The sequence below is a fragment of the Altererythrobacter lutimaris genome, from assembly GCF_013371495.1.
In the GTDB taxonomy this organism is placed as follows: domain Bacteria; phylum Pseudomonadota; class Alphaproteobacteria; order Sphingomonadales; family Sphingomonadaceae; genus Erythrobacter; species Erythrobacter lutimaris_A.
Map to the genome: position 1 here is coordinate 1,081,204 of NZ_JABWTA010000001.1, position 57,671 is coordinate 1,138,874.

General features: G+C 57.7%; 51 protein-coding genes and 1 pseudogene (2 of these 52 only partly in view). 16 read left to right on the top strand and 36 right to left on the bottom strand.

Features of this window, described 5'->3' with window-relative positions; all coding sequences use genetic code 11:
* The 6 genes from HUO12_RS05250 to pgi all read right to left on the bottom strand — a co-directional run.
* Positions 1-313 carry the start of an NAD-dependent epimerase/dehydratase family protein gene (locus HUO12_RS05250; RefSeq protein ID WP_176272592.1) on the bottom strand. Its footprint begins 713 nt before the window's first position, so the window shows 313 of its 1,026 coding nt (coding positions 1-313); the start codon lies at positions 311-313; its stop codon lies off the left edge, out of view.
* 53 nt (positions 314-366) lie between these two features.
* Positions 367-1,713: a glutathione-disulfide reductase gene (gor, locus tag HUO12_RS05255; protein WP_176272593.1), complete on the bottom strand. Its 1,347-nt coding sequence runs from the start codon at positions 1,711-1,713 to the stop codon at positions 367-369.
* 100 nt (positions 1,714-1,813) lie between these two features.
* Positions 1,814-3,205, bottom strand: a complete 1,392-nt coding sequence (locus HUO12_RS05260) for a DEAD/DEAH box helicase (RefSeq protein WP_176272594.1) — start codon at positions 3,203-3,205, stop codon at positions 1,814-1,816.
* Positions 3,206-3,434: 229 nt separating this feature from the next.
* Positions 3,435-3,908: a TspO/MBR family protein gene (locus tag HUO12_RS05265; protein WP_176272595.1), complete on the bottom strand. Its 474-nt coding sequence runs from the start codon at positions 3,906-3,908 to the stop codon at positions 3,435-3,437.
* Positions 3,909-3,917: 9 nt separating this feature from the next.
* Positions 3,918-4,700, bottom strand: coding sequence for a DUF2189 domain-containing protein (locus HUO12_RS05270; protein WP_176272596.1), 783 nt, complete (start codon positions 4,698-4,700; stop codon positions 3,918-3,920).
* A gap of 100 nt (positions 4,701-4,800) precedes the next feature.
* Positions 4,801-6,339, bottom strand: coding sequence for a glucose-6-phosphate isomerase (pgi, locus tag HUO12_RS05275; protein ID WP_176272597.1), 1,539 nt, complete (start codon positions 6,337-6,339; stop codon positions 4,801-4,803).
* Between the two features lie 48 nt (positions 6,340-6,387).
* Between pgi and lepB the strand changes: the two genes are divergently transcribed.
* Genes lepB through era form a run of 3 tightly spaced genes read left to right on the top strand, consistent with a single transcriptional unit; the run spans position 6,388 to position 8,950 of the window.
* Positions 6,388-7,377 carry a signal peptidase I gene (lepB, locus tag HUO12_RS05280; RefSeq protein ID WP_232367314.1) on the top strand — a complete coding sequence of 330 codons (990 nt, stop codon included), beginning with the start codon at positions 6,388-6,390 and terminating at the stop codon, positions 7,375-7,377.
* Positions 7,374-8,045 (top strand): ribonuclease III, encoded by a 672-nt coding sequence (rnc, locus tag HUO12_RS05285; RefSeq protein ID WP_176272598.1) that lies wholly within the window; start codon positions 7,374-7,376, stop codon positions 8,043-8,045. The genes lepB and rnc overlap by 4 nt, the downstream gene beginning before the upstream one ends.
* Positions 8,042-8,950: a GTPase Era gene (gene era, locus HUO12_RS05290; protein WP_176272599.1), complete on the top strand. Its 909-nt coding sequence runs from the start codon at positions 8,042-8,044 to the stop codon at positions 8,948-8,950. Before rnc ends, era begins: the two co-directional genes overlap by 4 nt.
* A 3-nt stretch (positions 8,951-8,953) precedes the next feature.
* On the opposite strand, the gene HUO12_RS05295 is transcribed toward era, so the two are convergent.
* The 6 genes from HUO12_RS05295 to plsY all read right to left on the bottom strand — a co-directional run bounded on the left by HUO12_RS05295 (position 8,954) and on the right by plsY (position 15,051).
* A complete protein-coding gene (locus tag HUO12_RS05295) occupies positions 8,954-9,370 on the bottom strand; it encodes a response regulator (protein WP_332310373.1) in 417 nt (138 codons plus the stop codon).
* 131 nt (positions 9,371-9,501) lie between these two features.
* Positions 9,502-9,819, bottom strand: coding sequence for a hypothetical protein (locus tag HUO12_RS05300; protein ID WP_232367315.1), 318 nt, complete (start codon positions 9,817-9,819; stop codon positions 9,502-9,504).
* A 115-nt stretch (positions 9,820-9,934) separates the two neighbouring features.
* Entirely contained in the window at positions 9,935-12,469 is a 2,535-nt protein-coding gene (topA, locus tag HUO12_RS05305) for a type I DNA topoisomerase (protein ID WP_176272600.1), read from the bottom strand.
* 96 nt (positions 12,470-12,565) lie between these two features.
* Complete coding sequence (locus HUO12_RS05310; protein ID WP_176272601.1) at positions 12,566-13,282, bottom strand: hypothetical protein; 717 nt, start codon at positions 13,280-13,282, stop codon at positions 12,566-12,568.
* Between the two features lie 16 nt (positions 13,283-13,298).
* Positions 13,299-14,396: a DNA-processing protein DprA gene (gene dprA, locus HUO12_RS05315; protein ID WP_176272602.1), complete on the bottom strand. Its 1,098-nt coding sequence runs from the start codon at positions 14,394-14,396 to the stop codon at positions 13,299-13,301.
* A 64-nt stretch (positions 14,397-14,460) separates the two neighbouring features.
* Positions 14,461-15,051 carry a glycerol-3-phosphate 1-O-acyltransferase PlsY gene (plsY, locus tag HUO12_RS05320; RefSeq protein WP_176272603.1) on the bottom strand — a complete coding sequence of 197 codons (591 nt, stop codon included), beginning with the start codon at positions 15,049-15,051 and terminating at the stop codon, positions 14,461-14,463.
* Positions 15,052-15,165: 114 nt separating this feature from the next.
* Between plsY and murI the strand changes: the two genes are divergently transcribed.
* The 5 genes from murI (at position 15,166) to HUO12_RS05345 (ending at position 20,647) form a co-directional block, all read left to right on the top strand.
* Positions 15,166-15,960, top strand: a complete 795-nt coding sequence (gene murI, locus HUO12_RS05325) for a glutamate racemase (protein ID WP_176272604.1) — start codon at positions 15,166-15,168, stop codon at positions 15,958-15,960.
* A gap of 119 nt (positions 15,961-16,079) precedes the next feature.
* The gene (hemA, locus tag HUO12_RS05330; RefSeq protein ID WP_176272605.1) at positions 16,080-17,300 is read left to right on the top strand and encodes a 5-aminolevulinate synthase; all 1,221 of its coding nucleotides are present in this window, start codon (positions 16,080-16,082) and stop codon (positions 17,298-17,300) included.
* Positions 17,301-17,371: 71 nt separating this feature from the next.
* Positions 17,372-18,688, top strand: a complete 1,317-nt coding sequence (locus HUO12_RS05335) for an amidohydrolase family protein (RefSeq protein WP_217905172.1) — start codon at positions 17,372-17,374, stop codon at positions 18,686-18,688.
* Positions 18,685-19,911: an amidohydrolase family protein gene (locus tag HUO12_RS05340; protein WP_217905173.1), complete on the top strand. Its 1,227-nt coding sequence runs from the start codon at positions 18,685-18,687 to the stop codon at positions 19,909-19,911. The genes HUO12_RS05335 and HUO12_RS05340 overlap by 4 nt, the downstream gene beginning before the upstream one ends.
* 28 nt (positions 19,912-19,939) lie before the next feature.
* Positions 19,940-20,647: a nitroreductase gene (locus HUO12_RS05345; RefSeq protein ID WP_176272606.1), complete on the top strand. Its 708-nt coding sequence runs from the start codon at positions 19,940-19,942 to the stop codon at positions 20,645-20,647.
* Between the two features lie 75 nt (positions 20,648-20,722).
* On the opposite strand, the gene HUO12_RS05350 is transcribed toward HUO12_RS05345, so the two are convergent.
* The 3 genes from HUO12_RS05350 to HUO12_RS05360 form a co-directional block, all read right to left on the bottom strand.
* Positions 20,723-21,565, bottom strand: a complete 843-nt coding sequence (locus HUO12_RS05350) for a universal stress protein (RefSeq protein ID WP_176272607.1) — start codon at positions 21,563-21,565, stop codon at positions 20,723-20,725.
* A gap of 80 nt (positions 21,566-21,645) precedes the next feature.
* Complete coding sequence (locus tag HUO12_RS05355; RefSeq protein WP_176272608.1) at positions 21,646-22,851, bottom strand: type III PLP-dependent enzyme; 1,206 nt, start codon at positions 22,849-22,851, stop codon at positions 21,646-21,648.
* Positions 22,852-23,019: 168 nt separating this feature from the next.
* Positions 23,020-23,577: a LemA family protein gene (locus HUO12_RS05360; protein ID WP_176272609.1), complete on the bottom strand. Its 558-nt coding sequence runs from the start codon at positions 23,575-23,577 to the stop codon at positions 23,020-23,022.
* 72 nt (positions 23,578-23,649) lie between these two features.
* Between HUO12_RS05360 and HUO12_RS05365 the strand changes: the two genes are divergently transcribed.
* Positions 23,650-24,648 (top strand): DUF3137 domain-containing protein, encoded by a 999-nt coding sequence (locus tag HUO12_RS05365; protein WP_176272610.1) that lies wholly within the window; start codon positions 23,650-23,652, stop codon positions 24,646-24,648.
* Here HUO12_RS05365 and HUO12_RS05370 read toward each other — a convergent pair.
* The 3 genes from HUO12_RS05370 to HUO12_RS05380 are packed head-to-tail and all read right to left on the bottom strand — an operon-like array spanning position 24,629 to position 27,548.
* On the bottom strand, positions 24,629-25,807 hold the full coding sequence (locus tag HUO12_RS05370) for a carboxynorspermidine decarboxylase (protein WP_176272611.1): 1,179 nt from the start codon (positions 25,805-25,807) through the stop codon (positions 24,629-24,631). The genes HUO12_RS05365 and HUO12_RS05370 overlap by 20 nt on opposite strands.
* Complete coding sequence (locus HUO12_RS05375; RefSeq protein ID WP_176272612.1) at positions 25,807-26,337, bottom strand: O-acetyl-ADP-ribose deacetylase; 531 nt, start codon at positions 26,335-26,337, stop codon at positions 25,807-25,809. Before HUO12_RS05375 ends, HUO12_RS05370 begins: the two co-directional genes overlap by 1 nt.
* Complete coding sequence (locus HUO12_RS05380) at positions 26,337-27,548, bottom strand: saccharopine dehydrogenase family protein (RefSeq protein ID WP_176272613.1); 1,212 nt, start codon at positions 27,546-27,548, stop codon at positions 26,337-26,339. The genes HUO12_RS05375 and HUO12_RS05380 overlap by 1 nt, the downstream gene beginning before the upstream one ends.
* A gap of 230 nt (positions 27,549-27,778) precedes the next feature.
* Between HUO12_RS05380 and HUO12_RS05385 the strand changes: the two genes are divergently transcribed.
* Genes HUO12_RS05385 through HUO12_RS05395 form a run of 3 tightly spaced genes read left to right on the top strand, consistent with a single transcriptional unit; the run spans position 27,779 to position 29,685 of the window.
* A complete protein-coding gene (locus HUO12_RS05385; protein ID WP_176272614.1) occupies positions 27,779-28,732 on the top strand; it encodes a threonine ammonia-lyase in 954 nt (317 codons plus the stop codon).
* A gap of 60 nt (positions 28,733-28,792) precedes the next feature.
* Entirely contained in the window at positions 28,793-29,242 is a 450-nt protein-coding gene (locus tag HUO12_RS05390) for an MAPEG family protein (RefSeq protein WP_176272615.1), read from the top strand.
* Positions 29,239-29,685: an MAPEG family protein gene (locus HUO12_RS05395; RefSeq protein WP_176272616.1), complete on the top strand. Its 447-nt coding sequence runs from the start codon at positions 29,239-29,241 to the stop codon at positions 29,683-29,685. Before HUO12_RS05390 ends, HUO12_RS05395 begins: the two co-directional genes overlap by 4 nt.
* A gap of 36 nt (positions 29,686-29,721) precedes the next feature.
* On the opposite strand, the gene trxB is transcribed toward HUO12_RS05395, so the two are convergent.
* The 5 genes from trxB to otsB form a co-directional block, all read right to left on the bottom strand.
* Complete coding sequence (gene trxB / locus HUO12_RS05400; protein ID WP_176272617.1) at positions 29,722-30,696, bottom strand: thioredoxin-disulfide reductase; 975 nt, start codon at positions 30,694-30,696, stop codon at positions 29,722-29,724.
* Between the two features lie 79 nt (positions 30,697-30,775).
* Entirely contained in the window at positions 30,776-31,567 is a 792-nt protein-coding gene (locus HUO12_RS05405; RefSeq protein ID WP_176272618.1) for a tyrosine-protein phosphatase, read from the bottom strand.
* 51 nt (positions 31,568-31,618) lie between these two features.
* Positions 31,619-32,887, bottom strand: coding sequence for an alpha,alpha-trehalose-phosphate synthase (UDP-forming) (locus HUO12_RS05410; RefSeq protein ID WP_408609462.1), 1,269 nt, complete (start codon positions 32,885-32,887; stop codon positions 31,619-31,621).
* Between the two features lie 143 nt (positions 32,888-33,030).
* A complete protein-coding gene (locus tag HUO12_RS05415; RefSeq protein WP_176274306.1) occupies positions 33,031-34,833 on the bottom strand; it encodes a glycoside hydrolase family 15 protein in 1,803 nt (600 codons plus the stop codon).
* 14 nt (positions 34,834-34,847) lie between these two features.
* Entirely contained in the window at positions 34,848-35,594 is a 747-nt protein-coding gene (gene otsB / locus HUO12_RS05420; protein ID WP_176272619.1) for a trehalose-phosphatase, read from the bottom strand.
* Positions 35,595-35,724: 130 nt separating this feature from the next.
* On the opposite strand from otsB, the gene HUO12_RS14480 reads away from it, so the two are divergent.
* Positions 35,725-36,117, top strand: a complete 393-nt coding sequence (locus tag HUO12_RS14480) for a thiol-disulfide oxidoreductase DCC family protein (protein WP_332310374.1) — start codon at positions 35,725-35,727, stop codon at positions 36,115-36,117.
* A gap of 7 nt (positions 36,118-36,124) precedes the next feature.
* On the opposite strand, the gene yfcC is transcribed toward HUO12_RS14480, so the two are convergent.
* Positions 36,125-37,600: a putative basic amino acid antiporter YfcC gene (gene yfcC, locus HUO12_RS05430; protein ID WP_176272621.1), complete on the bottom strand. Its 1,476-nt coding sequence runs from the start codon at positions 37,598-37,600 to the stop codon at positions 36,125-36,127.
* A gap of 298 nt (positions 37,601-37,898) precedes the next feature.
* Here yfcC and HUO12_RS05435 point away from each other — a divergent pair, with 298 nt between their 5' ends.
* Entirely contained in the window at positions 37,899-38,942 is a 1,044-nt protein-coding gene (locus HUO12_RS05435) for an alpha/beta fold hydrolase (protein ID WP_176272622.1), read from the top strand.
* Here the strand turns inward: HUO12_RS05435 and HUO12_RS05440 are convergent.
* From HUO12_RS05440 to HUO12_RS05450, 3 genes are read right to left on the bottom strand one after another with little or no spacing between them, the layout of a single operon-like run.
* Positions 38,939-41,422 (bottom strand): outer membrane protein assembly factor BamB family protein, encoded by a 2,484-nt coding sequence (locus HUO12_RS05440; protein WP_176272623.1) that lies wholly within the window; start codon positions 41,420-41,422, stop codon positions 38,939-38,941. The genes HUO12_RS05435 and HUO12_RS05440 overlap by 4 nt on opposite strands.
* A gap of 40 nt (positions 41,423-41,462) precedes the next feature.
* On the bottom strand, positions 41,463-42,221 hold the full coding sequence (locus HUO12_RS05445; RefSeq protein WP_176272624.1) for an SDR family NAD(P)-dependent oxidoreductase: 759 nt from the start codon (positions 42,219-42,221) through the stop codon (positions 41,463-41,465).
* Positions 42,222-42,233: 12 nt separating this feature from the next.
* On the bottom strand, positions 42,234-43,265 hold the full coding sequence (locus HUO12_RS05450; RefSeq protein ID WP_176272625.1) for a VOC family protein: 1,032 nt from the start codon (positions 43,263-43,265) through the stop codon (positions 42,234-42,236).
* Positions 43,266-43,478: 213 nt separating this feature from the next.
* Here HUO12_RS05450 and HUO12_RS05455 point away from each other — a divergent pair, with 213 nt between their 5' ends.
* Entirely contained in the window at positions 43,479-45,992 is a 2,514-nt protein-coding gene (locus HUO12_RS05455) for a TonB-dependent receptor (RefSeq protein ID WP_176272626.1), read from the top strand.
* A 34-nt stretch (positions 45,993-46,026) separates the two neighbouring features.
* Here the strand turns inward: HUO12_RS05455 and HUO12_RS05460 are convergent, their stop codons facing one another.
* From HUO12_RS05460 to HUO12_RS05485, 6 genes and pseudogenes are all read right to left on the bottom strand, one after another.
* The gene (locus tag HUO12_RS05460; protein ID WP_176272627.1) at positions 46,027-46,743 is read right to left on the bottom strand and encodes a TetR/AcrR family transcriptional regulator; all 717 of its coding nucleotides are present in this window, start codon (positions 46,741-46,743) and stop codon (positions 46,027-46,029) included.
* A gap of 169 nt (positions 46,744-46,912) precedes the next feature.
* A pseudogene (locus HUO12_RS14485) lies at positions 46,913-47,505 on the bottom strand (tyrosine-type recombinase/integrase).
* Positions 47,506-48,332: 827 nt separating this feature from the next.
* Positions 48,333-49,325: a transporter gene (locus HUO12_RS05470; protein WP_176272629.1), complete on the bottom strand. Its 993-nt coding sequence runs from the start codon at positions 49,323-49,325 to the stop codon at positions 48,333-48,335.
* Between the two features lie 114 nt (positions 49,326-49,439).
* A complete protein-coding gene (locus HUO12_RS05475) occupies positions 49,440-50,051 on the bottom strand; it encodes a hypothetical protein (protein WP_176272630.1) in 612 nt (203 codons plus the stop codon).
* An 83-nt stretch (positions 50,052-50,134) separates the two neighbouring features.
* A complete protein-coding gene (locus tag HUO12_RS05480) occupies positions 50,135-50,878 on the bottom strand; it encodes an anti-sigma factor (protein WP_176272631.1) in 744 nt (247 codons plus the stop codon).
* Positions 50,875-51,396 (bottom strand): RNA polymerase sigma factor, encoded by a 522-nt coding sequence (locus HUO12_RS05485; RefSeq protein WP_176272632.1) that lies wholly within the window; start codon positions 51,394-51,396, stop codon positions 50,875-50,877. The genes HUO12_RS05480 and HUO12_RS05485 overlap by 4 nt, the downstream gene beginning before the upstream one ends.
* Before the next feature lie 144 nt (positions 51,397-51,540).
* On the opposite strand from HUO12_RS05485, the gene HUO12_RS05490 reads away from it, so the two are divergent.
* A complete protein-coding gene (locus HUO12_RS05490; RefSeq protein ID WP_176272633.1) occupies positions 51,541-53,019 on the top strand; it encodes a S8 family serine peptidase in 1,479 nt (492 codons plus the stop codon).
* Positions 53,020-53,073: 54 nt separating this feature from the next.
* Here HUO12_RS05490 and HUO12_RS05495 read toward each other — a convergent pair whose 3' ends face one another.
* The 3 genes from HUO12_RS05495 to HUO12_RS05505 all read right to left on the bottom strand — a co-directional run.
* On the bottom strand, positions 53,074-54,894 hold the full coding sequence (locus HUO12_RS05495) for a glycosyltransferase (protein WP_176272634.1): 1,821 nt from the start codon (positions 54,892-54,894) through the stop codon (positions 53,074-53,076).
* Between the two features lie 11 nt (positions 54,895-54,905).
* On the bottom strand, positions 54,906-56,276 hold the full coding sequence (locus HUO12_RS05500) for a tetratricopeptide repeat protein (protein WP_176272635.1): 1,371 nt from the start codon (positions 56,274-56,276) through the stop codon (positions 54,906-54,908).
* Between the two features lie 945 nt (positions 56,277-57,221).
* Positions 57,222-57,671: the 3' end of an alpha-hydroxy acid oxidase gene (locus tag HUO12_RS05505; protein ID WP_332310375.1), read on the bottom strand. Its footprint extends 741 nt past the window's final position; 450 of the gene's 1,191 nt are visible here — the last part of the coding sequence; its start codon lies beyond the right edge, outside the window; the stop codon is at positions 57,222-57,224.

Here is a 57,671-nt window from a genome sequence, read left to right on the forward strand (position 1 = left end):
AGGTCCCTTCGCGGGCGGGTACGATCATCTCGTTCTCGTCCTTGGGTGTCGATGCCGCGATCGGCGATGCGACATGGGCACAGTGCGTGCAGCCAGCCATGGCCTCTGCCCAGCCCGCATCATCCATGAGCTCGGCTTCAAATACCTTGAAGCGTTCAGTATCGGGATTGCCAAGACGCTCGCGCAGCATGGCTTCGCCTTTCGCCTTGTTGCGCACGGTCGCACGTACATTCCAGCCGCGCGCCAGCAATTGCCGGATCAATTCGCCTGCGATGTAGCCTGTGCCACCCGTGACAAGCACTGTCGCTGCCATGCCCTCTCTCCTTTTGAAAAGGAGGCTAGGCCGGTCGGTTGCACATGGCAACTTTACTTCATCAGGACGAGTTCTTCCGCCATCGTCGGGTGGATAGCGGTGGTCGCGTCAAAATCCGCCTTGGTAAGCCCGGCTTTCACTGCGATTGCTGCTGCTTGCATCATCTCTGCGGCTTCCGGCGCGATCATGTGGATGCCGACAATCCGATCTGTCGCAGCATCGCAGATCATCTTGAACAGGCTGCGCTCATTACGGCCTGCAAGCACGTTCTTCATCGGCCGGAAGTCCGATTGATAGACCTTGATATTGCCAAGCTTGTTGCGCGCTTCGCCTTCCGTCATGCCGACGGCGGCAATCGGCGGATGACTGAAGACGGCGCTCGGGATGCAGGAATGATCTACCGTGCGCGGATTGTCGCCGAACACAGTGTCCGCAAAAGCATGACCTTCACGGATCGCAACAGGGGTCAGCTGCACGCGGTCAGTCACATCGCCCACGGCATAGATATAATCGACATTGGTCTTCGAGTACGCGTCGACCTGGATGGCTCCGTTTTCGCCGGTTTCAACGCCGACAGTCTCAAGCCCTAGGCCATCAATGTTGGGCACGCGACCGGTTGCAAACATCACCTGATCGACGAGCTGGGGATCTTCGCCGGTCAACTTGACCAGCAGCTTTCCATCATCCTGCTTTTCAATGCTTTCAAAGGTCGTGTTGAACTTGAATTCAATGCCTTTCATCAGGCTGATCTGCAGCAAACGATCGCGCAGAGCCTCGTCATAGCCGCGCAACAATTGATCGCCGCGATTGACCAAGCAAACCTTGCTACCAAACTCATTGAAAATGCCTGCGAACTCGTTCGCGATGTAGCCGCCGCCAGCAATGACAATCTTCTTCGGTACTTCATCCAAATGGAATGCTTCATTGGACGTGATCGCGTGCTCTGCGCCGGGAAAATCCAAGCGATGCGGTCGCGCGCCGGTTGCCACGAGAATATACTTTGCGGTGACGACCTTTCCGCTCGCAAGCGTGATTTCGTGATCGCCGGTAATCTCAGCGCGTTCGTTGAACACTGTTACATCATGGTTGGACAGCGTTTCGCCATAGAGGCCTTCCAATCGGTCGACATCGCCTTGAACGACATCGCGCAGCTTCACCCAATCGAAGCTCTTGCCTTCAACGGTCCAGCCAAAACGCGTGGCGTCCTCCAAGTCCTCCGCAAAATGCGCGCCGTAAACGAGCATCTTTTTCGGCACGCAGCCGCGAATGACGCAAGTGCCGCCCACGCGATATTCTTCAGCGACAGCGACTTTCGCGCCATGCCCTGCAGCTATCCGGCTCGCGCGAACGCCGCCGGATCCTGCACCAATCGTGAAAAGGTCGAAGTCGTAGTCGGCCATGAATGTCAGCTCCTGTTGCGACGCGCGATATGGCGAGCGGTTGCCATAAGAGCAACCGCTCGCGTCGTTTCAGAGCTATTCGCATTAATGCGCTGTGCGGTTACCGCCCTGCACGGCGGCGGCGATTGCCACCGTCTGGACGGCCTTTTCCGGACCTTGGCCCTGCGCCTTGCGGCCTGCCTGAAGGCTTGCCTTTGCGCGCTGGATGCTTGCGCTTGGGAGGTCCTTTACGCTGCTCACCATCACCTTGCGGACGCGGACCGCCAGCTGGTCGCGGGTTCACACGCTGACGTTGTCTGGGGGGCTCACGCTTGGTCGGCCCCACACCTTCGACTACCGCGCGGAAATTCTCAGGCAAATCGAGACGCTCAAACTCGGCATCGGTGTGCTTGCGAATGTCCTTGAGATAGGCGCGCTCGTCCTCGGCACAGAACGCGATTGCAATGCCGTCCTTGCCCGCACGCGCGGTCCGGCCGATCCGGTGCACATATTGCTCAGGCACGTTGGGTAGCTCGTAATTGATGACATGGCTTACCCCGGGAATATCGATTCCGCGTGCTGCAACGTCAGTGGCAATCAAGACAGGCGTTTTGGCGCGCTTGAACTCGTCGAGCGCGCGCTGACGCTGTGGCTGCGATTTGTTGCCATGGATAGCGTTTGATTCGATCCCGCATTGGCGAAGCTTCTTCACTACGCGATCTGCACCGTGTTTTGTGCGCGTAAAAATGAGGACACGTTCGAACTTGCCAGGCACAGTGTGGCGACCGGACAGGATCAGTTCGAGGAGTGATTGCTTCTCGTCCTGCTGCACCATGAACAAATACTGGTCGATCCGCTCCGCAGTTGTGGCCGCAGGCGTCACAGAGACTTGCACGGGATTCTTGCAATAGCTGCCCACCAATTCCTTGATCTGCTTCGGCATCGTTGCGCTAAAGAACAAGGTCTGGCGGGTTTCAGGTGCAAGCTGGTGGATGCGGCGCAGCGCATGAATGAAGCCAAGATCAAGCATCTGGTCAGCTTCATCGAGCACCAGCACTTCTACGCCTGAGAGGTTGAATGCCTTCTGATCGACAAGGTCGAGCAAACGGCCTGGCGTTGCGACCAAGATATCAGTGCCGCGATGCAGTTTGTTACGGTCCTTATTGACCGAGGTGCCTCCAACGATGGACTGCACTTTGAGCCCGGCGAGGGCTCCGTAATCCTTGGCCGATGCTGCAATCTGAGCCGCCAGCTCACGCGTTGGTGCAAGCACCAGCATGCGGCAGGACTTGAATGGAATGCGGTTATCGCTCTCGCGCAACCGATCAATAGATGGCAGCATGAAAGCTGCGGTTTTGCCAGTACCGGTCTGCGCGATACCCAACAGATCTCGCCCTTCCAGCACAGGCGGAATCGCCTGTTCCTGAATGGGAGTTGGAGTGTTGTAGCCCTTCATGTCGAGGGCCTGAAGAACAGGTTGGGAAAGCCCCAACTGGTCAAACGTAAGAGTCATTTGTCTAATAATCTCGCAATATATGCGGCGCACAGATGGAATCCGGACGGACTCATCGTGCGGCGCGGGTGTCAAAACGACCCGCGTGAAAAGGGAAGTCATAGGAAAAAACCGATGCGCGGCCGGGGCTGAAACTTTACTATGTGTTTCGCCGCTTCACGCTGGCTAGCGCGCTTCGTTGACACCCATGTGGATGCTGCAGTGCAAAAAGTCAAAGAAATTCGCTGATCTACCGTCCGAACGGACGGTTGAGCTGCCAAATCTTCCAATTAAGGACCGCGGCAAAACTGACCCATGCAAGGTAGGGAACGATCAGCCAGCTTGCGAGCTCCGACCATTGCCGGAGGAAGACAGTCAGCGCGAAGACGCTCACCCAAAGGAAAGGCACTTCAACGAGGGCCCAATCCGGTCGTTTCAGAGTGAAGAACAGCGGTGACCATAGAAAATGGCACACGCCGTTCATCAGGTAGAGCACGATCAGGAAGGTCCGCTCTGCATCGCTCGCCGTGTTGCCCCAACTTATGACGAAAGCCCAAGCCGCAAGGCCAAGGATCAACGTCCATGCGGGGCCGAATAACCAGTCAGGAGGTTGCCATTCCGGCTTCTTGAGATCGTAATACCATCTGCCGATCTTCGTCAGCAGCCCGCCGCCGAGGCCCAGTATCACAGCCCAGCTGATTGCGAAGATAAGCGGAAAATCCATTTGGTGGACTTAGGCTGCTTCTCCGTTCGAAACAACCGCACGGCGATATAGATGCCAAGTAGCATGGCCCAGAACCGGAAGTGCGAGAAACAGACCGAGAAACAGTGGCAAAAGCGCCAGACCAAGCAAGATCGCTATCAGACAGGCCCAAATCAGCATGAGACGGGTATTAGAGCGGATCGTAGCCAAACTCGCGATAATCGCAGTGAGAAAGTCCACTTCACGATCGACCAGCATGGGCAGACTGATGACCGTAAATGCATAAAATACGAGGGCCATGATAGCGCCGATGACGCTGCCGACTGCCAGCATGATGAGGCCGGTTTGGGTCATCAGGAATGCAAGGGATTCCGCACCTGCACCGAATTCTGCGGCGAACACGGCGAAAACACTATGCGCGACGATTAGCCAGAATGCGAAGGCAACGAACACGATCACGCCCATAGAGATGATCTGCTCATCGCCATGCCCTCGCAAAGCTCCCAGTACCGGCTTCCAACTGATCGGCTCACCGGACTCGCGGCGCCGGCTGACCTCGTAAAGCCCGACTGCTGTGAAAGGTGCAAGCAGCGGAAAACCTGCGGCTGCCGGGATAAGCCATGCCGCGCTGCTCATCCGCATGAGCGCGAAGTACATGAGGAAACCGCCCGCGACGTAGATCGCGGCGAAGAATATGCCGTAGATCGGCTCCGCGCGGAAATCGGCCCAGCCCGCCGCAAGCGCAGCCCGCAAGTCGGCCAAACTGAGGTCATTTGCTACAGCGGCATTCGCAATGACAGTCTGTCCTGCCATGATCGCCCTCCCCCGTGAAAACGCATCAATGCCAGTGTGATCTAGTCCGCCAGGAACTCCACATCATTGATCGAGATCAAGTTGGCGAAGGGCGCGGCCGCTAACTCAATCCCGCTTTCTCAAGCAGCGCCTTTGTGCTCGCATCGAAATCGCCGCCGCCTGCCTCGATATCCTTGGCCATCTTCTTGCCCAGCTCGACACCGAACTGATCAAACGGATTAATCCCGAGCAGCACCGCATTGGCAAAAGTGCGGTGCTCGTGAAACGCGATCAATGCGCCAAGCGTCGCGCTATCGAGATCATCGCAAAGTATCGTCGCCGATGGCCTGTCTCCGGGGAAGGCCCTTGCCGGATCTTTGCCGTCGCTCGCCATATTGCCGCCTGCCATCAATGCTGCGCCTTGGGCGAAGCAATTGGTCAAAAGGATCGCATGGTGAGCCGGATCAAGCGCATCGCCCGGAGCAATGCTCGCGATGAAATCGACCGGCACAAGATGCGTGCCTTGATGGAGCAGCTGGAACACCGCGTGCTGCGCGTCCGTCCCAACCCCGCCCCAAGTGATCGCGGCGGTTGGGCCAGAAACCGGCTCGCCCTCAGAAGTCACGCGCTTGCCATTCGATTCCATCTCAAGCTGTTGGAGATAGTCCGGAAACAGGCCGAGCCGCTCATCATAAGCAAACACAGCACGCGTCTGGCAGCCGCGAATTTGCGCGTAATACTGGTCTGCAAAAGCAGCCCGCAATGGCAGATTGTCGCGGCCATTCTTGTCGCGGAAATGCAAATCGATCGCTTGAGCGCCTGCCAGCATCGCCTCAAACTCTTCCCAGCCGACCGCTAGAGCCACTGGAAAACCGATGCTCGACCATATCGAGTAGCGTCCGCCGACGCTTTCGCTGAAGGGCAGGATGCGCGTTTCGTCCACACCCCACTCGACGGCCTTGTCAGGGCTCGCAGTGAGCGCGACGACGCGGCCCGTCGGATCGGACACGCCGTTGTCGCGCAGCCAATTGAGCGCGCTTGTCGCATTGGTCATCGTCTCGATTGTCGTGAAGGTCTTGGATGCGACCGCAATGATCGTCGTTGCCGGGTCGCATGCTTCAAACGCTTGCTCCAGCGCGACGCCATCAATGTTGGAAACGACATGCACATCGACCAGTGCCAGATCGCGCGCCAATGCATCCACCGCAAGCGCAGGCCCCAAGGCCGACCCGCCAATACCGATATGAATGAGGTGTTTGACTTCGCCAAGCGCGCCTTCATGGATCGCTTCGACCAGCATCTTGATCCTGGCATGGAGCGCCAGCGCTTCTTCCACGGAAGGCTCAGCCCCGACACCGCGCTGTGCGGTGTGTTCAGCCGCGCGGCCTTCCGTGACATTGATCTTCGCGCCGGACAGCAGCGCCTCGCGTTTACCAGCGAAATCGCACGCTTCAGCCAATGCTTCAAAGCCGGATAACAAGTCTTCAGACAAATGCGTCTTCGACCAGTCGAACAGCACGCCTGCTGAGCCGCCTTCTGCTTCCCACTCGATCCGGGCAGACAAGGCATCCACCCGTCCCTCATCCTCGAACAATTCGGCAAGCGTGTGCTGCGGCGCAGCGCGCAGCGCCTCCCATGCGGCGGAAACGGGGGAACTCATGCAAAAATCCTTTTCATGCTTGTGCACTGGCGAGTAGGGGTCTCAGCGATGGATGAAAAGAAACAAAATATTCCAGAGCTCGATACGCGGTCGGAGAAAAACCCGAACAAGAAGCCGGTCGATCTGGGTTCGCAAGACGATAGCGCTGCGCCCGACCCCGATGCAGAAGGCACGCGTATGCTTGCATCTGGCGTGCAGGCCGCGGCAGGCGGAAGTGCGTCCGCCACCGTCGAAGAGCCGCGCAATGATGAGGACGAAGAACAAGAGAGCTGGGGCAGTTTCGGCCTGTTCGTTTTGAAGCTTGCATTGGTAGTGCTCATTTTCCGCAGTTTCATTTTCTCGCCTTTCTCTATCCCGTCCGAAAGCATGCTGCCGCGCCTCTACAATGGCGACTATCTGCTCGCGGCAAAATGGCCTTACGGCTTCTCCAAATACTCGATGCCGTTCAATCTGCCAGTGATCCCGGGGCGCATTTTCGCAGGCGAACCAGAACGCGGCGATGTCGTGATCTTCAAGCACCCGATCGATGGCGTTGACTATGTCAAACGCGTCATCGGTCTGCCGGGTGACACGATAGAAATGCGTGCGGGCCAGGTCATCCTCAATGGCGAAGCTGTCCCCAAGGTGCGCGTTGAGGATTTTGTGATCCCGCGCTCACCCAACACGGATTGTGCGCTAGCCGCAGTTGAGGAAACGAACGGCGATGGAAACGTAGTTTGTCGCTACACGCAGTTTCGGGAAACACTGCCAAATGGCACGAGTTATAATGTCCTCGATTTCGGCTTTAGGCCGAATGACAATTATGGTCCGCGCATCGTGCCTGAGGATCGGGTGTTCGTGATGGGTGACAATCGCGACAATTCGCAAGACAGCCGCTTTCCCGCAGCGGCTGGCCAAGGGGTCGGTCTCGTCCCGCAGGAGAATCTCGTCGGGCGCGCCACCATCATGATGTGGTCCACCGATGGCAGCGCGGAATGGGTCAAGCCATGGACCTGGTTTACCGCCGCGCGCTGGGGCCGGATCGGAACTGTACTATGACCGGACTGACACAGGAAACGCGCGAATGGCTTGAGGTAAACGGCTTTGCCATCCGCGAGGAAGCGCTTTGGCTCGCCGCATTCACACATGGCAGCACTGGCGAAAAACGTGATTACCAGCGGCTGGAATTCCTAGGCGACCGCGTGCTCGGCCTTGTCATTGCAGACTCGCTTTATGCTCGCAGCGATGCGCCCGAAGGACGCTTGTCGCAGCGCCTCAACGCGCTTGTCAGCCGCGAAATGTGCGCCAATGTCGCGCGGCAAATCGGCCTGCCACCGCATATCCGTATTTCCAAGCAAGCACATGAAGATGGCGGACGCGACAGCGACAATATCCTCGGCGATGTGATCGAAGCGCTGCTTGGCGCGCAATTCCTCGACAATGGGTTCGATGCGGCTCGCGACGTTATTCTAAAGCTTTGGCAAAGCGCGCTCGAAGGCAATGCTGGACAGTCCAAGCACCCAAAAAGCGCGCTGCAGGAATGGGCCGCTGGCAATCAGCGGCGCCCGCCGGAATACTCACTGGTCGACCGCTCCGGCCCCGATCACGCCGCGCAGTTCACCGTCAAAGTCGAAGTGTATAAGGTTGGCTCTGTCGAAGCGACGGCTTCCAGCAAACAGGAAGCGGAAAAACAGGCTGCCAAAGTGTTTATGGAGAAATTCGGATGAGCTCTGAAAGCGCAAGTACACGCTGCGGAGTTGTAGCTGTCCTCGGCGCGCCTAATGCCGGCAAATCGACGCTGGTCAACCAGCTTGTCGGACAGAAAGTCGCCATAACCTCTGCGAAAGCGCAGACGACGCGGGCCAAGATGCTCGGCATCGCCTTGCACGAACAAACACAGATGATCCTCGTCGATACGCCGGGCATTTTCGCGCCGCGCCGCAGGCTCGACCGCGCGATGGTGAGCGCTGCTTGGGAAGGCGCAGAGGCGGCTGACGCAGTGCTTCTGCTTGTCGATCCGATCAAGCAACGCCGCCATGAACTTGAGCCGTTGCTGGGAAGCCTTGCGGGACGACCGGAACGCAAGATCCTGGTGCTGAACAAAGTCGACAGAGCCAAGAAAGAACCGCTACTAGCGCTTGCTCAGGACCTCTCTGCCAAAGCCGATTTTGAGCAGATCTTCTTTGTATCTGCGCTTACCGGAGACGGTGTGCCTGAGATGAAAGCAGCGCTCGCAGCCATGATGCCAGAAGGCGTGTGGCATTACCCGGAAGATCAGGTGTCGGATGCTTCGGAGCGCTTGCTTGCAGCCGAGATCACGCGCGAACAGCTCTACAAGCAACTGCATGAAGAACTGCCTTACGATTCAGCCGTGCGGCCCGAGCTTTACAAGCACCGGCCCGATGGCAGTCTGGAAATTCACCAGCAGATCGTCGTGGGCCGCGAAACCCAGCGCCCGATTGTGCTCGGCAAAGGCGGCAGCCGGATCAAGATGATCGGCGAAGCAGCCCGCGCGGAGCTATCCGAGTTGCTCGGCGTTGAGGTCCACCTGTTCCTGCATGTTAAGGTCAGCGAGAACTGGGCAGAAGACAAGGAATTGTTCGAAGAAATCGGGCTGGACTGGGTGAAGTGATCCCTACCCAACCCCAAGCTTCTCCAGCTTTGCGCGCAAGGCCACTTCGTCGAACGGTTTGACTACGTAATCATCAGCGCCTGCCGCGATCCCTTCGTGAATGTCCTGAGCCTGCCCGTTTGACGTGCAGAAGACCACTGTAGGCGCCCGCGGTGTCGGAATGGCGCGCAATGCAGTCACAAAGGCGATCCCGTCCACTTCCGGCATGTTCCAATCCGTCAGCACAAGCTCAGGCATTTGCTGCTTGCAGCGAGCAAGCGCTTCTTCGCCATCCTGTGCTTCTGTCACGTCATAGCCGAGGCTACGCGCGATCTTTGCCGAGACCTTGCGGATCACGCGGCTGTCATCGACCACGAGGCAACGCTTCTTGCGAGCCTGACGGGTCTCGTTGACATCGCGCATGGCTTTGGCTGCCCGCACGATTGCGTCCGTATCAGGCGCGTCCTCTGCCGAAATGTCTTCTTCGTCAATTTCCGGAGCCAGCAGGTCGCTATCGACTGGCTGATCAGATTCAACCGGTATAGCGTGGCGGTTAGGCGTGCGACGTTTGATCAGATTTTGAATGGTTCGATCTCCCCGCCAAGTCCGGTGCTGAAGTCGCCGCCAAAATCGAAGCCTTGCGGCATCATTTCCCCGACGGTCTCGCGCGTGTCGTCAACGCCTTCACCGGGTGTCATTTTGACATGGAGAAACGGAATCCAGACATCGCCAAACTCGGCTTTCTGATACCATACATCGAGCACATCATAGCTCGCCCACATGCCATCCGGCTCACGCAAGCGCAGGCCCTCGCCAATCCGCGGGACCGCCGCAAAGCGCACGCGCTCTTGCGTTTGATGGGTTTCATTCTGGACTTCGATTTCGATCACGCTGACGTGCCTTCCGGTGTCTGATCCGGAAAGCTACGGAGGAAGTCTTGACGATTTACCAACGTGACAAGGTGAACGAGTTCCCCTCAAACCAGGGTTACCGCGCCGTTTGCCATTACTTCTTGGCGGCAGCCTTCTTTTTCGCAGGCGCTTTCCTGCGCTTCTTCTTCGCAGGGCCCTTGGCAGCGCGCGCCTTGATCAGCTCGATCGCCTGTTCCTCGGTTACGTCCTCAGGCTTCATGTCCTTGGGGATCGTCGCATTGGTCGAACCATCCGTGACATAGGGACCATAGCGCCCGGGCATGACTTTCATCTCGCCGCCGCTGTCAGGATGTTCGCCGAAAGTCTTGATCGGCTCAGCTTTGGTGCGCCCGCCGCCTTTGCGATTGGCTGCTTCGGCAAGCGCTGCGACCGCTGCATTCATGCCCGTTTCGAACACATCGCGGGTCGATGGAAGCTTGGCATATTTGCCGTCGTGTCGCAGGTAAGGGCCATAGCGACCGATTGCCGCTTCGATTTCCTTGCCCGTCTCCGGATGCTCGCCGACAATCCGAGGCAAGCCCAGCAGCTTCACCGCCCACTCGAGATCGAAATCATCGAGGTCCTTAGGGATCGAAGCGCGGACTTTCTTCTCATCCTCAGCCACCATCTCGACATAAGGCCCAAACCGGCCTGATTTGCGATGGATTTCCGCGCCAGTCTCCGGATGCTCGCCCATCAAGCCATCTTCAGCCGCATCATTGCCGTCAGCGCCCGGCTGAGCAAAGCGGCGAGTGAACTTGCATTCGGGATAGTTCGCACAGGCGACAAAGGCGCCATAGCGGCCACCACGCAGGTTCAAGCGGCCATTCGGACGCCCTTCCTGATCACACAACGGGCAGAAACGCGGGTCCTTGCCGTCTTCACGCTCAGGAAAAAGGAAGTCGGACAAATACTCGTCGAGCACTTCAGTGACTTCGGACGGCTTCTTCTCCATCACCTCTTCGGTTTTGGGTTTAAAGTCCTTCCAGAATGCTTCGAGCAGCGCCTTCCAATTCTCACGGCCATCGGAAACCGTATCGAGCTCGTCCTCCATGCCGGCGGTGAACTCATAGGCTACGTAATTGGGGAAGAACCGCTCAAGAAATGCTGTGAGCAAACGTCCTGATTCCTCTGCAAAGAAACGGTTTTTCTCCATCCGCACATAAGCGCGGTCACGCAATGTCTGAATGGTCGAGGCATAAGTCGAAGGGCGACCAATACCGAGCTCTTCGAGCCGCTTCACAAGGCTCGCTTCAGAGAAACGCGGCGGCGGCTGCGTGAAGTGCTGGTTCGCTTCAACGCCTTGCTTTGCGGGCACATCACCTTTGCGGATGACCGGCAGCAGGCCGTCTTCATCATCGTCGGAGGATTTGTCGTCGAACCCTTCCTGATAGACTGCGAAGAAGCCAGGGAACTTCACCACCTGGCCAGTTGCGCGCAGCTCGTGCTGCCCGGTTGCATCGCGCATATTGACGGTGGTGCGTTCCAGCCGAGCGCTCGCCATCTGGCTTGCGACCGCACGCTTGTAAATGAGGTCATAAAGCTTGGCTTCATCGCCTGAGCCCGCACGCTCTTTACGAAAATCAGTTGGACGGATCGCTTCATGCGCTTCCTGCGCGTTCTTTGCCTTGGTCGCGTAGAAACGCGGCTTTTCAGGCAAGTAGGCCGCGTCGTATTTCTCGCCGATCTGGTCGCGCACAGCAGCAATCGCGCTGCCATCCATCTGCACGCCATCGGTCCGCATGTAAGTGATTGCACCCGCTTCATAGAGCGATTGCGCGCACCGCATCGTGTGGCTCGCAGAAAAGCCCAATTTGCGCGCGGCTTCCTGCTGCAAGGTCGAGGTCGTGAACGGAGGCGCTGGATTGCGCTTCAATGGCTTTGTTTCGATATCCTCGACAGTGAAGCGACCTTTTTCGACCACTTCCTTTGCCGCCATGGCCGAGCCTTCATTGCCGAGCGTCAGCTTGTCGAGCTTCTCGCCATTGAAGCGCGTCAGCCGCGCATCGAAATTCGTCCCGTCGTGCTGCAGCTTGGCAATGACGGACCAGTATTCGTCCGGCTTGAAAATTTCGATCTCGTGCTCGCGCTCGCAAATGAGGCGCAGAGCGACGGACTGCACCCGCCCCGCACTCTTCGCACCGGGCAGCCGCCGCCACAGGACCGGCGAGAGCGTAAACCCGTAGAGATAGTCGAGCGCGCGCCGCGCCAGATACGCATCGATCAGATCGGTATCGAGCTCGCGCGGCGACTTCATCGCTTCCGTCACCGCTTTCTTGGTGATCGCGTTGAATGTCACGCGGTCGACCTTGGCGGGCAACGCTTTGCGCTTCTTCAGCAGTTCCTGAACGTGCCAGCTGATCGCTTCACCTTCGCGGTCAGGGTCGGTTGCGAGGACCAGGCGGCTGGACTTCTTTGCCGCGTCCGCAATCGCTTTCACCTGATCGCGGTTGCGCTTGTCGGCATAGACTTCCCAGTCCATTTCGAAATCCTCGTCCGGGCGCACGCTGCCATCCTTGGGCGGCAGATCGCGGACGTGGCCGTAGGATGCGAGGACCTTGAAGTCCCCGCCCAGATATTTCTCGATAGTTTTCGCCTTGGCCGGCGACTCAACAATGACCAGTTGCATGGAGGTTTTATCGTTCCCTTACGCGTATACGTGTACGTACGCGCGAGTTTGTGCGGGTCAGCGGGTTCGTCAAGTGGGATTGTGCACGCCGCTTGCTCAAGAAAATACTTCGGCGGTTTCTTCCGAAATATCGTTGAGCACGCTATAAACACCAATACCAAAGGCGTAATAAACTGCATTGCTTGCCGCATCGGTGAGCGAGGCAATAAACCCGAGAACGATCGTGCCGCCAGCATAGGCTGCGGCAGCGACGAAAATCCCGACAACGATGCTAACCAGCAGACCGAGCACCAGTCCGGCGAAAAAGATGGGCCAGCTATATCCTCGCGTGGCGTCCCAACTGGATCTCAACGAATCGACCACACCTTCGCCTTTTCCAATCAGATAGCCTGAACTTGCTGACCAGCGAACGAGAAGGATGATCCCGGGTATGACGAGAAGTAGAAAACCGAAAATGAAGCCGATACCCGACAGCAAGGTCATGCCGATATAGGCCCAGATTCTAGTGTCGCTGGTGCCGAGTCGCCCGTCCGTGCGAAGAAATTGCGCGAGCAAAAAGTACGCTCCTACGACTGCGACGACCACGCCGAGAAGCGTAAACAGCACTGAAGCAAAGCTCTGTCCCTGCTCGATCGTTGCCCCGATGTTAAAGCCGCCGATATTATCGTTCACTTCGATTAGGCCGAGCGCCATGCCCATTCCATTAATCCCGCCGACCACCAGCGTGTAGATCGCGATGGCGGTGATGTTCCGTCCGACAACGTCAAAAACCGAGCCGAAAAAGCCGCCGAAGTTCTTTTCTCTTTCCATCATGCCCCTCAATGCGCTGCTAGCCAGAGAGGCTAACCCTTCCCCCCGCATGTCTGACGAGTTCGCCGGCAATTTCAAGCTCCAGCAGCGCCAATTGCACTGACGCGGCTGTTTCACCCGATTGGCGGATGAGTTCGTCCACGGCAACGGGCGCGATTGAAAGCAGCTCTGAGATATCGGCTGGCTCCGCCTCGGCCAGATCTTCCTCCGACCAGTCGAAACCGGGCGCGGCCTCTGCGACGCGCGAACGAGCCTTGCCGTCAAAGCCGGAGAGCAGCTCGACCACATCTTCAGGCGATTGCACCAGCACAGCGCCTTCGCGGATAAGTTGGTTGCAGCCCGAGGATCGCGCATCGAGCGGGCTGCCGGGGATCGCCATGACCTCTCGGCCTGCTTCGCCCGCCAACCGCGCGGTGATGAGCGAGCCGGACTTGGGCGCGGCCTCCACCACAAGCGTGCCTGCCGCAAGCCCTGCGATGATCCGGTTGCGGCTAGGAAAATGGCTGCCGCGCGGTTCAGTGCCGGGCGGCTGTTCCGCGATCAGCAAGCCTTCGCTCGCGATCCGCTCCTGCAATTCCGCGTGCTGCGGCGGGTATGCAATCTCGATCCCGCTCGCGATCACGCCGATGGTGTGCGAGAAAGCGCCTTCATGCGCTGCCCCGTCAATCCCGCGAGCAAGGCCAGAGACGACGGTGTAGCCCTCGCCCGCCAGATCGCGGGCAAATTCGCGTGCCAGCTTGATCGCAGCAGCCGACGCATTTCTCGCGCCCACCATCGCAACGCAAGGCCGGTTCGCCAGCTCCAGCCGCCCGCGCATGGTGATGATCGGCGGCGCGCTGTCGAGCTCGGCCAGAAGCGCGGGATAGTCCGGCTGATCGTGGAACAGGTAGCGCGCGCCGGCAGCTTTCACCGCGTCGATCTCGCTCTCGATGCGGCCCACAGGTGCTGCGGAGTAAGCGCGCTTTCCGCGGCTACCAAGCTCCGGCAAGGCTTCCAAAGCGCTTGCCGCATCGCCAAACCTTGCGAGCAATTGGCGGTAGCTGACAGGGCCAATATGCGGGGATCGCAGCAAACGAATGCGGGCGAATGCTTCGGCCTGAGAGAGAGTTGCGCCCATCGCGCTCACCCATCGCGAGAGCAGGCCTCGGGTCAAATTACAGGATTGTTAGCAAGGCAGTGGCCTAGTCCTTCTTGGCTCCGCCAATTCTGGGCTCCTCGCCTTTCATCAACCGCGCGATATTTTCGCGGTGCAAGTAGATGATGAGGCCGGCAATCGCAGCCAGCACAGGGAAGAATTGCGGATAGCCAAACAGCGGCGCAGCGGCGGCTGCTGCAATAACCGCGCTCATCCCTGCAAGGCTGGAGATGCGGAAGATCGCAAGGATGCTTAGCCAGATGAGCGCATAGGCTGCGCCTATCGGCCAAGCGAGACCGAATGCCACGCCAGCATTGGTCGCAACGCCCTTGCCGCCCTTGAAACCGAGCCAGACCGGGAAGCAATGTCCGATGACTGCTGCGCCTGCCGCGAAGGCCATCGCCACTTCGCCCCATAGCTCGCCCGCGATAAACACCGGCGCAAAGCCTTTAAGCAAATCGAGCAAGAGCGTTCCTGCCGCCAAGCCTTTGTTGCCGGTGCGCAGGACATTGGTCGCGCCGATATTGCCGCTGCCGATGCTACGCACATCGCCCATGCCAGCCGCTTTTGTCAGCAGCAGGCCGAAGGGAATCGAGCCAAGCGCGTAACCCAGCAATGCAGCGTAAAGCGGTTCCAAATTTGATACTCCGTTCGGCCTGACTTGTCGAAGCCCCGCACATCTTATAGCGACCGTCACTCATACGGAAATTCCACCCTTCGACAAGCTCAGGGTGAGCGGAGTTTTGCCAACTTGGAAGCCCAATCCCCGATCCTACTGTTTGATTCCGGTATCGGCGGATTGAGCGTGCTTGCCGAACTGCGCAAGGCCTTGCCCCAAGCGCCGGTCATCTACGCTGCCGATCTTGCGGGCTTGCCTTATGGCGAGAAATCCGAAGCGCAGATCGCTGCAAGGGTCGCCGGTCTGCTCGGCAGGATGAGCGAACGCTACACACCAAGGCTTATCTGCATCGCTTGCAACACTGCCAGCACCATTGCGCTCGGCATGGTGCGCGAAGTCCTCGAAGTGCCGATTGTCGGGACAGTCCCAGCGATCAAACCAGCCGCGGCAATGACGCAAACTGGGGTAATCGGCCTGCTTGGTACGCAAGCCACGATCCGGCAAGCCTATGTCGATAATCTCGAAGCGGAATTTGCGAACGGCAAACGCATGTTGCGGTTCGCCGCGCCTGAGCTGGTCGAAGCTGCCGAGGCTAAGTTGCGCGGCAAAACGCCTTCTCCAGAAGCGATCCAGGCCGCTGCCGACGGCCTCAAAGCCATGGCAGGCAGCGAGACCATCGACACAGTCGTTCTCGCCTGTACTCACTTCCCATTGCTCGAGGACGAGCTGGCGCGACACTTCGCGCCTGGTACGCGGTTTGTCCACGGCGCTGAAGGTATTGCGCGACGGATCGCTCACTTGACAAAAGGCCAGCCCTTTCCCGTCGATCCGTCAAGCCGGTTCGTGGCAACGGGCGACATGCAAACTGCGCAAGAGCTGTTGCCTATGCTGAAAACGCACGGATTTCAGACGGTAGAGCCATTCTGACCTGCGAATCGCTCGCAAAGATCGCGCTAGAATTTCGGAACTTTTCGCCTTACATCGCGCTACCGATTTACCGATGAGTCCAGACAAAAGGACTCGGCCATGAAGCGGAACTGAGACGCGTGAATTACGATATGATCTTCGACAAGGCGATTGACCGCCTGCACGAGGAAGGGCGTTACCGCGTCTTCATCGATATCATGCGCAATAAAGGCGCGTTCCCGAATGCGCGCTGCTTTGCCGGGCATAATGGCCCAAAGCCGATCACGGTTTGGTGTTCGAACGATTACCTTGCGATGGGTCAGCACCCCAAGGTAATCGAAGCGATGGAAAACGCGCTGCATGATGTGGGCGCAGGTTCTGGCGGCACGCGCAATATCGGCGGCAACACGCATCTTCATGTCGAGCTTGAGCAGGAGCTGGCTGAGCTCCACGGTAAGGAAGGCGCGCTGCTGTTCACCAGCGGCTATGTCTCCAACGACGCGACGCTCTCAACGATTGCAAAACTGCTGCCCGGCTGCGTCATTTTCTCGGACGAGCTGAACCACGCGAGCATGATTGCGGGCATCCGCAATTCGAGCTGCGAGAAGCGCGTGTTCCGTCACAACGATGTCGAGCATCTCGAGGAACTCCTCGCCGCGGAAGACATCGACACGCCCAAGCTGATCGCCTTCGAAAGCGTTTATTCGATGGATGGCGATGTCGCACCGATCCATGCGATCTGCGATTTGGCTGAGAAATACAATGCGCTGACCTATATCGACGAGGTCCATGCGGTTGGCATGTATGGCGAGCATGGTGGGGGTATCTCCGAGCGCGATGAAGCGGCGGACCGCATCGACATTATCGAAGGCACGCTCGGCAAGGCATTCGGTGTGATGGGCGGCTACATCGCTGCGGACAAGCGCGTGATCGATTGCATCCGCTCTTACTCACCGGGATTCATCTTCACGACGTCACTTTCGCCGGTTCTGGTTGCGGGCGTGCTTGCCGCGGTTAAGCACCTCAAAGCTTCAAGCGAAGAGCGCGACGGCCAGCAAGCCGCCGCTGCGATGCTCAAGGACAAATTCCGTGATGCGGGCCTGCCGGTCATGGACAGCGTCACGCATATCGTCCCGCTGATGGTCGGCGATCCCGTCCGCGCGAAGAAGATCAGCGATATCCTGCTCGCGGAATATGGCGTCTATGTGCAGCCGATCAATTTCCCGACTGTCCCACGCGGAACCGAGCGCTTGCGCTTTACGCCAGGGCCGAACCACACGCCTGAGATGATGGACGAGCTCACTGAAGCGCTCGTCGAAATCTGGGACCGGTTGGAGCTGGAATTCAAGAAAGCGGCATAGGCCGCTTGCCCTACGTGCCAAAACACGCCTAGGTGCTCCCACTAGCGATTCATTGCTTGGGAGAGCACGATTTGAACACGCACACGATTAAGCACCGCTTGGGTTTGAGTGCCCTCGCCTGTGCTACCGTTCTGGCAAGCGCTACGCCGCTTCTCGCTCAGGAACGGCCGATTGCCTTTACCGGCGCGACGATCATGCCCATGACCGGCGAGACGATCGAGAACGGCACGATCGTTGTCCATGAAGGCAAGATCACGGCGATCGGCGCGACTGTAGCTCTGTCAGAAGGCACGGAAGTGCGCGATGCCACCGGCAAAGTCATTTTGCCCGGCATTGTCGATACGCACTCGCATATCGGCCAGGTCCAGGGCGCTGACCGGAGCGCACCGATCCAGCCGGACGTGCGCGCGATGGATGCGATCAATCCCAAGGACAAAAGCCTCGAAAAAGCGCGCGCAGGCGGCGTAACTTTCGCGAACGTAATGCCTGGCTCCGGCCATTTGATGAGCGGCCAGACTTTCTACATGAAGCTGCGGCGCGGCGATTTCATTGAAGACGTCGCAGTGCGCGATGACGATGGCAAGATGCTCGGCGGCATGAAAATGGCCAACGGGACGAACTCAATCCGCGACAATGCAGGTTGGCCGGGTACACGCGCAAAGTCAGCCGCATTGGTCCGCGCCAAGTTCATCGATGCAAAGCCCTATTGCGACGGCAAAAAAGAAAAACGCGATCTTGCCAAGGACGCTCTGTGCGAAATCATGGCAGGCGAGCGGCTTGTGCACTTCCACACGCACCGCGCGGACGATATTATGACGGTGCTTCGCCTGCGAGACGAGTTCGGTTTCAAAGTGCTCATCCAGCACGGCATGGAAAGCGGCGATATTGCTGACCGCATTGCGGCAGCAGGTATTCCCGTCTCGCACATTCTGGTTGACGCGCCGGGTGGCAAATTGGAAGCGATGAATTCGCGGATTACGTCCGCTGGCGATCTGGAAAAAGCAGGCGTGCTTGTTTCGCTTCATTCGGACGACCCCATTGTTGATAGCCGGATGATGTTCCGTCAGGCAGCGCTGGCTGTGCGCGGCGGGATGACCCGCGAAGGCGCCTTGCGCGCGTTAACAATCAACCCGGCGAAACAGGTGGGGCTCGATGATCGCATCGGCTCGCTCGAAGTCGGCAAGGATGCAGACTTGCTGGTGATGGATGGCGATCCGCTGTCGATCTACACCAAGCTGCTTGAGACATGGGTCGAAGGCGATCTTGTCTGGGACCGCAGCAATCCGGAACAAGCGGCATTCGCAACCGGCGGTGAAGGCACGGCCAGCAATGGCCGCTCGATGCACCACCTCGACCTAGAAGCGCATGCGATGGAGAATGACCAATGAGCATTCGGACAAATCTCTCGCGCGCTGCTGTGGCATTTGGAGCCGCACTTACTTTCGCAATGCCGGCATGGGCGCAAGATATCGCTGTTCGCGGCGAGACGCTTTACACCATGGCGGGCGAGCCGATCGCCGATGGCATAGTGGTGATCGAGGATGGCATGATCAGCGCGGTTGGCCCTGCATCGAGCACGCCTATGCCATCCGGCATGCAGGTGATGACAGCAAAGGTAGTCACACCCGGTCTGGTCGACGCGCACAGCACTGTTGGTCTTTCCGGCTATCTCAACCAGCCGCACGATCAGGATCAGCTCGAGAAATCATCGCCGATCCAGCCTGAGTTGCGCGCGATTGATGCTTACAATCCGAAGGAACGTCTGGTGCAGTGGGTCCGCGAACTCGGCGTCACGACGCTCCACACAGGGCATGGCCCCGGCGCGCTGATTTCAGGTCAAACCATGATCGTGAAAACAACAGGTGAGACCGTGGATGACGCCGTAGTCGTGCCGCGCGCTATGGTTGCGGCCAATCTTGGCTCCTGGGCGCTAGATAACAGCGGCAAGGCACCGGGCACTCGCTCTAAACAGATTGCGCTGCTTCGCGGCGCCTTGGTGAAGGCGCAGAACGCAGCAAACGCTCCTGCGAAGAAAGACGCTCCTGCCAAGCGCGACCTGATGGTCGAAGCCATGCGCGACGTGCTCGACGGCAAAGTGCCGCTGATGGTCACAGCATGGAGAGCGCAGGACATCCTGAGCGCGCTGCGCCTCAAGGAAGAGTTCGGGATCGAGCTCGTGATCGATGGAGCAGCCGACGCCTATCTGGTGATCGACGAGCTTCGTGAAGCGGGCGTGTCAGTCATTCTGCACCCTCCCCGCGCGCGCCAGTTCGGCGATCTTGAGAATGCAAGCTTCGATACTGGCGCCAAACTGCGCGACGCTGGCATCCCGTTCGCCTATCAGTCCGGCTTTGAGGCTTATGTGCCCAAGACCCGCGTAGTCCTATGGGAAGCCGCTGTCGGCGCTGCCAATGGCCTCGGCATGGAAGACGCGCTGAAAGCGATCACTATCGATGCCGCAGCGCTGATTGGAGTGTCCGAGAAAGTCGGCTCGCTCGAAGTCGGCAAGCATGGCGATGTTGCGATGTTCAACGGCGATCCGTTCGAAACGACGAACTTCGTGACAGGCGTTGTCATCGAAGGTGTAGTCGTAAGCAACGAAGCGCGCTGATCCGCATTCACTGAGGAATTTCACTGCAATGACGCAAGGTTTTACGCCCGGTTCGTCGGACCAGACCTATGAAGAAGTGGTGCTCGGTCGCCGCTCGATCCGAGGCTATCTCGACAAACCTGTCCCGCAGGAGCTGATCGAAGAGATTCTCGGCATGGCGATGCGCTCGCCATCCTCCATGAATACGCAGCCCTATCACTTCCATGTGATCACCGGAGAGCCGCTCGACCGTATCCGCAAGGGCAATACGGAAAACATCCTCGCCGGTGTTCCCGATAGCCGTGAGTTTCGCCGTGGGCATGCCTTTGAAGGGGTTCACCGCGAGCGGCAGGTTGGCTGTGCGATCCAGCTGTTCGAAGCGATGGGGATTGAGCGTGACGACAAGGAAAAACGGCAAGACTGGGTGCTGCGCGGTTTCCGCCAGTTCGACGCGCCGGTTTGTGTGATCGTCACTTACGACAAGGAATTGTCGGACAGCGATGACACCGCGTTTGATTGCGGCGCAGTCACCACTGCGCTCGTCAACGCGGCGTGGAGCCGCGGCCTGGGCTGTGTAATCAACAGCCAGGGCATCATGCAGAGCCCAGTTGTCCGCGAACACGCGAGTATTTCGGACGATCAAGTGATCATGAAAGCAGTCGCAATGGGCTGGCCTGACCCGGATTTCCCGGCGAATCCGGTCAAGATCACACGCCGCAAAGTCAGTGAAGCAGCACGGTTCGTGGGGTTTGACTAAGCTCCGTTAGGGACCCTCCAGCGCAGACCTAAGAGGTTCTCCGCCTCTGAGTAGTCATGGCGGCTCGCTTTTGCGCTACGATGTCGCATTATCCGTGTTAATAACAAGAATGTCTGGCTTTAGTGACCGCAGCAAATCACTGGTGACACTACCCAGCGTGGCCTGTCGGAACCCGCTTTGGCCGTGACTTCCCAACACCACTAACCCCTCGCTCGCCAAGTCACAGCGCTTCTCGAATTCGCGGGTGATGGTCTTGTGCGTTCCGCCACGCCCGAGCGCGGAGGTGGCATTGCTGAGCGAAGGTTCTGCCTCTGCAAGCGCAGTCATGAATGTCTCCATAGCCTTCTGCTCATGCGCCTCGACTTCCTCAGCAACGTAGCTGTCGCGTTGGAACCCTTCGAACGGCACATGCCAGGCGTGCACCACATGGACCTGTGCATCGGGAAACATCCTCGCAGCAGTGATGATCGCATATTTGGAGTCGGCTGAAAAATCAGTCCCGGCGATGATGTGTCGATAGGACGAACGCGGGCGTTGCTTGACCACAAGAACCGGCTTCTTCGTGTTGCGCAACACATAGTCGACGGCCGTGCCAAGAAAGAAATCGCCAAGGGAGTTGTAACGCGCAGGCCCAACGACCAGCAGCTCTACATCATCGGCTTTACTAGCCGAAGCAATCGCATGCGGCGGCGAGCCTTCCGGATAAGCAAACTCAACATCGCACTCGGTATCGCCAACACATTCGCGCATGCGCTTGTCGAGCGATGCCCAATCGGCATTTTCGGCGTCCATGAAATCGAGCGCATGAACGAGGCGAAGTGCCTTTCCGGTTCGCGCACACAGCGCCAAAGCACGGTCAATCGCCCGATCCGCACGCGAACTGAAATCCGTCGCAACCAGGATTTTTGTGTTCAACACCAGATTTCTCCTCACTGGGAGAATGATACAGGATATCAAAACTTACTGCAAACGATTCTCAAAAGGGGGTAACCCTCGGATCAGCGCAAGCTCACTACATTATCGGCTTCCGGACGCTGGCGGCTGCCATCATAGAGGCTCGCCATCGGCTCGTCCGCGACTATGTACTGCTCGGCATTGCCGAAGCCATTAAAGCCCGTCTTCATCGCTGCGCCATAAGCGCCGATCATGCCGACCTCGATATAGTCGCCTGCCTGAATGTCGCTGGGTAATGGGAATGGCCCGGCCATATAGTCCGCATCATCGCAGGTCGGGCCATAGAAGGCGAAATCCATCTCTGGATCGCGCAACTCATCTTCGAGTGCGCGAACCGGGAATTTCCAGCCGACATGCGCTGCATCATAGAGCGCACCATATGCGCCATCATTGATATAGAGCTCATCGCCGCGGCGCTTCTCAACTTGGACGATCAGTGAGGAATATTCCGCGGACAGCGCCCTGCCCGGCTCGCACCATAGTTCAGCGTTGTATGCAATCGGCAGCGCGTAATAATGCTGGTGGATGATCTGGAAGTAATCCTCGAGCGGAGGCGGCTCCATGCCCGGATAGATGCTCGGGAAACCGCCGCCGACATCCACCATGTCGATTACGACTGACGCCTCTGCAATCGCCGCACGCGTACGGTCGAGCGCCTGCACAAATGCAAACGGGCTCATCGCTTGGCTGCCCACGTGGAAGCACACACCGAGCCAGTCACAATGCTGGCGCGCGTTCTGAAGCAGCGCAGGCGCTTCCAACAGGTCGCAGCCGAACTTTGCGGCCAGCGAGAGCTCGGAAAATTCGGATGAGACACGCAGGCGTACAGCGAGCCGCAAATCGGTCGCAGCTTCGCCTGTTTCCGGGTCGCGGCAAGCCTCGACAATCTTCTCCAACTCTTCCTGCGTGTCGAGACTGAAGGTCTTGCAGCCGTGCTTGTGATAGGCCTCGGCAATCGCCTTGCGCGTCTTGATCGGATGCATGAAGCACAAGGTCGCATCGGGCAGAGCCGCGCGCACCAGCCGCACTTCCGCGATCGACGCGACATCGTAATGCGTAACGCCTGCTTCCCAAAGCACAGTGATCAGTTCAGGCGATGGGTTGGCCTTCACCGCATAAAGCACTTTGCCCGGAAACTTCTCAACGAAGAAGCGAGCAGCGCGCATGGCGGCGTGCGGACGATTGAGGATGACAGGTTCGTCCGGCGCGACGTCGCGGACTACAGCCTTGGCGTTGGGATAGATGTGCAACTCAAGGGACCCCCTAAAGGTTCAGTGTTCAACCAAACGGTTACGAGCCTGCCTTGCGGATGTCCCTTGGGGCAGAAGTGGCGCGCGTATAAGCGCTCGGGAGGAAAACGCAAATCAAAAAATGCAGTTCCCGACGCGCAAGAAATTTTCCCACGCTAGGCACGGATATCAGGACTGGAAGCTGACTTCCGGTACCTGATCGACCACGCCCAACTCGCTGTCATCCAAGCGGTGAAAGTCGGCGTCCCTGAAACCCAGCCCGCTTGCGAACAGCACGGCAGGAAAGCTTTCCCGCGCGGTGTTGTAGCGCGACACAGCTGCGTTCAGTGCGCGGCGTGCGGCCGCCAGCTTGTCTTCCACCATGGAAAGCTCGCGCTGCAATTCCTGAAAATTGGCAGAAGCCTTCAAGTCCGGATAGGCCTCACCCAGTGCAAGCAAGCGATCGAGCGCGATCTTGAATTGCTTCTCATCAGTAGACTGGATCGGGCCTTCAGCAGCCTTTGAGCGAGCGGCGATGACAGCTTCGAGCGTCTCGCTTTCATGGCTGGCATAGCCTTTCACGGTTTCAACCAGATTGGGGACCAGATCATGCCGCTGGCGCAGTTGAGCATCGATATCAGCAACGCCCTGATTTACGTTCTGTCGCAAACCAACCAGCCGGTTGTAAATGCCAATCGCAAGAATGCCGACCAGCACAATCAAACCTATGACAATAAAGAACCCCATCGTCTCGTTTACTCCCTCTTTCCGTCAGCTGTGTTACTATGCCATAACAGCAAGAAATAAGCACGAAAGAATATGGTAAACACCACCAGCGTCTCCACTCTGATGAATGACGGGCTCGGCACTTGGCTGGACGAGCGCGCGCAGATGCGAGCGGACGCCAAAGCCAAGGCATCTGGCCGCTGGACAAAGGCCGCATTTCTCGGCCTCCCGGCCCTGGCATTCATGTGGTTTGGTCCGCCTTGGGCGCTCGACTGGAAGTTCATCATCAGCGCCTTCATAGTCGGTGGCGGATGGGCGTGGGGCTATGCGCCAATCAAAGCGGCGAAAAAGGAAATCAAAGTCGGGATCAACTCCGCAATCGCTCGCTCGCTTGGGCTTCAATACGAGCATGATGTGGAACCGGGCGGCGAATTTGAGGCTGCCAAGACATTCGGATTGCTCCCTCATTTCCACAAGTCTGCGTTTGAGGACCAATGGTCAGGCGAGCTGAAGGGACATGCTTTTCAGCTTTACGAAGCGCATCTGCGCGAGCGCCGCAGTTCAGGCAAGAATACCCGCTACGTTACGGTGTTTCGCGGTGCGATCATCGCGATGGATTTCGGCCAGCCATTTCACTCGATCACGCTCCTGCAGCGCGCTGGCAAGCACAAGAAATGGCTCGGGCTTGGCGGACGTAAGGACAGTGTGAGTTTTAACGGGCGCGAGCTGCATTATGTCGATCAGGTGCATCCTGATTTCGAAGACACTTTCGAAGTCTGGTCTGACGATCAGGTCGAAGCGCGCACTCTGATCCACCCTAGCTATATCGAGCAATTGTTGGAGATCGAACGCGCTTTCTCTGGAGAGGAAATCCGAGCGCTGTTCCTCAATGGCGAGATCATCCTCGCTGTGGAAAGCGACGATATGTTCGAAAGCGGATCTATCGAGCCGCATGACGATGCACGCAAGGCTGCTGCGACACAGGACCAGTTCGCGATGCTGGCTGGGCTGGCGGTCAGAATCAATCAGAATGTCCGAGGTGATCGTTTGAGCGATCCGCTGCGCGCCCCAATCAACTCAAACGGTTCCTGAAATCCTCGTAAGTGAATGCACGGACCAGATCCAAGTGATCGGTATCGCTGTCCCACAGATAGATTGACGGCAAAGCCACCCCATTAAAGGTCGTCGTCTTTACCATCGAATAATGCGCCTGATCCAAGAGGGCGAAGCGCGCGCCGGGCTGCGCTGGCACAGGCAAGCGATAATCGCCAATTACATCGCCTGCCAGACATGACGGACCACCCAGCCGGATCGGGATCTGGTCCTCGTCGGTCAACTCGCCGAGCATGGCGGGGCGATACGGCGCTTCAATCACATCGGGCATATGACAAGTCGCCGACACATCGGTAATGCCGAATGGAACGCCATTAAAGCCGGTATCAAGCAGCGTGCCGACGAGAATACCCGCATCCAATGCGACCGCTTCACCAGGCTCGAGATAGATTTCAGCGGCTGTGTCTTCTTTCGCGTCACGCAGGAACTCGACCAACTCCTCGCGCTGATAGTCGGCCCGCGTGATGTGGTGACCACCGCCCATATTGATCCACTCAAGCTGACCGAAATAGGGCTCGATTGCATCGAACACCGCATCCCAGGTCCGCTTCAGCGGTTCCAGATCCTGCTCACACAGATTGTGGAAGTGGATGCCGGTGACGCCTTCCATCACTTCGTCGGTAATCTGGTCGATCGGAAAGCCCAATCGCGATCCGGGCGATGAGGGATCGTATTTCGCTTCCTCGCCTGTCGGCACCATGGGATTGATACGCAGCCCGACATCAAAGTCCTGACCCGTGGTCCGGGCATGGTCGAGGATCAGCGCAGCGCGCTCGATCTGGCCGGGCGAGTTGAAGATCACATGGTCCGAAAGCCGCAACACCTCTTCCAGTTCGTCAGGTTTGTAGGCGGCGCAATAGGTCGCAATCTCGCCATCGTAGAACTCGGATGCAAGCCGCGCTTCCCAAAGCCCGCTGGTGCACACCCCGTCGAGATATTCGCCAATGACATGCGCGGTCGACCACATGGAGAACGCCTTAAGCGCTGCAAACATCTTGATGTCGGCTGCATCGCGGATCTCAGCCAGCACCTGACAATTGGCGCGCAACTTCGCGGCATCGACGACGAATGCAGGGCTCTCGACACGCGAGAGATCAAAATGGGCGAACGCGCCCGGATCACCGGCTTTGGTTTGCATCAGCTTTTCCCCAAAGCGTCAGTGAACTCAGCAAGGGCCGTTTCATCAAAACACACCAGCGAAATTAGCTCAAGAGCTCCTGCATGATGTACGACAAAACCTGTTATCGTCTCAACGGCAGTCACTGCTGCCTTATTTAGCGGGTACTTGAAGATGCCCGTCGAAATGGCTGGAAACCCAATACTCTTGGCACCAATTTCCACCGCGCGTTGAAGAGATTCCCTATAACAGCTTGCCAGCTGCTCAGGCTCACCATTGCCGCCGCCACGCCAAACCGGGCCGACAGTGTGAATAATGTGAGCGGCTGGAAGGTCGTAACCTTTGGTGGTTTTCGCTTGCCCGGTCTTACACCCGCCAAGCAAGCGACACTCGTGCACGAGCTCCTTCCCCGCAGCACGATGTATCGCTCCGTCCACACCGCCACCTCCGAGCAAAGATGAATTCGCTGCATTGACGATGGCGTCAAACTCCATCGTCACGATGTTTCCTTGGACGGTTTCGATTGTTGTAGAGCCAATCTTTAAGCCCATCAAAACCCGACCGGTCCGTCCAGCTCCTTGACTTGCCACGGAAGACCATGCGCATTGAGCATGTCCATGAACGGATCGGGGTCCATCTCTTCCATGTTGACGACACCGTCCTTGTCCCACGTGCCCTGCACCATCATTGCCGAGCCGATCATCGCAGGCACGCCGGTGGTATAGGAAACCGCCTGATTGCCGGTTTCCTCAAACGCTTCCTCATGGTCGCAGATATTGTTGATGTGAAAGGTCTTTTCGCCTGATCCATCCAGCGCTTCGCCGGTTGCAATCACGCCGATATTGGTCTTGCCCTTCGTAGTTTCGCCCAGCGTTTCCGGCTTGGGTAGGACAGCGGCGAGGAACTGCAGCGGGATGATTTCCCTGCCTTGATACTTCACCGGCTCGATCGAGGTCATGCCGACATTCTGCAGGACGGTAAGGTGCTTGATGTACTCATCGCCAAAGGTCATCCAGAAACGCGCACGCTCGATCTCGGGATTGAATTTCGCAAGGCTCTCCAGCTCTTCGTGATACATGAGATAAGCGTTGCGCGTGCCGACCTCTTCGAAATCGAATGGCGTCATGACGCTCATCGCAGGCGTTTCCACCCACTCACCATTCTCCCAATGGCGTGCAGGCGCCGTCACTTCACGAATGTTGATTTCCGGGTTGAAATTGGTCGCGAACGCCTGACCATGATCGCCGCCATTGCAGTCGAGAATGTCGAGCTGGCGAATGGTCTTCAGCTTGTGCTTCTTCAGCCACATGGTGAACACGCTGGTCACGCCCGGATCGAACCCTGAACCGAGCAGCGCCATCAGGCCTGCATCCTTGAACCGGTCCTGATAGGCCCACTGCCACTTATATTCGAACTTCGCTTCATCCTTGGGCTCGTAATTGGCGGTATCGAGGTAATCGACACCTGCCTCCAGACAAGCATCCATCAGCGGCAAGTCCTGATAAGGCAGCGCCAGGTTCACCAGCAGCGAAGGCTGAACCTTCTTAATGAGCTGTACGACGGCAGGGACTTCTTCTGCATCGATTTCGTAAGTGTGAATGTCGACGCCCGTGCGGCTCTTCACGCTTTCAGCAATCGCGTCACACTTGCGCTTGGTACGACTGGCGAGATGGATATCGCTGAAAATGCCATTGTTCATGGCCATTTTGTGGACGCAGACAGAGCTGACACCGCCGGCTCCGATAACGAGGACTGTCGACATAAATGGGTTTCCCTGGAAACGATTCTTGCGCGCATTAGGGCAACGCGCATCCCGCGTAAATCGATCCGGTGTTTCCTAATGGCAAAGGAACGCGCAGCGTGGGGGAATGACCTATGCGAAGCGCCCTTCCCCACGATCCGACACACAGCTGTGGAAGCGGCGGAATTTTCATTCCCAGGACTGTGTAACATGCGTATCCAACATGGGCGTCTATTCAGGAAAGCGCGACCATGACTGAACGAATCCCAACACAACAAGGCGTGATAGCCGCAGCGGAGAGCGTCGCCGCGATTCTGCCTTCCACTCCGCTTTTGCCTGTGGAGATTGGCGATATGCATTTCTGGGTAAAGGCGGAGAGCCTGCAACCTATCGGCGCGTTCAAGATCCGCGGTGCATGGTGGCGGCTCTCCAATTTGACCGAGGAGGAGCGCGCAGAGGCCGTTGTCGCCGTTTCGAGCGGCAACCATGCGCAAGGTGTGGCATGGGCGGCAAGAAGGCTAGGCATTGTCGCAACTATCGTCATGCCGGCGGATGCGCCGCGCGTGAAGCTGGATGCGACGCGCGAACTGGGCGCGAAAATTGTGACCTACGATCGTGATACCGAGGATCGCGATGCAGTCGCCGCGCAAGTGATCGCGGAGCAAGGCGGCGTGCTAGTCCATGCGTTTGGCGACCCATGGGTGATTGAAGGACAAGGCAGCGCGGGTATGGAGATTTCGGCTCAGTTGGGCCGCGAGCCAAGCCGCATCATCGCTTGCTGTGGCGGAGGAGGACTTGCAGCAGGGCTGTCACTTGCTTGTCCGAAAGCCGCGATTCATGTCGTCGAGCCGGTTGGCTGGGATATGGTCGGGCGGTCGCTTGCGGCAGGCGAACTGATCCATTCCGCAGCTGATGCACCAAAGACGATTTGCGATGCGCTTCAGCCAACAGCGACGAAAGCCCTCAACCTCTCCGTCCTCTCTGAAAGAGCAGAGCCCGGAGTGACGGTCACCGACGACGAAGTCCGCACAGCGCAACGCTTTGCCTTTGCCAAGCTTCATCTGGTACTCGAGCCGGGCGGTGCTGCAGCCCTTGCCGCTGCGCTCGCGGGTAAAGTCCCGCTCGATGCTGACACTGTGATCATGCTGACTGGCGGGAATACGGACCCTACCGCTTTCGCTGCGACAATCGCGGAAGGCCAATAGGTTGCAATTGACAATCCTATCCCGCTTTCGCAGGGTCCGAGCCGAAATGGGAGGGAAGTAATGCAAGCACAAATGCTCGCGCCGTCCGCAGTGCTGGTCCTGTGGTCTGTCTTGATGGTTTTCTGGATGGCAGCCACGCGATTTCCGGCGATTTCCAAAGCCGAGAAAGGCTCGATCACACCGAAGCCAGGAATTCGGGGTCAGGACCTCGAGCCGGCACTTCCAGACAAGGTCAACTGGAAGTCGCACAATTACACTCATCTTATGGAGCAGCCGACGATCTTCTATCCGGCTGTGATCATCCTCGCGATCATGGGACCGGCCGCGGTGGATGTGCTCCTCGCATGGGTCTATGTCGCGCTACGCATCATCCATTCACTTTGGCAGTCGCTGGTAAACACCATTCCGGTCCGGATTGGCCTGTTCACCTTGTCGAGCCTTGCCCTGGCGGCACTCGCTGTGCGTGCGGTGATGGCCACACTATTCTTTGATCCGGGAGTCGCCCCATGAGCGGAATGCAAATCCTTCAACCCGTTGTCGCACTTGCTATCTGGACCATGATTATGTGGGCATGGATGTATGCGACCCGCATCCCTGCAATGAGCAAGGCGCAAGACATTCCCGAACCGTCCAAACTGGTCGGGACAACTGGCGCTCAACTTCGCAAGCAACTACCTGATCGTGTCAATTGGAAAGCCGACAATTACAATCACTTGCACGAGCAACCGACCGTATTCTACGCGATTGCGATCGTGCTAGCTGTAGTCGGCCAAGGCGACGGCATGAATGCGCTTCTGGCGTGGATCTATGTCGGACTTCGTGTCGCGCACAGCCTTGTGCAAGTCACAGCAAACAAGGTCATGGTGCGTTTCGTTCTGTTCGCACTATCCAGCGTTGTGCTGATCGCGCTGATCTTCCACGCGACGATCTTCACTTTCGACATTCACATGTAGGTTTTGAGCGGGAGGGCGCTTTCGCAGCCCCTCCCCTCACTCAGCGGCTTCAGTCGCCGGTTCAGCCTCGAATTCCAGCGTGGCGAGAAACTTCTCTGCATCGAGTGCGGCCATGCAGCCCATACCCGCAGCGGTGACAGCCTGACGATAGACATGGTCAGTCACATCGCCCGCCGCAAATACGCCCGGGATTGCCGTCTTGGGAGTGCCCGGCTCGACGTCGAGATAGCCGCTCTCGTCCATTGCGAGCTTGCCTTTGAAAAGCTCTGTCGCAGGCGCATGACCGATGGCAACAAATGCGCCATCGACTTCGAGTGTGGACTCCTCGCCCGTTACTGTGTCGCTCAACACCAAATGGTTCAGTGCTCCATCATCACCAGCGACGAAGCGCGTTACGGTCTTGTTCCAGAGCGTTGATATGTTGTCGGATTTGAACAAGCGTTCCTGCAGGATCTTCTCAGCCCGCAGCTCATCGCGGCGGTGGATCAAGGTCACATCGTCCGAATGATTGGTAAGGTAGAGCGCTTCTTCAACCGCAGTGTTGCCGCCACCGATAACCGCGACTTTCTTGCCGCGGAAGAAGAACCCGTCACAGGTTGCACAAGCAGACACGCCTTTACCCCCAAGCTCTTGTTCGCCGGGAACGCCGAGCCACTTGGCCTGTGCGCCGGTGCAAATGATGACCGTGTCGCCGATATATTCATCGCCACTGTCACCAACCGCGCGGTACGGAGGGCCGTTTTCCAGATCAACCTCGACGATTGTATCCCACATCATCCGCGTGCCGACATGCTCGGCCTGCTTCTGCATCTGCTCCATCAGCCAAGGGCCCTGGATCACATTTTCATAGCCGGGATAGTTCTCGACATCGGTCGTAATGGTCAGCTGACCGCCGGGCTGAAGACCTTGCACAACGATGGGCTCCAGCATGGCGCGCGCGCCATAAATGGCTGCGGAATAGCCTGCCGGGCCAGAGCCAATGATGAGCATCTTGGTGCGATGTGTCGCCATGATCGAATCCTGTTTCGTGTGTTGCCTATGATGTAGGCTCTCCGCCTACGTGCTTCAATTCGCGGAGGACTGGAATGGGTTACGCATCCACAAGCTGAGCTTTCAACGCATCCCGCTTCACCGCATCCACGCCAAGCAATTGCTCAAGATAGGCATCGGTTGATCCAAACCGTTCTTTGACGGACGCGCGCGCCGCTTCGAGATAGGCCGCATCAACCCCCATAAGCACCCGCATGGTCGCTTCGTCCTTCGCACCATACTTGCCGCCCATCAGCGCCATGCCATGTGCGATGCGTTCTTCGTTACGGGGCGAGTGGTTCGTAAGCAAATAGTCTTCCATCGCGTCATCAGGATGCACGCCCAGCACATGATGCAACAAGTCGACCGCTATGCCCGTGCGGTCCTTGCCAGCTGCACAATGGACCAAACTCGCGCCCTCGCCCGCCGCGAGCGCTTCAAAGTAGCGCTTCAGGATCCAATTAAGGCCGGCGCGATCCGGCAGCGCCGCATAAAGCGCAGTCATGGCCTCGTGCGCGCCCTGGGCATCTATACTCTCTTCAGCGGCCTCTAGATGCGGTGCTAGTCCCGCTGTTTCGCCTTCGAAGAAATGCACCTGCGCGCCAAAGCCATCGGGCCGCTTGCAAGTGTGACGCGCGCGCTCATTGTCACCGCGAAGGTCAATCACATGTGCAAGCGAAAGGTCTGAAACCATCGCAAGGTCGCCATCGCTGGCTTCAGCGTGATGACCTGAACGGAATAGGAGGCCAGTCCGCACGCGCCTTCCTCCGCTTGCGGCATAGCCGCCATAATCGCGGAAATTGTGGATGGCATCTGTGGCAAGAAATGGTGCTAGAGGAGTGCTGTCGGTCATGGGTTCAGTCCGTGACAGCACGAAGAGACTAGAGCAAGCTTCGGCTTCGCCTCAGTCCCCTGAACCGCGCAAATCATCGCAAAACTGCTTTGTCCAAGCCTGCACATTATCATCGCGGATTGTCGCGACCATCGCTTCATAACGATGCTTGCGATCTTCCAATGGCATGTCGAGCGCAGTCTTGATTGCGTGACTGAGATCATCCGGACTGTGCGGATTGACGAGGACTGCTTCGCTCATTTGCTGTGCGGCCCCTGCAAAGCGCGAGAGGATCAAGACGCCCGGGTCCTTGGGATCCTGAGCCGCGAGATACTCCTTCGCAACTAAATTCATCCCGTCACGAAGCGGTGTCACAAGGCCAATCTTCGACGCGCGGAAGAAGCCATAGAGCTCCGCATGGCTATAGCCGCGGTTGACGTAGCGAATAGGCACAAGGTCAACTTCGCTTCTCGCCCCGTTGATCTGACCTGTTTTCTGCTCAAGGAGAGCGCGAATTTGCTGATAGCTTTCAACATCTTCACGGCTTGGCGGAGCGACTTGAATGTAGACCAGATCGCGCACACGGTCTGGATATTGATCGAAGAAGCGACCAATCCCGTCGATCCGTTCCGGCAGCCCTTTGGAATAATCGAGCCGGTCAACCCCGATCATGGCACAGCGATTGCGTGTGGACGAAACCAGGCGTTGCTCGGCTCCTTTCGCGTCTTCACTTTCGCCTTGCTTCTGGAAGTGCTCCCAGTCGATCCCGATGGGATAAGCGCGGGCTTCAACGGTTCGGCCTTCGAAACTGATGACGCCAGTCGCATCGTCGACTTCCGCGCCAAGCTCCTTGCGACAATAATGCAAGAAACTCTCCAGCCACTCGTCGGACTGGAAACCGATCAGGTCGTATTCCAACATCGTTCGCACTAGCCGCTCATGAAACGGGAGCGAAACGAACAGCCGGGTTGGCGGCCATGGAATATGCAGGAAGAAGCCAATGCGGTTTTTGAGCCCGCGCTCGCGCAATCGCGCACCCAGCGGGATCAGATGATAGTCATGGACCCAGACCAGATCGTCTTGCTCGATCAGCGGAGTGACGCTCTCCGCGAACCGCTCATTGACGCGCTCATAGCCTTTGCCGGTTTCGCGCTCATACTCGGTCAGATCCAGCCGATAGTGGAACAGTGGCCAAAGGGTCGAGTTGGCATAACCGTTGTAATATTCATCGATGTCGCGGGTTGAAAGGTCAATCGTCGCAGTCGTCACTCCGTCATGGCGCTGCATATTGATGTTGCCGGTCCGATCATCGCTTTCCTGCCCGGACCAGCCAAACCAGATGCCGCCATAATCCTTAAGCGCAGAATTGAGCGCGCCTGCTAGCCCGCCTTGCGCACCGGCAACGCCGCGCGCCTTCGGCACGGCCACTCTGTTTGAAATGACGACCAAGCGTCCGATTGTGGTCCCCTTCCCCTGCGCCTTGGCTACCGCACTTCGCTCCACGGCTTGGAGAGCAGTCCGGCACAGTTGATTACCCCTACCAGCGAGTATGTCTGCGGGAAGTTCCCCCAAAGCTCCCCGGTTTCGTAATCGAGGTCTTCGCTAAGCAGTCCTGATTGCGTGGTATGGCTTAGCATAGTCTGGAAGAGCACGCGCGCCTCTTCATCGCGACCGGCCAGGTGCAATGCTTCGATGAGCCAGAATGTGCAGACATTGAACGCGGTTTCAGGCGCGCCGAAGTCATCTTCTGCGGCATAACGCAGCATGTGATCGCCGCGCCGCAAGTGCTTTTCAACTGCTGCGAATGTCTGTTGGAAGCGTTCATTGTCAGGCGCGAGGAAGCGCAGCTCAACCATTTGAAGCAAGCTCGCATCCAGATAGTCGCTTTCAAAACTCGCGCCGTAATGCCCGCCTTCTCCGTTTTCCTTCCACGCTTCCGCTTCGATCTTGGCGCGGATCGTATCGGCACGTTCACGCCAGACTTTCGCGCGATCTTCCTTGCCAAGAAACCCAGCGGTATTGGCGAGACGATCACAGGCAGCCCAGCTCATTACAGCCGAGTAAGTGTGCACTTCTTGCCGAGTGCGGAATTCCCACAAGCCAGCGTCAGGCTGATCATGCATCCGCCACGCCATCTCGCCGACTTCTTCGAGGCTTTCGAAATCGCGGTCGTCCGCAATTCGGAGCAAGCGTTGATCGATGAAGCCCTGGACTGTCGGGAGCACGATCTGGCCATAGCAGTCATGCTGGATTTGTTTGTATGCGGCATTGCCTCGCCGCACTGGTCCCATGCCGCGATAACCCGCGAGATAGGCTGCAGTCGTCTCGTCGAGCTCGCTCTCGCCCATGACGGAGTAGAGCGGCTGTATCTGTCCGCCTTTAGCCGCGTCGACGATATTGCGCAGATAGGCGAGATACTTCTCCAGAACATCAAGCGCGCCCAAGCGGTTCAGCGCCTGCACTGTGTAATAGGAATCGCGGATCCAGCAGTAGCGATAGTCCCAATTTCGCTCCGAATGCGCGGCTTCTGGTATCGAGGTTGTCAGCGCCGCAACAATCGCGCCCGTCTCCTCATGCTGGCAAAGCTTGAGCGTGATGGCGCAACGGATGACTTCTTCCTGCCACTCAAAAGGCGTCGCCAAACTGCGCACCCATTGCTGCCAGTATTTCCGCGTGGATTGCTCCATCCGGCGGATTTCCTCGCGCAAGTTGCCGACGAATGGCTCGTCCGGACCGAGGAAGAAATGGGTGTCGTACTCAATCCGGAAGGTGCGCTGCTCCAGAATATAGCCAACCGGCGCATCGGTAGAGAGGCGCAAAGCCTGTGGCCCAACCAGATAACGCACGTGATTGGTGCCATTGGTCGTTTCAGCCAGTCCCGCCCCGTAATTCTTCATCGGGCGCAGAACGACCTTGATCCGCGGATTGCCCGCGATCGGTCGCACGACCCGACCAAATGCAACCGGGCGGTACATGCGGCCTTTGCCTTCAAAACGCGGTGCGAAGTCGAGGACTTCGACAACACTGCCATCTTCCGCTTCGAGGCGCGTCACAAGGATTGGTGTGTTGCGGATATATTCCTGGCTGGCGAAGACCTGCCCCTCCAGCTCGAACCGCCAAACACCAGCGTCCTGATTGTCGCCATTGAGCAGCGAGCAGAACACAGGATCGCCATCGACGCGCGGGACGCAGCCCCAAGCCAGCGCTCCGGTTCGGTCGATCAGGCCGCTGACCTGGCAATTGCCAATCGGCCAAAGCTCAAGATTGGGCTGCTGCCCCGCGGTCATGTTGTTGGTTTCGCTCACAGATCTAACCATTGATGGGTTTGAGAAACGGACGCAAGGCCATAGCGCGCATTGGTATCGCGCGGATCGCCCACAAGAATTCCGCAGCCACCCAGCGCCTCACAAGCTGCAAATCCGTCTTCATCGGTAACATCGTCCCCCAGGAAGACAGGCGTTGCGCCAGCGAAGGGCGATTGCTCCATGAATGCGCGGACAGCTGAAGCCTTGTCAGCGCCTTTATGGACGAGTTCGACCACGCATTTGCCCGTCTTGATGGCGAGAGTGTTTGCCGCCGCGATATGCTCAGCGAATTCATGCGCAGCATCCCCTGCCTCCGGATTCTCACGATAATGGAGCGCGCCGCCATGCGTCTTGGCCTCGTAGCGGAGGTTCTTGCTAGCAGCGAAGTCTTCAAGCGCAGTGACTACTTCATCGGGCAAGCCATCAGGCTCAGCGCCCAGCGGCGATCCATCTGCGAACCTCCGAGCGGCCCCATGCGAGCCTGCTTGCGCCACCTGCAAATCCTCACCCAGGTGTTTCGAAAGATCCTCCAGCGAGCGGCCGCTAACGACGGCCAAACGACCTTCAAGCTGCTGTGAAAGCTGCCTCAACGCTCCGGGCAAGCTCGTTGGAACACTAATCGCATCCGGCGACGAGGCTATCTCAACCAGCGTCCCGTCAAAGTCGAGGAACAGGGCAACAGGCTCGGCAGCACAAAGCTCGCTCAATGGCGGCGGGGATCCGAGCGGGAGAGCGCGCGACATATTCACTCGCATAGCCAATTGCTGCAGCGCGTCAAACAGCGGTTCTCTCGAGTTCGCACGTAAATTTCGTATGCACAGTCAGATATCCTTCACCGGGGAACACCCTAAGCCACTCGGGAGTTTGACCTCCGTGTCCGATTACTCTCACACTCTAACAAACCAAGAAGCGTCCGAAGTCACCATCTGGTATGACGGAGCATGCCCTCTATGCCTGCGCGAGATTGCGCTGATGCGGCGTCTCGACAAGCGCAAACGGATCGCTTTCGTCGACATCGCCGAAGATGCTCCGGCCGATTGCCCGATTGATCAGGCCGATCTGCTCGCTCGCTTTCACGCGAAAGAGGATGGCGTGGTCCTTTCAGGCGCGGCCGCTTTTGCCGCCATGTGGCGCGCTATTCCAATACTGCGTCCCTTAGGGCTTCTGGCTCGCAATCACCTCATTCTGAGTATTCTCGAAAAGCTCTACGTGTTCTTCCTGCGCCATCGCCCCAAGCTGCAACGCCTGGTCGCGGAGCGAAGTTAGCAAGCGCTCAGTACCCGATCGCGTGAGCTGCAAGCACGATCACGCTCGCTAATCCCATGAGTGCCAGCATGGGCTTCCACATGAAAGCAAGCCACTGTCCGTAGGAGACCTTCGCTGCAGCGAGGCATGCCATCAACACTGCAGAGGTCGGGACGATCAGATTGGTGAGGCCATCTCCCAATTGGAACGCGAGAACAGCAGTCTGCCGCGTCACACCCGTCAAGTCTGCAAGCGGCGCCATGATCGGCATGGTTATGCTTGCTTGGCCAGATCCGGACGTCACGAAGAAGTTGAACCCGCTTTGCACCAGATACATGGCCCAAGCTGTCATCCAGTCAGGCACGCTTCCCGCAAAACCGGCGAGCGAGTTGAGCAGACTGTTGAGCAGTGACGGGCTAGCCGGATCATCGCCGCCAAGGATCAGCATAATGCCTTTTGCGGCCCCCACAATGATCGCGGCGGGAAGCAATTGCGCGGCGCCATCGCGAAACGCCTCCATCATCTGTCCGAACTCGCCGCCTTCAATGCCGCCAAACCGAGCGATCAGAGCTACAGCAAGACCCATCGCAAAGAATTGCGCGGCGATTTCTGGCAAGTAATATCCATACATCGTTACGCCCCAGGCAACCCATGCGATCCCGGCGATCAGCGACAAAAGAACCAGCAGATGCGCCATCGAAAAACCGGCAGTCGCAGGACCGGACGCATCGAACAGCGCTTTGCCGATCCCTTCGCGTGTTCCCAAGCGCACGCCGCGGGCATATCGCCAGAGGAATATCGCGCCCACCCCGGTAAAGAGCAGCCAATTGCCGAGCCGCAGCTCAAGCCCCGACATAGGCGCAAGGCCCGCAATCGTCTGCGCGATGATGACACTGAACGGGTTCATCCAGCTCGTTGCAAAACCCAGTTGGCTTGCTCCGAAGCAGACCAGTAATGCTGTCATGCCGTCATAGCCCGCCCGTGTGAGAGCGGGCGCCAAAACTAGCGTGAGCGCTATGGATTCCTCTGCCAGTCCGAAGATCGCACCGGCCAGCGAGAAGCTCCAGAAAAGTCCCATGATCAGCCACTCGCTTTGTGCCTTCCCGCCCGGAAGCGATGCTTCCAAGGCTGCATCGATCGCTTTGGTGCGCATGACCATGCCGAACACTCCGCCCAGCACGATGATGAAAGCCATCAAGCCAACGGTCGGTGAATAGCGATCACCTGTAACAAGGCCTGCGAAAAGGAAATCGAGGAAGCCCGTCCGCTCCGCATCGCCCAGGATTGGCGCTGGCATGGTGCTGGCCGCCGCTTCGTAGCTACCGGGAACAATACGCGAAGGATCGCCTGCGAGCGAGAACTGACCAGGGGTAAAGACAAAGGTCGCTGCCCAAGCGACCAGTGCCAAGACGAACAGGATAATGAACGTGTCCGGCATCTGCCAGGCGCGTTCCTGGTGCGCTTCGCCAGCCGCTTTGTTTGCTTGATCAGCTGTATCGGCCATCGCTGACTATCGCTCCCGTCACTATCTCGCCTCGTCGCTGACCATGACGAACAATCACGCGCGCGTCACTAGCGCAGCGACCACAATCACAAGAGATGTTGATAACGGAGGTTGGAAGCATAGGAGGAACGACTGCTCTCGGATTTCACGTTTGACTAGCGGTCACTCCGTCAAATGTCCGCAGCTCGGGTGGATAGCTGGCTGAACAGGCGCAATCCACCCTGGAAGGCAACGAATTAAGTTGACTCCGGGGGAACTTGCGTCACTTCTTTGCGAGAAAACGCCGGAGGAAGTCAGCATGATTTGGATAAAGCGGACCGCTCTCGGATTGCTGTCGGTGATCTTTGTTGTCGGTCTGACCGCATTTATCTGGGCGACACTGCCTGTCGTGGTGGACCGCGAAAACGCGGATGCAGCTGTCACTGTCCTCGCCGATCGGGCCAACGCCGACGTTGGATACAAGGAAGGGTACTTCGAGCATGCAGGCAACACGCTTCACTATGTCGAAGCGGGCGAAGGCGAGCCCATCGTTTTCCTGCACGGCTTCCCGTCCTATTGGTTTTCATTCGTCCGCCAGATCGAACATTTTGGCGGTGATTATCGCGTCATAGCTATCGATGGTCTGGGCGCAGGCAAATCGGACGCTCCGTCGAATGACGAGCCTTACCGGTTGGAAGCGATGGGCGCACATGTTGCGGCTCTGCTCGACCATCTGGGCGAAGAGCGCGTCCACCTTGTTGGGCATGACTGGGGGTCGGCCTTCGCGACCGGCTTGGCTCAACGTTATCCCGACCGTGTGCTGTCCGTCACCGGTATCAGCGCCCCGGCGCTCAATGCGAGCCTTCATGCACTGGAATCCGATGCCAAGGCCCGCGAAAGTGCTGCCTATGTCGAACGGTTCAAGCAAGCCAATCCGCCGCTGCTGGTGCTGCTGGGAACCGCCGATGCGATTTACGATGGTGCCTATCGACCTCTGGTGGAGGACGGCAAGCTCTCGCCTGAAGAGGGGGAGCTTTTCCGGAAGGCGACCAGCGATCCCAAGCGCACCAACGCGCATATCAACTGGTATCGCGCCAACATTCCGCATCCCGACGATCTGAGTGACAGCGATTTCTGGCCTTCACGCGCTGCGCAGGTGTCGATGCCAGCGCTTTATATTTGGGGGGAGGATGATCCGATCTACAACCCGGCAGCGATGGACAGGCTTGTCGCTCTGTCAGACCAGTCGCGCACGATTACCTTCCCCGGCGTGGGTCACTGGCCGCACGTTCGCAAAGCGGAAGAAGTGAACGCCGCGATCACTGCGCATATCGCAGCGGCGTCACCGACCGGCAATGACTAGTCCTCCAGCGCGTAAGCGATAACATATCCGCCCTTGCCGTCGATCTCAGCTTGCGAGTCGATATACTGGTTCGTCTCTGGATCGCGCGGGTAACGCCAAGTGGGATTGGGGACGGTTACGATCAGGTACTGCTTCCCGTTCTGCTGCGAGCGATAGGTCATCGGCGTCGCCAAGCCATTGCCCGGCAGTTTCGACTCCCATTTTATCTCACCTGTGCGAAGGTCATAGGCGCGAACCTTCTCGTCCATTGTCGAGCTCAGGAATGTCAGGCCACCACGGGTGGTCAGCGTGCCAGCGCGAACTGCTGTGCCCACTTCATAGGGTATGCCAGAGCGGATGTTGAACGGGCCGGACTGGCTCATATCACCTGCCGGGCGGCTCCACAGCAATTCCTTCGTGTTAAGATCGATCACCGCGATCTGAGACCATGGCGGCTCGAAGCACGGCACATGCGTGCCTAGTCGCGACATAAACGGCTGCGGATAGCCATAAGCCTCGATGCGGCGGAAGTCGTAAGGGTCGTCGGGATCTGGCTCGCCCAGATCGGGCATCGGCGCGTCTTTTTCGTAGCGGACATTGGGGTGGTTAGGGCCAAGCACCAGTTGTGCAATCGGCCCAGCCTCGGCAACCTGCTGTTTGCTCACCATAATGAGCCGGTGGGCGAGCATCATCGGGGCAGCGACGAGGAGACCGTTATCTGCATCGACGGAAACACTACCCCAGTTGAACCCGCCGAAATTGCCAGGATACAGCATTGTCCCCGTCTGCGTGATGCCGGTCGCCATCGAAGGCGGCGTATACATGCCTTCGTAGTTCATGGTGCGGTACTCGATCCGGCAGACCATCTGATCGATCGGGGTCAGGCCCCACATATCCTTTTCATACCGGTAGGGGTGGAAGTCGGGCAACGGTGAGTCCGGTTGGGTCGGAGAGAGCTTCTCTCCTTCAACAGCGCCGATTTGCGGAGCCGGTTTTTCCGGGATCGGATAGACAGGTGTTCCATCGCGCCGATCGAGCAGGAAGATATCGCCCATTTTGGTTGGCACCGCGACAGAAGGGACCAATTCGCCATCGTGGCGCACGTCGACCAGGACTGGCTGCGCCGGGACATCGTAGTCCCACACATCGTTGTGGACCGTCTGGTATTTCCAGCGCTCCTTCCCAGTGGCTGCGTCAATGGCGACCACGGCGGAAGAATACTCTTTCTCGAACTCTCTGCGAATACCGCCGAAGTAGTCGGGCGAAGGGTTGCCGGTCGGCGCATAGATCAGGCCCAGTTCGGCATCGTAGCTCATGATCGACCAGACGTTGGGCGTGCCCGGCGTGTACGTCTCACCTTCGGCGGGGAAGCCATTATTGTCAGGGTTGCCGAGATCCCAGGCCCAGCTCAGTTCGCCGGTCATCGCGTTAAAGGCGCGAACCACGCCCGAAGGATGGCCGAGATCCTGAGTGTCGGCGACCTGACCGCCAACCACCAAATTGTCGCCTGCCACCAGCGGTGACGAGGTTACCCAGTATTCGAACCGTTCGTGGTTATCGCCCATGCCTTCCCACAGATCGACTTCACCATTCTCGCCAAAATCGGTGCACAGCTCACCTGTGCCAGCATCGACAGCGACAATGGTGGCATCGACTGTCGAGGTCACCACCCGCTTGGCGCATTGGCCGGTGTAGTCTTCCGGTGCCTCGTGATAGCCAACGCCCCGGCAGGTGCGGGCGTACTGGTTTTCGAGCGGCGGCTTGATGCCGTGATCGTAGCGCCAGATTTCCTCACCGGTGGCATCGTCGATGGCAATCATCACATTGCGCGCGGTGCATAGATATAATTTGCCGTCGATGTTGAGCGGGGTCGCCTTGAAGTCTTCTTCGACTCCCGTGCGATAGCGCCAGACTTCCTTTAGCCCGCGGACGGTATCGACATTGATATCCTCCACAGTGGCGAAGCGTGTTCCGCCCTCGGTGTTGCCATAGTGCCGCCAATCGTCGCTAGATGCCACCGCATCGCCGGAGCGGACACTGCCTTCCCCATTCTGGACATACCCCTGTACGCTGGCGACAAGCAGCACTGCGATTGAAGCAAGCGAGGAGCTACCGACCCACCATCTATTGATTGTCGGGATCGCGCCGTCGTGCGCATTGTCACCGCCGGGTATTTGTAACGTCTGGCGATACCACGGCGTCAGGAACCAGATGCCTAGCCCCAACCACATTGCCAGCCTTGGTAAAAGAGCGAGGAAATCCAACTCTGCCTCGAAAAGCGCCCAAATCAATGTGACACCAAGGATCACCGCAAAGAGTTTGGAGGCGTTCTGGCTCCGGCGGAACACCAGGACAACCACTGCGATCGTCGCAAGACCTACAAGGAGATAATAGGGACTGCCTCCAAGGTAGATCAGGAAGCCGCCGCCTAGCATCAGCAACAACCCGACGAGCGACAGCAAAGTGATGAAAACCCAACGCAGAACGCTCGCCACTTTCATCTTCTGATCCCTTTAATCACATCTGGGGCCTGATTGTCGCTCAAAGTGGGAAGACTGAGAAGCCCCCATCAAGGATAACGGTTTGGCCTGTCATGAAATCGCTCTCACGCGATGCAAGGAAGACTGCGATCCCTTCCATGTCTTCCAGTTCCCCAATCCGGCCAATCGCTGTGCGACGCCTGGCCGCGTCTTGGAACTTCTGGCTCGCACTCAGCGACATCTCCGTCTCAATGAAACCGGGCAAGATCGAGTTTACACGGATACCGGCATGACCAAGCTCCATAGCCAAGGCTTGTGTTAAACCATTCACCGCCGCCTTCGTGGTTGAATAGCCTGCACTACCACCGGTTCCGACATTTGCCGCAACTGATGATGTAACAATCAATCGACCGGGAATTTTGTTGGCCATCATGTAGTCACTGACGGGTGCCCAGGTTTGGACAACACTCATGAGGTTGAGGTCAATTGTATCGAGCCATGCTTGGCGTCCGACCTGACTGGACAATCCGCGAAATCCGCCTCCACCAGCATTGGCAAAGCAGCTGTCCACCCGCCCGAACCGCTCGATTGTCTTGGCGAAGGCATCGGCGACTGCGGCTTCCTCAGTGACGTCGCAAACAAACGCTTCCACTTCGCCGCCCATCCCGCGTAGTTCTTCGACCGCTGCCGTGTTTTTCTGCTCGTTGCGGCCCCAAATTGCGATTTTCGCGCCAGCTTTCACCAGTCCGCGGCAATACGCCAAACCCAACCCGCCGTTTCCGCCGGTAACGATGGAAACGTGACCCGTAAGATCGAACATGCTTAAAGTCCCTTATTCTATACCGTTGTTCTTGAAGTTGCGCGACGAGACGAATGAATCCGTTGGTGCAGCTTGTAGCCCAATCAGGTTTCCATCGGGGTCGCGTCCGAATATGATCTCACCACCGTCCAGTGGTGCGCGCTCAACCACGATCGTGCCGCCAGCTTCTTCAAACAGCGCCCGAGCGGCATCCAAGTCGGATACGTCCAGTACGATCATGTTGTAGCCAAGTGCATCCAGCGGACGCGGCTTCTCTGGAACCTGAGTCGGATGGCTGTGGAATTGGAAGATCTCCAGTTCCAAGTTGCGGATTTGGAACCAAGCACTTTCGCCCACGCCGCCCTCCAGTCCGGCAACTGCATCGAACTTCTCACCTTCCATCCGCATGAAGGGCCAGTTTCCGAGCCGACGAAATTCGGGTTGGCCGAGAAGAACGGCGTAGAATTCCGCAAGCCGATCTACATCCGGAGTCGCGAGCGCGACGTGCCGGATGCGACGGTCATTCTTAGGCGGAGAAGGTAAGTCCAACGCCGCGACATCGACGTGCTCTATCTCGGCAATCAGCCCGTCGAAGTCGCGCGAATACGAATAGTAAACCGGGTTGCGCGTTGTGAGCTGCTGCATTTCCTTCTTGCCCATGAAGGTCGCACCGCCAGCCAGGAATTTCTGATAGGTCTGGGTCTCTTGATCGACCTGATAACAGACGTGCATAATGCCTGGTCCCACGACCTCCATCTGGGGCGTTGCCTGCGCAGCGCTGGACGGGTTGGCGAAAGACATGAAGCGGATTTGCATGTTTGCGCTTCGCATCATGCGGGTCTGAACCTCAACACCATCGCGACCCGCAAGCTGATCGAAAGCGCTGCTCTGCGTGATCGCTCCGTCGTCGGCCTGTTTGAGGTCGATCGCGTCTTCATAAAGCTTGGTTGTCTGGTCAAGATCACTGACTACCGCGCCAACCCAGCCCACACCTTTGATCACGGAATCCTCAGGCAGTTCGGAGGTTTGCGGGCCGCAAGCGCTTAGGCTTAAAACGCCCGCCATAAATAAGGGCCATTTCCACATTCTCATCGAACTCTCCCAAGTGAGCCTTTTGTCCGTGCCGGCCAAGACTCCGCCATTGCGGCTTTCATGACGCAGTATGAGTTTAATTTACTTGAAGTCAACATAATGCGCTATTTCTCTTGTAATCCGCTCAATATGGCGTCATTCTATGCTCTAAAGTAGACAAACTTGTCACTTAAAGGGAGGACCCCCATGAGAAACATCGACCGCACGCTGTTGACAGGGATCAGCGGCTTGGCCATTTGGGCCACACCTTCAATTGCCTTCGCGAAGGACACCGATAGCGACAAAGCTGCAGACGACAACGTCATCATCGTGACAGCTGCAAAGCGTCAGGCAACATTGCAGGAAACCCCGATCGCCGTATCGGTGACGACAGCGGAACGGATCGAAGATGCGCAGGTGCGCGATTTGCTAGATCTGCAAACACTCACCCCGTCGCTTCGGGTGAATCAGACCAGTCTATCATCCGTCACGGTATTCTCGATCCGCGGTTTCGGCAATGGCGGGGCGAATCCCGGAATCGAGCCTTCCGTCGGTGTGTTTGTGGACGGCGTATACCGCTCGCGCGCCGCGTCGCAGATCTCAGACCTACCCGATCTTCAGCGGGTCGAAGTTCTCAACGGACCGCAATCCACGCTGTTCGGCAAGAACGCCTCCGCGGGTATTATCAGCATCGTCACGCGCGAGCCGCAGTTTGAGTATGGCGGCGTAGCCGAGCTTTCCTACGGAAACTTCGACGCGGTTGTTGCGAAGGCAAGTGTGACAGGTCCGATCAGTGACACTGTCGCCTTCAGCCTTGGCGGCAACTACAACCGCCGTGATGGCTATATCGAAGACATAATCATCGATCAGGACATCAACAACCGCGACCGGTTTGGGCTGCGCGGCCAGCTGCTCTTCAAACCCAGCGCCGACTTCAAGCTTCGCCTGATCGCGGACTATGACAAGATTGACGAAGTGTGCTGCGGCGCCACAAACGTCGTCGATGGCCCGACCGGCGCAGTGGTGCGCGCAGTTGGCGGTCAGTTCATTCCGAATGATGGCCTATCTCTCCAAAGCACGGTCAACTTTGCTCCGACGAACGAAATAGAGAACTACGGCGTTTCGCTGCAAACCGACTGGTCGACAGGGGCAATCGATGTGACGGGCATCGGCTCGTACCGCCGTTCCGATACCTTCGTTAATCAGGACAGCGACTTCACCAGCCTCAATTCCATCGGTACGAACATCAACACCGTCGATGTTCAGACATATACGGGCGAACTGCGCGCAGCCTCGGACTTTGATGGTCCGATCGACTTCCTCGTGGGTGGATTCCTGTTTCACGAAAAGATCGATCAAGGCGCCGAATTTGGAAACGGCGAGGGTTTTCTGTTGTTTGCCAACGCTGTCACCGGCGGGGCTTACAGCGCGCTTGAGCCAACGCTCCGAGCACTCGTTCCTGGTATTCCGGCAGGCAGTTTTGGCGGAGTCGGTCAGGGACGTACGCTGGATTACGACTACGAGAACACGTCTTTTTCGATCTTCGGCCAGGTGGATTTTGAGGTCACGGACCGCCTGACCCTTACGGTCGGTGCGAACTACACCGAAGACGAAAAGCAGGTGGTCTCCAACAACATCAGCACCGATGTGTTTTCGGGGATCGATCTGGTCCAAGCCGGGTTCAATGCAGCTCTGGTGCAAGGTGCGCCTGCGGCTGTGGCAAGCGTACTCGCTTCCGATCCGACGACGAATCCGTTTCTCGCGCTCCGCGGACTGCAGTTCAACCCGCCGTATCTCAACTTTCCCAACGCGGTGGAGGACGGGCGCACGGATGACAAGGATCTGTCGTACACCCTGCGTCTCTCGTACGACGCGACTGACAATCTGAGCCTGTATGCGACTTATGCAACCGGTTTCAAAGCGTCGTCCTTCAACTTGTCGGCCAACAGTCTTCCGTTCGCATCGGATTTCGTGCCCGGCTCTCCCTTCCAATCACCTCCGCCCGCGGCATCACCAATTCGCGATGCCGGATTGGCGGTTCCCAACTTGGCAACTGGATCGCGGTTCGCAGGACCGGAAGAATCCGAAGTCTATGAGATTGGTATCAAGGGCCGCTGGGACGGCTTTTCCTTCAACCTCGCAGTGTTCGACCAAACGCTCAATGGGTTCCAAGCCAATGTCTTCACCGGCGTCGGGTTCATCTTGGGCAACGCGGATGAGCAATCGGTGCGAGGGTTCGAGCTGGACACTCAAATCTCGCCAATACCCGAGCTGACATTCACGGCCGGTGTGACCTATCTGGATTCACTGTTCGACAGCTTTCCCGATGGAAACGCGCTCTCGCCGAACTTCACCGTCGTTCCCGCCGATCTGAGCGGACAGCGTCCCGCCGGCGTCCCGGAATGGTCGGTGATCGTTGGCGGCACCTACACGCTGGATCTGAGCGATGATGCATCGTTGCGGTTCCACACGGACTATCAGCTCGAGAGTAATGTGGAGCTGGTAAACGGGCTGTCGACCTTCAAACGTGCCGTCGAAAACCTGAATGCTTCGATCACTCTTGGTCTTTCAAATGGTCTCGAAGTGTCGCTCTGGGGAAGAAACCTGACCGACGCTGCATATCTTAACGCAGTCTCACCCGCAGTCGGCCAGCCTGGCTCTCTCGTCGGTTTTCGCAATCAGCCGCGAACCTATGGAGGGCTCGTCAGATACAGGTTCTAAGGTCTTTCCACCACGCCGCAGAGTAGCGTGTTGCTCACTCTGCGGCCTTACTAGGGCTTGGCAGGTCGAGTACGTCAGACGGCGGTTTCACTTTGAGCTGCCGCCCAAGCATATCGGTGCGCAAGCCGCTGACGCTACCGAGGATCATGGAGACGGTGATATCTTCGATAAGCTGTCGATCCATCCCGCTACGCACCAGGAATTCGCCAGCCGCCGCCGGTATCCCAAAAGATATCTCAGTCGCGGCAATCGCCACGTCACTTTGAAATCCAAACAGCTCAGCAGTTATTTCCGCGAAGTATTCGACTGACGGTTCGCGATTGTAGTGCGTGGGGTCCTGTGCGCGAGCGATATTGGGATACGCCTGAAGCCGATCGATGATCAGTCCGCGTTCCTCAATGTAGAGCAGATACTCTCGGGTTACCTTGCGGACCAGATCCTCATAGGTGTCCGCGCTTTCCGCAGCCTCGAGTTGTTGTGCACGCAAGTGGCGATATTCTCGATTCAGCAGAGCTTTGAGCAACGACACAAGAGTACCAAAGTAGCGATACATCAGCGTCTTGCTAACACCGGCATGTTCACCAATGGATTCTAGTGACAGATCGGCCGTTCCTTGCTCGACGATCAGAGAGGCGGCGCTGTCGAGGATCATCGACATCCGTTTCTCACGGCCAAATCGGCGAGCGACTGCTACTGGCTTTTCGATAGTGTTGGCTGTCCAAATAATTGCGATCAGAATTCGAGCATCCATATAGTGGCCATCTTTCTTGCGCCAATCAATCCCGCGTTATCGCATGCCCTCAGTTCGGCTGGTTACATCTTTCGAAAGTCAAATCACCGTAATTGGTCAGGCCTTGAATGTCCGCCCTCACCCCATAAGCGGACGCCGGCACGGATAAGGCCAAAGCGCCCACTTCCAGTCAGATTTCAGTCTTCTCGGCGAGTGTGAGAGCATCTTTGATGTCAACGCCTAGGTATCGCACCGTGCTCTCAATCTTGGAATTTCCCGGCAAGATCTGGATTACCCTGATGTTGCCGGTAGCTTCGTAGATGATTGAAGTTTGGTTCGACGAAGCGAATGAGTTCCACACACCTCTGGCCGCAGGCCTATTTCCTCCACCGATTCATCAACTAGCCTCGCATACTAGCGCGTGCTCAGGTGTCTGGCAGGATCAGCGCGGCTTTGAAACACAAGGTCGTCCACTGAGCCACATCTGAGCTCAAGCCATGCAAACAAGATATCTCTCGCATCTTTTGCGATCTCGAATTGAACTGGTCTTCCTGTCTTACGCTGGGTGATTGTCGCGTGCGTTCTGATCTCGGGGCCACTGACCAAATCACCGACCTTCAACTCAACAAGATCACAACCTCTGAGTTTGCTGTCGATCGCCAAGTCGAACAGCGCCTGGTTTCTTACACGTGCTTCGCGATCAAGGAAGAATCGGATCGCCCAAATCTGTTTCTGGTCAAACGGGCGCTTGGGGCCAATCTTCGCTCCAAAGCTCCATGACACCCTGTTCTAAGCAAAGGGATCGAATTATGAGTAGGTCATTGTTTTTCTCCTTAGCCGGAATGGCCTTGGAGAATGTCTGCTTTCAGGAACTAAGATCCTGAATTTCAATGTCTGGAACTGAGGCGCAAAGCTGTCTTTCCGAATGAGAAAGTGACGCCCTCCCCTTCACTGCTCCCGCATGCTTACTAGTGTTCGGATCTCGCACAGGGATTCGAACACAGCCTCGAACTTGGTACCGTCCGAATGATTCTTCTTCGAATTCGCTTCGACATGGGAGAAACTGTGCTTTTCGTTCGACGTCCATAGTTGGGGGGTATCACCCGACTCCAAAGCAGCCGAAAATACCCCCATCGATACCCCCCAATAATGCCTCGGCTTCAGACGGACACATGCGGACGCATACGGCCTTTAGCAGACTGGCATGGTAGCACGTCTGGCATTGAAATCAGTGATTTGGGTCGAAATTCAGGACCATGACGAACAATCACGCGCGCGTCACTAGCGCGGCGCCGACAATCACAAGAGATTTTGATAAGGAAGGTTGGTAGCGGAGGAGGAGTATATAGTGAACACATATCGGGTTGATTTTCCTCGGTAAGTCACCGCGCAAGACTGAAAATACCCCCATCGATACCCCCAGCATCTGGATTTTGCGCTTAGGCGTTTTGCCATTGCGCCAAATGGATATTGATGGCGCATATTTCGAAGGACGAAGTCAAACCCCGAAGCCAATTGATAAAAGCTCTTCTCTACTCTCGGCCTCTCAACGAAACGACCCTGCCCAATCCAGTGAGCAGGGTCGGATCGAATTCGGCAACGATTTCGAACTAGAACCGGAAGCCCACGCTCGCACCGCCAAAGAGGTCGGCGCTATTATCGTTCAGGCCCGTCCCGCCATACACGGTGAGACTGATGTCCCGGCTTACCCTCATACTGGCCCAACCCGATACCTCGCTGGATGCCTGCCGGCCTGCGAAAGCTGATTGCTGCCAGAAATAGTCTGCGCCCACGCTGACGCCATCTCCGGCGCGCACACTCGCACCGCCGCCTGCTCCCCATGTCGACCGAATGGTCGAACCTTCCGGTTTGCCAGCGAACTTGCGACGGCCATGTACGTAGAAGGTCATCGGGCCGACAACCTGCACAAGATCCGCGCTCAAAGTTACATCGACCTCACCTGTACCAAGTCGATCAGCGCGAGACGCAGTTGGAAGCTTGACCCTCACTTGCGGTTCAAAATAGGTGCCCGATGCAAGCTTGAAGGAATACAACGCCGAAACGTTGACATCTCCAATACCACTGCGGCGCTGGTCGGGACCGGCAAAGCCATCTTCATCGACAACATCATCATCGTCGATCACGTCGTCATCAAGATCGTCTTCAACTTCGATATCATTGCCGCCAGAACCGGAGCCGCTACTGCTAGAGCCTGACCCGGAATTGTCGCTGTCACCACCGCGTCCACGACCTCGTCCGCGACCCTGGCCTGATCCGCTGTCACCAAAAAAGGCGTCTCGGCCCTCGGGCGTTGCGAGCAGCGAGCCCGGGCCGTCGATGGTCACCCAGGGTACCGAAACACGGACCCTCAAACCATCTTTCTTGTAAGTCAGGCTGATAGGCACAGCGATGACTTCGGTGTCTTCAAGCTCCCCATAGTCACCATTGGAGTAGCTGATACCAGTATTCAGGCGAAAGCTCCCTGCACTGCTGGACTTTTTCTCTTGGTCTGCCTGAGCTTCATCCTGTGCGCTGACCGGCGATGCAAACAAGAACACTCCTGCCGAAGCAACGCATATTGCTGTTTTCACTGAAATTTTCATTTGTGACACCCCTCACATTCCATTTTTTTTGAACTTCTGCATGCTTATTTCATGTGCGACAAGACCGCTCCGGTCCGGCTGCGCCAAACCGGAGCGGCCCGCGACCCGGCGGGCTCAATCGCCTGAGGGACTGCTGTCTCCTCCGCGACCACGGCCTCGACCGCGCCCACGCCCGCGACCCTCGCCAGGGGTGTCGGCAGCTGAATCGCTGTCATCGACGCGATCCGCCAGATCGTCTGAATTGCCTCCTCGTCTGCGACCGCCATCCGAACGGTCATCACCGCGCCGATCGTCATAACGCTTCTCATCACGCTCCCGGCTGCGACCACCGCGATCATCGCCCGGTGCATCATCGCGTCCGCGCCCGCGACGGATGTGATCAGGGCCGTCATCCGCTCCCCGACCACGGCGCATTTCCCCCGGCCCGTCATCAGCGCCACGGCCACGGCGCATGTGTCCGGGTTCATCATCTGCCCCGCGCCCGCGCCCACGGTCGTCATACCCGCGTCCATCACCGCGATCGCGAACACCGCGATCTTCGTAGTCCCGGTCTTCATGCCGGTCGCGGTCACGACCGCGACCCCGGTCATCAGCCCGATCTTCACATCCACGGCACTCGCGTATCTCACGATCACGGTCCGGCTTGGCTACAGCCGGGCCTCCGGCGAGCATGGCAACGCCAATTGCGGCGCAGGCTGCCAGCTTCAAGCTCCTGTGTTTTTGCATTTTCTTCTCCGTTGCTTGCGAGTTCGTTTCTAGAACTGCATAACAACGGAGCATCTCAGCGCTTATTCCACGCGATGAGAGATTTATTGCGACGCCCAACCATCGCGGATCATTTGGCCTTCCCTGTCCATCGCCAAGGGGTCGCCTGCCTCAAGTCGGGCATAGGCTTCGTCCAAGCTTGACGGGCCATCGCTGCCTGCCAGCGCGATTTCGCTGCTGTCAGGCATGTCGACAGCATCATCGCTCCATGCTTCGATTGTCCAGCCAGTCGAGGAGCGACAGGCGATGCCCGAGGACTCAGACTGCGCAGCCGCAAAAGTGAATTCACGACAGAAACGTCCATCGCCCGCTTCGAACGTCAAAATCGGGGTGAGCGTTGCGCCATCGCCAAGGGAAGCGAGTTGCCCAGATGGCGTAGTCTCAAGCGCGTCCCCAAATTCGGGCGACCCGGCACTGGGCAGTGCGAATGTCAGGACCAAGGCGAGGCAGGCAGCTATCGCCGCCCCCGCTCCGACTTGCCACCGCCGCCAAAACGGCGGGTTGTCATTGGCCGGCTCTGGCGATGCGCGTTGGCTGGGGTCTGCCGGTGGGGCGGCTGGGGCTTCCGTCAATCCCAATCGGGCGAGGAACGCGTCGTCGACCCCGACCTCTTCATTAATCGCCATCGCTTGCCGCAAAATGTCATCGTTGGACGCAAGCCGCGCAACCTCATCGGCGAGTTCAGGATCGGCCTCTAGCTCGCGTTCGAACCGAAGCGCTTCCTCCTCGCTCATCGCACCATCAAGATAGGCCGTGATCCTGAGATCGCGTTCGTTCTGATCGCTCATTGCGCCATCTCCCCATTGACCTGCTGGTCGATGGACCGCCTCGCACGGGCTATTCTGCTCATCACAGTCCCGATGGGGATTTCCAGCGTTTCGGCAGCGTCCTTATAGCTCATTCCGTCCAGCACAACGAGTGTGATGAGAACCCGCTGATCCTCCGGCAAAGCGGCCAGTGCGCTGCGGGCAAGGGCCAAATCGGATCGGCCCTCCAGGACCTGAACACCGTCAGCGCCGACCATACCGAAAGCTTCATCCATTTCGACATGGACACCGCGTGTCTGGACCTTGCGTCCTTCATCGATCCAGATGTTCTGTGCGATCTTGTACATCCAGCTATCCAGTTTCGACCCGGGCAGAAACTGGTCTGCGCGGCTCAAGGCTCTTTCGACAGTCGACTGGCAAAGATCGTCCGCGAGTTCCTGTTTGCGGGTAAGCGCAAGACAGAACCGTCGCAGACGCGGCAGGACATGAATGATCTGCTGGCGCAAATCGCCGTGTCCGGTTGTGCCGTCCCCTGTCATTTTCTCTCCCGACTACGCAATCGCAAGGCATTTATTCCCCAGCCGCGCGCACAATACAAATTTCCGCGATCATGCGTTATTCAGGGAATAGTGCCGAGGATTGTGCGTTGTTTTTGGATAAGATAGGCCAACACCGGAAGAAAAATGTCTGAAAACAGTCATCTTGTGAAGCGTCTGCTGGGAGGGATATGCGCTGCGGCCCTAGCCGTTGGCAGCGCGGGCGTGCTTCTCGCAGAGCCCGGCAGCAATCAGGATCGCGAACGTCACGATGCCGATCGCGCGACGCGTGCTCTTGAACGCGCCGAGAGAGACGCCACAAGAGCCGCCGAGCGCGCGGCACGCGACGAAGTCCGCTATCTCGAAGATCGTGCCGAAATCCTTGAGCGCGGAGCAGACGATTCCGAACGTCAGCAGCGCGATCTTGCTCGGCTCGAAGAGGATCGCATAGAAACGCTCGCCAAAGCTCAGGAAGAAGCGATCAAGGATGCCGAAGATCTCGCTGAAGAGCTTGCAAAGGCACAAGAGGACGCCGCCGAGGACGCAGCTGATCGCGCCGAAGACGCCGCAGAATATGGCAGCAGCACCGAACTCCGCGGCTTGGCAGCTGATGAAACACCTGAATATGACGAGCGAGGTTTCCCCGTAAGGCGCGGCGAGATTGTGGGCCTCAGCTTGAGCGATGCGGAAATTGGAAGACTTCAACAATCCGGATTTACAGTCTTGGCAAGGCAGGAATTGACAGCTCTGGGAAGCTGGATTCACCGCCTAAAGACCCCCGAAGGTTTGGATGCACCAACTGCGCTGCGGGCTGCCCAGCGAGCAGAGCCGGATGCTGTGTTTGACTACACCCATTATTACGGGCTGCAATATGTGACTTCGGGCAATCAGTCCGCTGGAACAAGTGCGGCACTTCCGCGAAAAGAGGGGCGGCTCACGATCGGAATGATCGACACGGCGATCGTGAGCCATTCTGCCCTATCTGGTGTGTCGATTACCTCGCGCGATTTCGCCGACGCTAGCGGGGTTCCGAAAGCTCATGGCACTGCTGTGGCATCAATCCTTGCGAGCGAGGGGACCCGCAAGCTCTACGTTGCCAATATCTTCAGAGGGCGCGGCACGAAGCCTTACACCTCGGCGGATAATATCGTGGCGGCGCTTAACTGGATGGTCTCGCAGAACGTTCCAGTGGTGAATATGAGCCTGGCGGGACCGCGAAATGCAATTCTGGACAGACTGATTGAGCAGGCTGTCGGCAGGGGAACCCTGATTGTAGCTGCAGCGGGCAATGGTGGTCCGTCAGCACCGCCAGCCTATCCGGCGGCGCTTCCCCCGGTCATCGCTGTAACGGCGGTTGACCGACGCAATCGGGTGTATCGCTACGCCAATCAGGGCAACTACATCACCGTGTCTGCTCGCGGTGTTGATGAACCGGCAGCCAGCGCACGTGGCGGTATCACCCGGTTTTCAGGAACCAGTTTTGCCACTCCCCACGTGGCGGCATGGGTAGCGCGGTGCAAAAGCCGCCGCTCTGCAAAATCTTGTGCCAGTCGCCTGACGCGATCAGCCAAGGATCTCGGCGCGAAAGGGTATGACACCGTTTATGGTCATGGCCTGATTCAATAAGAAAAGGGCGCGGAGCATTTTGCTCAGCGCCCCTTCCCTTTGTTCGCCACTCGATCAGAAGTGGAAACCGAAGCCGAACAGCACCGGCTGAAGCCCGAACAGGCTCGCGCTTCCCAACATCACGCTTCCCACGATCAGCGCGAACGGGATCATTGTCCCAAAGCGCAGCACCTTCTGGTTCCAGCCCAGCCCGTGCAGATAAGGCTGCATGAGGAACGCCAGTGCAAGTCCTGCAAAAGCAGGCTGGAAGCTGACAAAGGCTGCCGCGAGAAACAGCGCGCCCGCGATAATCTCAAAGCTCCATGTCGCCATCGAGTCCGGGTGAGTTTCGGACAGGTAGCGATTGATCGCTGAGCCTTCCTTGCTTGCTGTGTTCGCATGCCCTTTAACGTCGCCTGTAACCAGGAACCGCGCCTTGCCGGTCAGGCCATAGCCAGCCACACAGACAGCCGATAGCGGGCTAAGCGCAGCGTACAGCGCCGTGCTGCGTGACAGGAACCTCCACAAGCGAAGCGGCTGCTTCCAATGTTCAAGAATGAAGCAGAGGATCGGTGCAAACAATGTGAGCACTGTGATCGCGAAGAAGTCCGGTGTGAAAATGCTGGTGAGTTCGGACGGCAAGAGCCGGACCGGAACTGCGATTTCTTGCCCCGCGATCACCCATGTGAGCTCTTGCTGTTGGCCAAGGATAAAGGGCATGCCCAGCCCTGCAATCAGCATGAAGATGAAAAAGAAGAAGGTCAGCGGCAGATTGGCTGTCGGGAACAGGATATCCAGCTTCTCGATCAGCGGGATCTTGCGCGAACGGATCAGCGGCATGGTCCATTTGTGCAGAAATTCGCACGTGCCGCGCGTCCATTTGACGTGGCGCACCCGGAAAGCGCGAACAGTCTCGGGAAACGCCTCGGTGCAAACGACATCTTCGGCAAAGACTCCGTAATAACCGCGCTCGCGGATCGAGATGGCATAGGCCAGATCTTCGCTGACGATTTCATCGAATCCGCCAACCTCTTCCCAGCAACCGCGCCGCAGCAGCGCGCCATGTCCGAGGAACATCACGAAGCCGAACTTGTTGCGCAGCGGTTGATACCACTTCCAGTGCACATCAATGCCAATGCGCATGTCTTCCTGAAGCTGCGTGCTGGTTTCTTCCTCGCAGCGGTGATTGGCCTGCACGAAGCCGCATTCGGGATCGTTCTGGAGATAGGGCACAAGCTGCCGCAGGAAGCCAACTGGCAGAATTTCGTCCGCATCGACCACCGCGAAATAGGGTTCGCGAACATGTTTGGTCAGCGCATGGTTGAGATTGCCCGCCTTGAAACCGGTGCGATGCTCGCGCCTAATGACCTTCACGTTTTCCGGGTTCTCCGCAGCAAAGGCATCGACGATGGCCTGATATTCGGGATCGCTGGAATCATCGAGCAGGTAGAGCGTGAAGTTCGGGTAATCGACTTCAAGACAACTCTGCGCGCTGGCCCGCACGAAATCGTTGCAGGTTGTGTAAAGCATCGCGACCGGCGGCTGGGTGGTCGCAAAGATCGGATCAGGCTTCGTCACGAAATTGCGATAGATTGACGCGAACAGCACAACGCCAACATTGTAGAGGCCGTAGAGCCACGCAACCGGCGTAAAGAACGCGAAGTACCCAAGGATGAACCGGGCCGTCCAAGTCTCGGCGGAAAGCACGAGATCGATGAGACGCGGCCCAAACCAGATCAGGCTGGCTGTCCACGCGCCAAAGATAAACAGGAACAGCCACGGTTTGCGCTCAGGCGCAGACCATACTTTTCCCGAAGTGGATTGCTCGGCCGAACCGGCTACGATGACGTCGGTATCATCGTTTTGCATGGATTCTTGAATGCGGCTGAGAAACATCTGGGCCTCCCCTAGTTGCGAGGCAGGCGCAGGGTCACGCCAACCAGAACACGAGTGAAATCGACCAGTGGAGTTTCCTCACGCGCGACATTTAGGTGCACGCGGTGCCAGCCACCGATGCGGGCTGATGCGTTGCCGTAAATTGTGAAGACACCGCCATCGGCAACAGGATTGATGCTTGAAACATCGCCGCCGCCAACACCGATACCGAGCGCGAAATCGCCGGTGTTGTATTCACCGTACCCGACAACGCGCCATTCATCGTCACGGGCTGCGCCGGTCCGCGCGAGGTAAACGCTCGGCTCGAACGAGAAGCGATCGCTCACGCGGAAATTGTGACCGGCGTAGATCAGACGGTCGGTGAAGCCCTCGCTGTGCGGGCTGATCTGGCCGCCGAGCTTCGTCGCTCCGAGATCGGACAGATAGACCCCTTCGAGCTTGTAGACTTGCTGATCCTCACCAAGCGGCAAATCGCGATACCCGAATTCCGCCGAACCGATGAAGCTTTCACCAAACTGGTGAAGCCCGCCGACGAAATAGGTGGTGGCGTTCTGCCCGGTGCGTGCGAGCACAGGGTTGTCGAGCGAAAGGCCATCGTCATAGCGCGCCCAGATGCGGGTTTGGGGTGTGACCCAACTCGCTGCCTCCACCATCCTGAGGCCAGCATCGCCGCCACCAGACGTGTCACCAACCCATACCGAAAGCTCGGCCATCGCTGGATAGTCATAGGCTCGGCGCAATCCGCTCCGCGCTTCGGCATTGCCCGGATCTATCGCCTTCGCCTGCCGGAATGCTTCGGCTGATCTGCGCGCCTGCCCCTCGGCGATGCGAGCGTTACCGACACCGACCCATGGCTCTGCGTCATCTGGAAACTCATAAGCGATCTGCTGAAAAGCGCTGGCCGCACTTTCATTCTCGCCCGCCCAATAGGCATTGTAGGCCAGACCCTTCTTCGCACCCTCGCTGTCCGGGGCAACAGCGAGCATCCGCTCAAAGTATTGCTCGGCCAAACCGTGCTTGCCGGACCAGGCGGCGATGTATCCCGCGGCGTTGAGAACGGAAAGATCATTGGGTGCAAGGCCCAACGCCCTGTTGACGTCTGCTTCTGCACGAGACCAATCTTTTTGCCAGCCATATGCGGTCGCGCGTCCAACAAGCGCGTTCAAGTTGTCCGGATCACGGGCTAGCACATTACCCCAGGCGGCGATCGCCGGCTCCGATTGCCCATCCGCCATAGCCTGCTCGGCTTCCGGCTCTTGCGCAAGGGCAATTGCTGAGGACGTGAATACGACCAACGCAACCGCGCTCATCAGGCCGAGCCGGATGCTGATCCTTTTCGCATCGCTCTTTGGAGGACTTCCAATCTCGATCGTTTGCGTCATCTGTGTCACCCCTTTTGACCAATTGTCTTGGGCGACTACGGACGCGGGGTGAGATTATTCCGCGAACTCAAAAATTGTTGATCTTTGTACTCCGCGTTCGAGTTTTGAACTGTCGGAGGGACTCGAACTCCGGCCCTAGATCGGGACCTATCGGAGAATCTGTTTTTTTATGGCTTCGATAAGCCGTTGCACTTGCGAGAACATTTGCGATCTGGGCCGAGTCCGCAGCTGGGGGTATCGCCAGATTTCAAAGATACCGAAAATACCCCCACCGCTACCCCCAAATGGCCTCGGCCTCAGGCGAACACATGCGGACGCATACCGCTCCAAGCGGATTGGCGTGGTAGCACACTCGTTTTGGAAATCAGTGATTTGGATCGAAAATCCGGACCCATGCGAACACAAGCGAACCCATGCGGACGCTATTTCCTGGTAGCGGAGGAGGGACAAACAACGAGGAGATAACTATATGATCTCAATTAGTATTTTTGATTTACAGCTCGCGAGCACCCCCAGCGATACCCCCAAGTGCTGCCCTTTGCGCCAAGTTGTTTAGCCCGTGCGGCAAGCGGATTGATCGCGGGAAAAGCGGCTCATTTTTGCGATTGTCGTACGGCAAAATGGGAGTTGGACCGGGTCTTACGATCCTGAGCGGGGGAAGACGCGAGCCTTCGCACGAGATGTGCCTGCCAGTACCCAAAGAGTACTATCGAATGCCGGGGGGCGCTTTGATCAAGCTCCCGGAGAACCCGTGCCACGTTGAAGCGCTCAATGATCGGCATGTTTTTCTTCATAGTGACCAAGGACTGGATTTCGAGCTCGGCGGCCTGCTGAGTCCGGCATATCTGATCCCTGCACTACCATCGACAAATGGCCGCCGATCTATGAGGTAACGGACATTTACGAGATTTTCCACGCAATTCGGACCGATTGTTGGACCGTGTCTCAACGGAACTGCGGACCGGACATCGCTGCATGGACCGCAAGATTTTCAGTCGTTGAGATGTTCCAACGTCCTCTTTCGAGCAATAGTTCGCGAATTGAAGCGACACCCAACAGCGCCATTGAACGAAGCAACTCATCTTTGAGTATTTCGATTGATCTTGCTACGCCAGCTTCACCTCCAGCGGCCAACCCATAAAGGTAGGCTCGTCCACAGCTTACAGCATCTGCCCCACAGATTAGTGCCGTAAGGATGTCTGACCCACGCCTTACGCCGCTATCGAGAATGAGAGGAACCTGTTCGCCGACCGCCTTTCTGATTGCGGGCAAGGCATCGAGGGGAGCGACATCCCGATCCAGTTGCCTTCCCCCATGGTTGCTCACTTGGATGGCATCAAAGCCGATCTCTACTGCGCGCTTCGCATCGTCAGGGTGAACGACACCTTTGAGAAC

What these genes read in the sequence shown, in the direction of transcription:
- gor (WP_176272593.1), bottom strand. Translation starts at nt 1,713, where the DNA reads ATGGCCGACTACGACTTCGACCTTTTCACGATTGGTGCAGGATCCGGC.
- HUO12_RS05260 (WP_176272594.1), bottom strand. Translation starts at nt 3,205, where the DNA reads ATGACTCTTACGTTTGACCAGTTGGGGCTTTCCCAACCTGTTCTTCAG.
- HUO12_RS05265 (WP_176272595.1), bottom strand. Translation starts at nt 3,908, where the DNA reads ATGGATTTTCCGCTTATCTTCGCAATCAGCTGGGCTGTGATACTGGGC.
- HUO12_RS05270 (WP_176272596.1), bottom strand. Translation starts at nt 4,700, where the DNA reads ATGGCAGGACAGACTGTCATTGCGAATGCCGCTGTAGCAAATGACCTC.
- pgi (WP_176272597.1), bottom strand. Translation starts at nt 6,339, where the DNA reads ATGAGTTCCCCCGTTTCCGCCGCATGGGAGGCGCTGCGCGCTGCGCCG.
- lepB (WP_232367314.1), top strand. Translation starts at nt 6,388, where the DNA reads ATGGATGAAAAGAAACAAAATATTCCAGAGCTCGATACGCGGTCGGAG.
- rnc (WP_176272598.1), top strand. Translation starts at nt 7,374, where the DNA reads ATGACCGGACTGACACAGGAAACGCGCGAATGGCTTGAGGTAAACGGC.
- era (WP_176272599.1), top strand. Translation starts at nt 8,042, where the DNA reads ATGAGCTCTGAAAGCGCAAGTACACGCTGCGGAGTTGTAGCTGTCCTC.
- topA (WP_176272600.1), bottom strand. Translation starts at nt 12,469, where the DNA reads ATGCAACTGGTCATTGTTGAGTCGCCGGCCAAGGCGAAAACTATCGAG.
- HUO12_RS05310 (WP_176272601.1), bottom strand. Translation starts at nt 13,282, where the DNA reads ATGATGGAAAGAGAAAAGAACTTCGGCGGCTTTTTCGGCTCGGTTTTT.
- dprA (WP_176272602.1), bottom strand. Translation starts at nt 14,396, where the DNA reads ATGGGCGCAACTCTCTCTCAGGCCGAAGCATTCGCCCGCATTCGTTTG.
- HUO12_RS05340 (WP_217905173.1), top strand. Translation starts at nt 18,685, where the DNA reads ATGAGCATTCGGACAAATCTCTCGCGCGCTGCTGTGGCATTTGGAGCC.
- HUO12_RS05345 (WP_176272606.1), top strand. Translation starts at nt 19,940, where the DNA reads ATGACGCAAGGTTTTACGCCCGGTTCGTCGGACCAGACCTATGAAGAA.
- HUO12_RS05360 (WP_176272609.1), bottom strand. Translation starts at nt 23,577, where the DNA reads ATGGGGTTCTTTATTGTCATAGGTTTGATTGTGCTGGTCGGCATTCTT.
- HUO12_RS05365 (WP_176272610.1), top strand. Translation starts at nt 23,650, where the DNA reads ATGGTAAACACCACCAGCGTCTCCACTCTGATGAATGACGGGCTCGGC.
- HUO12_RS05370 (WP_176272611.1), bottom strand. Translation starts at nt 25,807, where the DNA reads ATGCAAACCAAAGCCGGTGATCCGGGCGCGTTCGCCCATTTTGATCTC.
- HUO12_RS05375 (WP_176272612.1), bottom strand. Translation starts at nt 26,337, where the DNA reads ATGGGCTTAAAGATTGGCTCTACAACAATCGAAACCGTCCAAGGAAAC.
- HUO12_RS05380 (WP_176272613.1), bottom strand. Translation starts at nt 27,548, where the DNA reads ATGTCGACAGTCCTCGTTATCGGAGCCGGCGGTGTCAGCTCTGTCTGC.
- HUO12_RS05385 (WP_176272614.1), top strand. Translation starts at nt 27,779, where the DNA reads ATGACTGAACGAATCCCAACACAACAAGGCGTGATAGCCGCAGCGGAG.
- HUO12_RS05390 (WP_176272615.1), top strand. Translation starts at nt 28,793, where the DNA reads ATGCAAGCACAAATGCTCGCGCCGTCCGCAGTGCTGGTCCTGTGGTCT.
- HUO12_RS05395 (WP_176272616.1), top strand. Translation starts at nt 29,239, where the DNA reads ATGAGCGGAATGCAAATCCTTCAACCCGTTGTCGCACTTGCTATCTGG.
- trxB (WP_176272617.1), bottom strand. Translation starts at nt 30,696, where the DNA reads ATGGCGACACATCGCACCAAGATGCTCATCATTGGCTCTGGCCCGGCA.
- HUO12_RS05405 (WP_176272618.1), bottom strand. Translation starts at nt 31,567, where the DNA reads ATGACCGACAGCACTCCTCTAGCACCATTTCTTGCCACAGATGCCATC.
- HUO12_RS05415 (WP_176274306.1), bottom strand. Translation starts at nt 34,833, where the DNA reads ATGACCGCGGGGCAGCAGCCCAATCTTGAGCTTTGGCCGATTGGCAAT.
- otsB (WP_176272619.1), bottom strand. Translation starts at nt 35,594, where the DNA reads ATGTCGCGCGCTCTCCCGCTCGGATCCCCGCCGCCATTGAGCGAGCTT.
- yfcC (WP_176272621.1), bottom strand. Translation starts at nt 37,600, where the DNA reads ATGGCCGATACAGCTGATCAAGCAAACAAAGCGGCTGGCGAAGCGCAC.
- HUO12_RS05435 (WP_176272622.1), top strand. Translation starts at nt 37,899, where the DNA reads ATGATTTGGATAAAGCGGACCGCTCTCGGATTGCTGTCGGTGATCTTT.
- HUO12_RS05440 (WP_176272623.1), bottom strand. Translation starts at nt 41,422, where the DNA reads ATGAAAGTGGCGAGCGTTCTGCGTTGGGTTTTCATCACTTTGCTGTCG.
- HUO12_RS05445 (WP_176272624.1), bottom strand. Translation starts at nt 42,221, where the DNA reads ATGTTCGATCTTACGGGTCACGTTTCCATCGTTACCGGCGGAAACGGC.
- HUO12_RS05450 (WP_176272625.1), bottom strand. Translation starts at nt 43,265, where the DNA reads ATGGCGGGCGTTTTAAGCCTAAGCGCTTGCGGCCCGCAAACCTCCGAA.
- HUO12_RS05455 (WP_176272626.1), top strand. Translation starts at nt 43,479, where the DNA reads ATGAGAAACATCGACCGCACGCTGTTGACAGGGATCAGCGGCTTGGCC.
- HUO12_RS05460 (WP_176272627.1), bottom strand. Translation starts at nt 46,743, where the DNA reads ATGGATGCTCGAATTCTGATCGCAATTATTTGGACAGCCAACACTATC.
- HUO12_RS05470 (WP_176272629.1), bottom strand. Translation starts at nt 49,325, where the DNA reads ATGAAAATTTCAGTGAAAACAGCAATATGCGTTGCTTCGGCAGGAGTG.
- HUO12_RS05475 (WP_176272630.1), bottom strand. Translation starts at nt 50,051, where the DNA reads ATGCAAAAACACAGGAGCTTGAAGCTGGCAGCCTGCGCCGCAATTGGC.
- HUO12_RS05480 (WP_176272631.1), bottom strand. Translation starts at nt 50,878, where the DNA reads ATGAGCGATCAGAACGAACGCGATCTCAGGATCACGGCCTATCTTGAT.
- HUO12_RS05485 (WP_176272632.1), bottom strand. Translation starts at nt 51,396, where the DNA reads ATGACAGGGGACGGCACAACCGGACACGGCGATTTGCGCCAGCAGATC.
- HUO12_RS05490 (WP_176272633.1), top strand. Translation starts at nt 51,541, where the DNA reads ATGTCTGAAAACAGTCATCTTGTGAAGCGTCTGCTGGGAGGGATATGC.
- HUO12_RS05495 (WP_176272634.1), bottom strand. Translation starts at nt 54,894, where the DNA reads ATGTTTCTCAGCCGCATTCAAGAATCCATGCAAAACGATGATACCGAC.
- HUO12_RS05500 (WP_176272635.1), bottom strand. Translation starts at nt 56,276, where the DNA reads ATGACGCAAACGATCGAGATTGGAAGTCCTCCAAAGAGCGATGCGAAA.